The 55,965-nt window shown below is 72.1% G+C and carries 53 protein-coding genes and 2 pseudogenes (2 of these 55 only partly in view); 20 read left to right on the top strand and 35 right to left on the bottom strand.

Going from position 1 to position 55,965, the window contains the following annotated elements:
- The 10 genes in view from D6270_RS20190 to D6270_RS20145 are tightly spaced (at most 26 nt apart) and all read right to left on the bottom strand, a layout consistent with a single transcriptional unit that may run on beyond the window.
- A protein-coding gene (locus D6270_RS20190) for an NADH-quinone oxidoreductase subunit J (protein ID WP_109164165.1) crosses the window boundary here: on the bottom strand, positions 1-788 show its 5' portion. The gene continues 79 nt to the left of window position 1, outside the view; only the first 788 of its 867 coding nucleotides appear in the window; the start codon lies at positions 786-788; its stop codon lies beyond the left edge, outside the window.
- Positions 785-1,459, bottom strand: a complete 675-nt coding sequence (gene nuoI / locus D6270_RS20185) for an NADH-quinone oxidoreductase subunit NuoI (RefSeq protein ID WP_109164166.1) — start codon at positions 1,457-1,459, stop codon at positions 785-787. The genes D6270_RS20190 and nuoI overlap by 4 nt, the downstream gene beginning before the upstream one ends.
- Positions 1,452-2,852: an NADH-quinone oxidoreductase subunit NuoH gene (gene nuoH, locus D6270_RS20180; RefSeq protein ID WP_109164167.1), complete on the bottom strand. Its 1,401-nt coding sequence runs from the start codon at positions 2,850-2,852 to the stop codon at positions 1,452-1,454. Before nuoH ends, nuoI begins: the two co-directional genes overlap by 8 nt.
- Positions 2,852-5,362, bottom strand: coding sequence for an NADH-quinone oxidoreductase subunit G (locus D6270_RS20175; RefSeq protein ID WP_109164168.1), 2,511 nt, complete (start codon positions 5,360-5,362; stop codon positions 2,852-2,854). Before D6270_RS20175 ends, nuoH begins: the two co-directional genes overlap by 1 nt.
- Positions 5,359-6,741, bottom strand: coding sequence for an NADH-quinone oxidoreductase subunit NuoF (gene nuoF, locus D6270_RS20170; protein WP_204117081.1), 1,383 nt, complete (start codon positions 6,739-6,741; stop codon positions 5,359-5,361). Before nuoF ends, D6270_RS20175 begins: the two co-directional genes overlap by 4 nt.
- Positions 6,738-7,562, bottom strand: coding sequence for an NADH-quinone oxidoreductase subunit NuoE (gene nuoE / locus D6270_RS20165; RefSeq protein WP_109164170.1), 825 nt, complete (start codon positions 7,560-7,562; stop codon positions 6,738-6,740). The genes nuoF and nuoE overlap by 4 nt, the downstream gene beginning before the upstream one ends.
- 26 nt (positions 7,563-7,588) lie before the next feature.
- Positions 7,589-8,911: an NADH-quinone oxidoreductase subunit D gene (locus tag D6270_RS20160; RefSeq protein WP_109164171.1), complete on the bottom strand. Its 1,323-nt coding sequence runs from the start codon at positions 8,909-8,911 to the stop codon at positions 7,589-7,591.
- Complete coding sequence (locus tag D6270_RS20155; RefSeq protein WP_109164172.1) at positions 8,911-9,636, bottom strand: NADH-quinone oxidoreductase subunit C; 726 nt, start codon at positions 9,634-9,636, stop codon at positions 8,911-8,913. Before D6270_RS20155 ends, D6270_RS20160 begins: the two co-directional genes overlap by 1 nt.
- Positions 9,633-10,187, bottom strand: coding sequence for a NuoB/complex I 20 kDa subunit family protein (locus tag D6270_RS20150; RefSeq protein ID WP_018490715.1), 555 nt, complete (start codon positions 10,185-10,187; stop codon positions 9,633-9,635). The genes D6270_RS20155 and D6270_RS20150 overlap by 4 nt, the downstream gene beginning before the upstream one ends.
- 17 nt (positions 10,188-10,204) lie before the next feature.
- Complete coding sequence (locus D6270_RS20145) at positions 10,205-10,564, bottom strand: NADH-quinone oxidoreductase subunit A (RefSeq protein WP_003967084.1); 360 nt, start codon at positions 10,562-10,564, stop codon at positions 10,205-10,207.
- Positions 10,565-11,362: 798 nt separating this feature from the next.
- On the opposite strand from D6270_RS20145, the gene D6270_RS20140 reads away from it, so the two are divergent.
- Positions 11,363-12,223, top strand: coding sequence for a C40 family peptidase (locus D6270_RS20140; RefSeq protein ID WP_109164173.1), 861 nt, complete (start codon positions 11,363-11,365; stop codon positions 12,221-12,223).
- A gap of 119 nt (positions 12,224-12,342) precedes the next feature.
- Here the strand turns inward: D6270_RS20140 and D6270_RS20135 are convergent, their stop codons facing one another.
- Together D6270_RS20135 and D6270_RS20130 are read right to left on the bottom strand one after the other, a co-directional pair.
- The gene (locus D6270_RS20135) at positions 12,343-12,567 is read right to left on the bottom strand and encodes a hypothetical protein (protein WP_225976912.1); all 225 of its coding nucleotides are present in this window, start codon (positions 12,565-12,567) and stop codon (positions 12,343-12,345) included.
- A 208-nt stretch (positions 12,568-12,775) separates the two neighbouring features.
- On the bottom strand, positions 12,776-13,543 hold the full coding sequence (locus D6270_RS20130; RefSeq protein WP_109164174.1) for a metallophosphoesterase: 768 nt from the start codon (positions 13,541-13,543) through the stop codon (positions 12,776-12,778).
- Between the two features lie 146 nt (positions 13,544-13,689).
- Here D6270_RS20130 and D6270_RS20125 point away from each other — a divergent pair, with 146 nt between their 5' ends.
- Positions 13,690-14,280 (top strand): CGNR zinc finger domain-containing protein, encoded by a 591-nt coding sequence (locus D6270_RS20125; protein WP_204117200.1) that lies wholly within the window; start codon positions 13,690-13,692, stop codon positions 14,278-14,280.
- Positions 14,281-14,355: 75 nt separating this feature from the next.
- Here the strand turns inward: D6270_RS20125 and D6270_RS20120 are convergent, their stop codons facing one another.
- The gene (locus D6270_RS20120) at positions 14,356-15,639 is read right to left on the bottom strand and encodes a geranylgeranyl reductase family protein (RefSeq protein WP_109164176.1); all 1,284 of its coding nucleotides are present in this window, start codon (positions 15,637-15,639) and stop codon (positions 14,356-14,358) included.
- 97 nt (positions 15,640-15,736) lie between these two features.
- Between D6270_RS20120 and D6270_RS20115 the strand changes: the two genes are divergently transcribed.
- Positions 15,737-16,267 carry a GNAT family N-acetyltransferase gene (locus D6270_RS20115; RefSeq protein WP_109164177.1) on the top strand — a complete coding sequence of 177 codons (531 nt, stop codon included), beginning with the start codon at positions 15,737-15,739 and terminating at the stop codon, positions 16,265-16,267.
- Positions 16,268-16,282: 15 nt separating this feature from the next.
- Here the strand turns inward: D6270_RS20115 and D6270_RS20110 are convergent, their stop codons facing one another.
- The 9 genes from D6270_RS20110 to D6270_RS20070 form a co-directional block, all read right to left on the bottom strand.
- Positions 16,283-16,975 (bottom strand): demethylmenaquinone methyltransferase, encoded by a 693-nt coding sequence (locus tag D6270_RS20110; RefSeq protein ID WP_109164178.1) that lies wholly within the window; start codon positions 16,973-16,975, stop codon positions 16,283-16,285.
- Positions 16,976-17,005: 30 nt separating this feature from the next.
- Positions 17,006-17,938 (bottom strand): TauD/TfdA dioxygenase family protein, encoded by a 933-nt coding sequence (locus D6270_RS20105; RefSeq protein WP_109164179.1) that lies wholly within the window; start codon positions 17,936-17,938, stop codon positions 17,006-17,008.
- A 35-nt stretch (positions 17,939-17,973) separates the two neighbouring features.
- Positions 17,974-18,828, bottom strand: coding sequence for an ABC transporter ATP-binding protein (locus D6270_RS20100; protein WP_109164180.1), 855 nt, complete (start codon positions 18,826-18,828; stop codon positions 17,974-17,976).
- Positions 18,812-19,864: a taurine ABC transporter substrate-binding protein gene (locus D6270_RS20095; RefSeq protein ID WP_109164181.1), complete on the bottom strand. Its 1,053-nt coding sequence runs from the start codon at positions 19,862-19,864 to the stop codon at positions 18,812-18,814. The genes D6270_RS20100 and D6270_RS20095 overlap by 17 nt, the downstream gene beginning before the upstream one ends.
- Positions 19,865-19,919: 55 nt before the next feature.
- Positions 19,920-20,807 (bottom strand): ABC transporter permease, encoded by an 888-nt coding sequence (locus D6270_RS20090; RefSeq protein WP_109164182.1) that lies wholly within the window; start codon positions 20,805-20,807, stop codon positions 19,920-19,922.
- 463 nt (positions 20,808-21,270) lie between these two features.
- Positions 21,271-21,939 carry an imidazolonepropionase-like domain-containing protein gene (locus tag D6270_RS20085; RefSeq protein WP_109164183.1) on the bottom strand — a complete coding sequence of 223 codons (669 nt, stop codon included), beginning with the start codon at positions 21,937-21,939 and terminating at the stop codon, positions 21,271-21,273.
- Positions 21,940-21,946: 7 nt separating this feature from the next.
- Entirely contained in the window at positions 21,947-23,146 is a 1,200-nt protein-coding gene (gene mqnC, locus D6270_RS20080) for a cyclic dehypoxanthinyl futalosine synthase (RefSeq protein WP_109164184.1), read from the bottom strand.
- 71 nt (positions 23,147-23,217) lie between these two features.
- Positions 23,218-25,122: a serine/threonine-protein kinase gene (locus D6270_RS20075; RefSeq protein WP_109164185.1), complete on the bottom strand. Its 1,905-nt coding sequence runs from the start codon at positions 25,120-25,122 to the stop codon at positions 23,218-23,220.
- Between the two features lie 288 nt (positions 25,123-25,410).
- Positions 25,411-26,313 (bottom strand): menaquinone biosynthetic enzyme MqnA/MqnD family protein, encoded by a 903-nt coding sequence (locus D6270_RS20070; RefSeq protein WP_109164186.1) that lies wholly within the window; start codon positions 26,311-26,313, stop codon positions 25,411-25,413.
- Between the two features lie 296 nt (positions 26,314-26,609).
- On the opposite strand from D6270_RS20070, the gene D6270_RS20065 reads away from it, so the two are divergent.
- Together D6270_RS20065 and D6270_RS20060 are read left to right on the top strand one after the other, a co-directional pair.
- The gene (locus D6270_RS20065) at positions 26,610-26,813 is read left to right on the top strand and encodes a cold-shock protein (protein WP_003967102.1); all 204 of its coding nucleotides are present in this window, start codon (positions 26,610-26,612) and stop codon (positions 26,811-26,813) included.
- Positions 26,814-26,971: 158 nt separating this feature from the next.
- The gene (locus tag D6270_RS20060) at positions 26,972-27,811 is read left to right on the top strand and encodes a MerR family transcriptional regulator (RefSeq protein ID WP_109167352.1); all 840 of its coding nucleotides are present in this window, start codon (positions 26,972-26,974) and stop codon (positions 27,809-27,811) included.
- A gap of 115 nt (positions 27,812-27,926) precedes the next feature.
- Here D6270_RS20060 and D6270_RS20055 read toward each other — a convergent pair whose 3' ends face one another.
- The gene (locus D6270_RS20055) at positions 27,927-29,147 is read right to left on the bottom strand and encodes an amidohydrolase family protein (RefSeq protein WP_109164187.1); all 1,221 of its coding nucleotides are present in this window, start codon (positions 29,145-29,147) and stop codon (positions 27,927-27,929) included.
- A gap of 300 nt (positions 29,148-29,447) precedes the next feature.
- Between D6270_RS20055 and D6270_RS20050 the strand changes: the two genes are divergently transcribed.
- Together D6270_RS20050 and D6270_RS20045 are read left to right on the top strand one after the other, a co-directional pair.
- Positions 29,448-32,414: an SARP-family global regulator AfsR gene (locus D6270_RS20050; protein ID WP_109164188.1), complete on the top strand. Its 2,967-nt coding sequence runs from the start codon at positions 29,448-29,450 to the stop codon at positions 32,412-32,414.
- 224 nt (positions 32,415-32,638) lie between these two features.
- Entirely contained in the window at positions 32,639-32,818 is a 180-nt protein-coding gene (locus tag D6270_RS20045) for a hypothetical protein (RefSeq protein WP_109164189.1), read from the top strand.
- Positions 32,819-32,999: 181 nt separating this feature from the next.
- On the opposite strand, the gene D6270_RS20040 is transcribed toward D6270_RS20045, so the two are convergent.
- Positions 33,000-34,553: a FadD3 family acyl-CoA ligase gene (locus tag D6270_RS20040; protein WP_109164190.1), complete on the bottom strand. Its 1,554-nt coding sequence runs from the start codon at positions 34,551-34,553 to the stop codon at positions 33,000-33,002.
- 103 nt (positions 34,554-34,656) lie between these two features.
- Between D6270_RS20040 and D6270_RS20035 the strand changes: the two genes are divergently transcribed.
- Genes D6270_RS20035 through D6270_RS20025 form a run of 3 tightly spaced genes read left to right on the top strand, consistent with a single transcriptional unit; the run spans position 34,657 to position 37,054 of the window.
- Positions 34,657-35,805, top strand: a complete 1,149-nt coding sequence (locus D6270_RS20035) for a lipid-transfer protein (RefSeq protein WP_109164191.1) — start codon at positions 34,657-34,659, stop codon at positions 35,803-35,805.
- Between the two features lie 4 nt (positions 35,806-35,809).
- Entirely contained in the window at positions 35,810-36,271 is a 462-nt protein-coding gene (locus tag D6270_RS20030; RefSeq protein ID WP_109164192.1) for a Zn-ribbon domain-containing OB-fold protein, read from the top strand.
- A 3-nt stretch (positions 36,272-36,274) separates the two neighbouring features.
- Positions 36,275-37,054, top strand: a complete 780-nt coding sequence (locus tag D6270_RS20025) for an enoyl-CoA hydratase/isomerase family protein (protein WP_109164193.1) — start codon at positions 36,275-36,277, stop codon at positions 37,052-37,054.
- Between the two features lie 65 nt (positions 37,055-37,119).
- On the opposite strand, the gene D6270_RS20020 is transcribed toward D6270_RS20025, so the two are convergent.
- Positions 37,120-37,653, bottom strand: a complete 534-nt coding sequence (locus D6270_RS20020) for a hypothetical protein (RefSeq protein WP_109164194.1) — start codon at positions 37,651-37,653, stop codon at positions 37,120-37,122.
- A gap of 236 nt (positions 37,654-37,889) precedes the next feature.
- Here D6270_RS20020 and D6270_RS20010 point away from each other — a divergent pair, with 236 nt between their 5' ends.
- A complete protein-coding gene (locus D6270_RS20010; RefSeq protein ID WP_109164195.1) occupies positions 37,890-38,579 on the top strand; it encodes a hypothetical protein in 690 nt (229 codons plus the stop codon).
- 148 nt (positions 38,580-38,727) lie between these two features.
- Here D6270_RS20010 and D6270_RS20005 read toward each other — a convergent pair whose 3' ends face one another.
- Together D6270_RS20005 and D6270_RS20000 are read right to left on the bottom strand one after the other, a co-directional pair.
- Positions 38,728-41,112, bottom strand: coding sequence for a protein serine/threonine kinase AfsK (locus tag D6270_RS20005; RefSeq protein WP_109164196.1), 2,385 nt, complete (start codon positions 41,110-41,112; stop codon positions 38,728-38,730).
- Between the two features lie 274 nt (positions 41,113-41,386).
- On the bottom strand, positions 41,387-42,196 hold the full coding sequence (locus tag D6270_RS20000; RefSeq protein ID WP_109167353.1) for a VOC family protein: 810 nt from the start codon (positions 42,194-42,196) through the stop codon (positions 41,387-41,389).
- A 469-nt stretch (positions 42,197-42,665) separates the two neighbouring features.
- On the opposite strand from D6270_RS20000, the gene D6270_RS19995 reads away from it, so the two are divergent.
- Complete coding sequence (locus D6270_RS19995) at positions 42,666-43,313, top strand: TetR family transcriptional regulator (protein WP_109164197.1); 648 nt, start codon at positions 42,666-42,668, stop codon at positions 43,311-43,313.
- Between the two features lie 151 nt (positions 43,314-43,464).
- Here D6270_RS19995 and D6270_RS19990 read toward each other — a convergent pair whose 3' ends face one another.
- A complete protein-coding gene (locus D6270_RS19990) occupies positions 43,465-43,950 on the bottom strand; it encodes a nitroreductase/quinone reductase family protein (protein WP_109164198.1) in 486 nt (161 codons plus the stop codon).
- Positions 43,950-45,152: an acyl-CoA dehydrogenase family protein gene (locus D6270_RS19985; RefSeq protein ID WP_109164199.1), complete on the bottom strand. Its 1,203-nt coding sequence runs from the start codon at positions 45,150-45,152 to the stop codon at positions 43,950-43,952. Before D6270_RS19985 ends, D6270_RS19990 begins: the two co-directional genes overlap by 1 nt.
- A gap of 172 nt (positions 45,153-45,324) precedes the next feature.
- Here D6270_RS19985 and D6270_RS19980 point away from each other — a divergent pair, with 172 nt between their 5' ends.
- From D6270_RS19980 to pspAB, 4 genes and pseudogenes are all read left to right on the top strand, one after another.
- Complete coding sequence (locus tag D6270_RS19980; protein WP_109164200.1) at positions 45,325-46,503, top strand: thiolase C-terminal domain-containing protein; 1,179 nt, start codon at positions 45,325-45,327, stop codon at positions 46,501-46,503.
- Positions 46,504-46,567: 64 nt separating this feature from the next.
- Positions 46,568-47,294: pseudogene (locus tag D6270_RS19975) on the top strand (pyridoxal 5'-phosphate synthase).
- 77 nt (positions 47,295-47,371) lie between these two features.
- A complete protein-coding gene (gene htpX, locus D6270_RS19970; protein WP_109164202.1) occupies positions 47,372-48,280 on the top strand; it encodes a zinc metalloprotease HtpX in 909 nt (302 codons plus the stop codon).
- Between the two features lie 42 nt (positions 48,281-48,322).
- Positions 48,323-48,907 (top strand): PspA-associated protein PspAB, encoded by a 585-nt coding sequence (gene pspAB, locus D6270_RS19965; RefSeq protein WP_073877353.1) that lies wholly within the window; start codon positions 48,323-48,325, stop codon positions 48,905-48,907.
- Between the two features lie 77 nt (positions 48,908-48,984).
- Here the strand turns inward: pspAB and D6270_RS19960 are convergent, their stop codons facing one another.
- From D6270_RS19960 to D6270_RS19950, 3 genes are all read right to left on the bottom strand, one after another.
- On the bottom strand, positions 48,985-49,419 hold the full coding sequence (locus tag D6270_RS19960; protein ID WP_109164203.1) for a Zn-ribbon domain-containing OB-fold protein: 435 nt from the start codon (positions 49,417-49,419) through the stop codon (positions 48,985-48,987).
- Positions 49,416-49,868 (bottom strand): DoxX family protein, encoded by a 453-nt coding sequence (locus D6270_RS19955; RefSeq protein WP_109164204.1) that lies wholly within the window; start codon positions 49,866-49,868, stop codon positions 49,416-49,418. Before D6270_RS19955 ends, D6270_RS19960 begins: the two co-directional genes overlap by 4 nt.
- 153 nt (positions 49,869-50,021) lie before the next feature.
- Complete coding sequence (locus D6270_RS19950) at positions 50,022-50,387, bottom strand: iron chelate uptake ABC transporter family permease subunit (protein WP_225976911.1); 366 nt, start codon at positions 50,385-50,387, stop codon at positions 50,022-50,024.
- A 246-nt stretch (positions 50,388-50,633) separates the two neighbouring features.
- Here D6270_RS19950 and D6270_RS19945 point away from each other — a divergent pair.
- The 4 genes and pseudogenes from D6270_RS19945 (at position 50,634) to D6270_RS19930 (ending at position 55,030) form a co-directional block, all read left to right on the top strand.
- Positions 50,634-51,826 (top strand): annotated as a pseudogene (locus D6270_RS19945) (flavin-containing monooxygenase).
- Between the two features lie 258 nt (positions 51,827-52,084).
- Positions 52,085-53,593: a M28 family peptidase gene (locus D6270_RS19940; RefSeq protein WP_109164206.1), complete on the top strand. Its 1,509-nt coding sequence runs from the start codon at positions 52,085-52,087 to the stop codon at positions 53,591-53,593.
- A 48-nt stretch (positions 53,594-53,641) separates the two neighbouring features.
- On the top strand, positions 53,642-54,010 hold the full coding sequence (locus D6270_RS19935; RefSeq protein ID WP_109164207.1) for a hypothetical protein: 369 nt from the start codon (positions 53,642-53,644) through the stop codon (positions 54,008-54,010).
- Between the two features lie 93 nt (positions 54,011-54,103).
- Complete coding sequence (locus D6270_RS19930) at positions 54,104-55,030, top strand: AraC family transcriptional regulator (protein WP_109164208.1); 927 nt, start codon at positions 54,104-54,106, stop codon at positions 55,028-55,030.
- A gap of 78 nt (positions 55,031-55,108) precedes the next feature.
- Here D6270_RS19930 and D6270_RS19925 read toward each other — a convergent pair whose 3' ends face one another.
- From D6270_RS19925 to D6270_RS19915, 3 genes are all read right to left on the bottom strand, one after another.
- Entirely contained in the window at positions 55,109-55,561 is a 453-nt protein-coding gene (locus D6270_RS19925; RefSeq protein WP_264081549.1) for an NAD(P)-dependent oxidoreductase, read from the bottom strand.
- Between the two features lie 3 nt (positions 55,562-55,564).
- A complete protein-coding gene (locus D6270_RS19920) occupies positions 55,565-55,762 on the bottom strand; it encodes a hypothetical protein (protein ID WP_109164209.1) in 198 nt (65 codons plus the stop codon).
- Between the two features lie 102 nt (positions 55,763-55,864).
- Positions 55,865-55,965 carry the final stretch of an NAD(P)H-binding protein gene (locus tag D6270_RS19915; protein ID WP_109164210.1) on the bottom strand. 790 nt of this gene lie beyond the right edge of the window, so the window shows 101 of its 891 coding nt (coding positions 791-891); its start codon lies off the right edge, out of view; it ends in the stop codon at positions 55,865-55,867.

Raw genomic sequence — 55,965 nt, 5'->3', positions numbered from 1 at the left:
AGCCGCTCGCCGGAGCGCTGCTCCAGGGCCTTGAGATCGGCGAGGGCCTCCTGGGAGACGTCGCGGATCTGGCCCCGGTCGCGCAGCGTCTTCATGACGGTGAGCTCGGAGGGTGTGCCGTCGGGCAGCAGACCGGCGATGTCCACCGCGTTGTGCCGGGCGTAGACACCGGGGGCGGGCAGCGGCGGGAGGTGCTTGCCGCGCACGCGCTCCTCGGACATCTCCCGCTGGGTCTTGGCCCGTTCGGTGCGCTCGCGGTGCGTGAGCACCATCGCCCCGACTGTCGCGGTGATCAGCAGGGCGCCGGTGATCTCGAAGGCGAAGACGTACTTGGTGAAGATGAGGTTGGCGAGTCCCTCGACGTTGCCGCCGTGCAGGGCGTTGGCGGCGCCGAGTCCGTTGAAGGTGGACAGCGACGCGTTGCCGATGCCCCCGATCAGCAGGATGCCGAAGCCCAGTCCGCAGGCGACGGCCAGCCAGCGCTGCCCCTTGAGCGTCTCCTTGAGGGAGTCCGCCGCGGTGACGCCGACCAGCATCACGACGAAGAGGAACAGCATCATGATCGCGCCGGTGTAGACGATGATCTGGACGATGCCGAGGAAATAGGCGCCGTTGGCGAGGTAGAAGACGGCCAGGACGACCATGGTCCCGGCCAGCGACAGGGCACTGTGCACGGACTTCTTCAGCAGGATCGTGGAGAAGGCGCCGATCACGGCGACGGTCCCCAGGATCCAGAACTGGACGGCCTCACCGGTCGAGGTGGTGGCGGCCGCGGCGATCGCGTTCATGCGCCCGCCCCCCTGCCCTGCTGTGCGCCGGCGGACTCGTCCGACTTGGGCTCCTCGCCCTTGGAGAGCGCCGGCTGCGGCACCGTACCGGGAGCGGCCTCGGTGACCAGGCCCCGGTAGTAGTCCTGCTCGTCCATGCCCGGGAAGATCGCGTGCGGACTGTCGACCATGCCCTCCTCCAGGCCCGCGAGCAGCTCGTCCTTGGTGTAGATGAGGCTCTCGCGGGTGGTGTTGGCGAGCTCGAACTCGTTCGTCATCGTCAGCGCCCGGGTGGGGCAGGCCTCGATGCAGAGTCCGCAGAGGATGCAGCGCGCGTAGTTGATCTGGTAGACGCGGCCGTAGCGCTCGCCCGGGGAGTAGCGCTCCTCCTCGGTGTTGTCCGCGCCCTCCACGTAGATGGCGTCGGCCGGACACGCCCAGGCGCACAGCTCGCAGCCGACGCACTTCTCCAGGCCGTCCGGGTGGCGGTTGAGCTGGTGGCGGCCGTGGAAGCGGGGCGCCGTCACCTTCGGCGTCTCCGGATACTGCTCGGTCAGCCGCTTCTTGAACATGGCCTTGAAGGTCACGCCGAAGCCGGCCACGGGGTTCTGGAACTTCTCCCCCGCCGAACCCGATTCTCCCGAGGACCCAGCGGATCCCGATGAGCCCGTGAGCTCTGGTTTCTCAGACACCGCCGGCCTCCTTTCCGTCACTCGCGTTTCCGTCACTCTGAGTATCGGGCCCGCCACTGACAACGAGCTCCCGCTCGCGCCTCGGTACGCGCCTGGGCACCGGCGGCAGGCTCTGTCCGGGCAGCGGTGGCACCGGGAACCCGCCCGCCATCGGGTCGAACGCGGGCTCCGGTCCGGCCTCCGCCTCGTGAGCCCTGACCCTGCGGTCGCGGAACATGTCCACGACCAGGGAGATCAGCAGGATGGCGAGCACCGCCCCGCCGACGTACAGCACGATCCGGGAGAAGTCGTAGCCCTCGTTCCGCAGCGCGCGGACGGTGGCGACGAGCATCAGCCAGCCCACCGAGACCGGGATCAGGACCTTCCAGCCGAGCTTCATCAGCTGGTCGTAGCGGACGCGTGGCAGCGTGCCGCGCAGCCAGATGAAGAAGAAGATCAGCGCCTGGAGCTTCAGGAAGAACCAGAGCATCGGCCACCAGCCGTGGTTCGCCCCCTCCCAGAACGCGGAGATCGGGTACGGGGCCCGCCAGCCGCCGAGGAACAGCGTCACCGCGATCATCGACACGGTCACCATGTGGATGTACTCGGCGAGCATGAACATCGCGAACTTGATGGAGCTGTACTCGGTGTTGAAGCCGCCGACGAGGTCGCCCTCGGACTCCGGCATGTCGAACGGGGCCCGGCTGGCCTCCCCGACCATCGTCACCATGTAGATGAGGAAGGACATCGGGAGCAGGATGATGTACCACCGGTCGCCCTGCGCCTCCACGATGGTGGAGGTCGACATCGACCCGGAGTAGAGGAAGACCGAGGCGAACGCGGCGCCCATGGCGATCTCGTACGAAATCATCTGGGCGCACGAGCGGATCCCGCCGAGCAGCGGGTACGTGGAGCCCGAGGACCAGCCGCCGAGGACGAAGCCGTACACCCCGACCGCGCCGACGGCGAGGATGTAGAGCGCGGCGATCGGCAGGTCGGTGAGCTGCATCGTCGTACGGGTGCCGAAGATCGAGACCTCGTTGCCCGCGGGTCCGAAGGGGATGACCGCGACCGCCATGAAGGCGGGGATCGCCGCGAGGATCGGCGCCAGGACGTACACCGCCTTGTCCGCGCGCTTGACGATGACGTCTTCCTTCAGCATCAGTTTGACGCCGTCGGCGAGCGACTGGAGCAGTCCCCAGGGGCCGTGCCGGTTGGGTCCGATGCGCAGCTGCATCCAGGCGACGACCTTGCGCTCCCACACGATGGAGAAGAGCACGATCAGCATCAGGAACGCGAAGCAGAAGACCGCCTTGACCAGCACCAGCCACCAGGGGTCGGTGCCGAACATCGAGAGATCCTCGGCGGCGATGACGGCGCCCTGGGGCGCCGTGGTCAGTGCGGTGAGGCTCATCACGCTCGTACCTCCGACGGTTCTACGGGAGCGCCCGGGGCGGCGGCCGGGCCGATCCGGACCAGGCCGCCGGGGTTCGCACCGGTGTCGGCGGGGATGCCGCGTCCCACCGAGTTCAGCGGCACCCAGACCACGCGGTCCGGCATGTCGGTGACCTGGAGGGGGAGTTCGACGGTGCCGGCCGGGCCGGTGACGGCGAGCAGGTCGCCGTCCTTGACGCCGGACTCGGCCGCCGTGGTGGCGGAGAGCCGGGCGAGCGCCGCGTGCCGGGTTCCGGCGAGCGCGGTGTCGCCCTCCTGGAGCCGGCCCAGGTCGAGGAGCATCCGGTGGCCCGCGAGGACCGCCTCGCCGTCGCCGGGCCGGGGCAGCGGCTGCGCCGGTTCGCGCGGGTCGTCCGCGTGTCCGCCCTCCCAGCCGCCGAGCCGGTCCAGCTCGCGGCGGGCGGCGGTCAGGTCCGGCAGCGCGAAGTGCACGTCCATGGCGTCGGCCAGCATGTGCAGCACCCGGGAGTCGACCGGCGCGAGGGTCCGGGGCATCTGCTCCGGCTTCAGCGCGGCCTGGAACATCCGGACCCGGCCCTCCCAGTTGAGGAAGGTGCCGGACTTCTCCGCGACGGCGGCGACCGGGAAGACCACGTCGGCCCGGTCGGTGACCGCGCTCGGCCGCAGCTCCAGCGAGACCAGGAAGCCGACCTCGTCCAGGGCTTCCAGCGCCCGCGCCGGGTCCGGCAGGTCCTCCACGCCGACGCCGGCGACGAGCAGCGCGCCCAGCTCACCGGTGGCCGCGGCCTCGATGATCTGGCCGGTGTCGCGGCCGTGTCGGGCGGGCAGTTCGGCGACGCGCCAGACGGCGGCCACCTCGTCCCGGGCCCGCGGGTCGGTGGCCGGGCGGCCGCCGGGCAGCAGGGTGGGGAGCGCGCCCGCCTCCACCGCGCCCCGGTCGCCCGCGCGGCGCGGAATCCACACCAGGCGTGCGCCGGTCGCGGCAGCCGTACGAATAGCGGCAGAGAGTGCGCCGGGCACACCCGCGAGCCGCTCCCCGACGATGATCAGGGAGTGCTCACCGCGCAACGCCTCGGCGGCGGCCGCCCCTTCGGCCTCCAGCCCGACCCCGCCCGCGAGCGCGTCCAGCCACTCGGTCTCGGTGCCGGGGGCGGCGGGCAGCAGCGTGCCACCCGCCTTCACCAGACCGCGCGTGGCGTGCGAGGCGAGGGCGAAGGTCTGCTGGCCGCTCTTGCGGTGGGCCTTGCGGAGCCGCAGGAAGACACCGGGGGCCTCCTCCTCGGACTCGAACCCGACGAGCAGGACCGCGGGAGCCTTCTCCAGCGCGGTGTACGTGACCCCCTCGCCGTCCAGGTCCCGGCCGCGCCCGGCGACGCGGGCGGCCAGGAAGTCGGCCTCCTCGGCGCTGTGGACCCGGGCGCGGAAGTCGATGTCGTTGGTGTCGAGGGCGACCCGGGCGAACTTGCTGTACGCGTAGGAGTCCTCGACGGTCAGCCGGCCGCCGGTCAGGACGCCGGTACGGCCCCGGGCCGCGAGCAGTCCGGCCGCCGCGACCTCCAGCGCCTCGGGCCAGCTCGCCGGCTCCAGGACACCGTCCGCGTTGCGGACCAGCGGGGTGGTGAGGCGGTCGCGCTGCTGGGCGTAGCGGAAGCCGAACCTCCCCTTGTCGCAGATCCACTCCTCGTTGACCTCGGGCTCGTTGGCCGCGAGGCGCCGCATGACCTTGCCGCGCCGGTGGTCGGTGCGCATCCCGCAGCCGCCGGAACACTGCTCGCACACCGAGGGGGTGGAGACCAGGTCGAAGGGGCGGGAGCGGAAGCGGTACGCCGCCGAGGTCAGCGCGCCGACCGGGCAGATCTGGATGGTGTTGCCGGAGAAGTACGACTCGAAGGGGTCGCCCTCGCCGGTGCCGACCTGCTGGAGGGCGCCGCGCTCGATCAACTCGATCATCGGGTCGCCCGCCACCTGGTTGGAGAACCGGGTGCAGCGCGCGCAGAGCACGCACCGCTCACGGTCCAGCAGCACCTGGGTGGAGATCGGGACGGGCTTCTCGAAGGTCCGCTTCTTCCCGTCGAAGCGGGAGTCGGCGCCGCCGTGCGACATCGCCTGGTTCTGGAGCGGGCACTCGCCGCCCTTGTCGCAGACCGGGCAGTCCAGCGGGTGGTTGATCAGCAGCAGCTCCATCACGCCCTTCTGCGCCTTCTCGGCGACAGGAGAGGTGATCTGCGACTTGACGACCATGCCGTCGGTGCAGGTGATGGTGCAGGAGGCCATCGGCTTGCGCTGGCCCTCGACCTCGACGATGCACTGGCGGCAGGCGCCGGCCGGGTCGAGGAGCGGGTGGTCGCAGAAGCGCGGGATCTCGATGCCGAGGAGTTCGGCGGCCCGGATGACCAGGGTCCCCTTGGGGACGCTGATCTCGATGCCGTCGATGGTCAGCGTGACCAGGTCCTCGGGCGGGATGGCCGCCTCGCCGCCCCCGGAGGGCGCACTCGTGGTGACTGTCATGCGTTCACCCCCCGGTGAGCGTTCTTGCCGTCGGTGTTCTTGTCGTCGGCCCAGGCCGTGGATCTGGCGGGGTCGAAGGGACAGCCCTTGCCCGTGATGTGCTGTTCGTACTCCTCGCGGAAATACTTGAGCGAGGAGAAGATCGGGGCGGCGGCGCCGTCGCCGAGCGCGCAGAACGACTTGCCGTTGATGTTGTCGGCGATGTCGTTGAGCTTGTCCAGGTCGGCCATCTCGCCCTTGCCGGCCTCGATGTCCCGCATCAACTGGACCAGCCAGTACGTCCCTTCACGGCAGGGCGTGCACTTGCCGCAGGACTCGTGGGCGTAGAACTCGGTCCAGCGGGTGACGGCCCGTACGACACAGGTCGTCTCGTCGAAGCACTGGAGCGCCTTGGTGCCGAGCATGGACCCGGCGCCGCCGACCCCCTCGTAGTCGAGGGGGACGTCGAGGTGCTCCTCGGTGAGCATCGGGGTGGAGGAGCCGCCCGGGGTCCAGAACTTGAGCCGGTGGCCGGGCCGCATGCCGCCGCTCATGTCGAGGAGCTGGCGCAGCGTGATGCCGAGCGGGGCCTCGTACTGGCCGGGGCTGGCGACATGGCCGCTGAGCGAGTAGAGCGTGAAGCCCGGGGACTTCTCGCTGCCCATCGACTTGAACCAGTCCTTGCCCTTGTTCAGGATCGCGGGAACCGAGGCGATGGACTCGACGTTGTTCACCACAGTGGGGCAGGCGTACAGACCGGCGACCGCGGGGAAGGGGGGTCGCAGCCGGGGCTGTCCACGCCGTCCTTCGAGAGAGTCGAGCAGCGCGGTTTCCTCACCACAGATGTACGCGCCGGCACCTGCGTGCACCGTGAGTTCCAGATCGAGTCCTGAACCCAGGATGTTCGTCCCCAGATAACCCGCCTCGTACGCCTCTCGTACGGCCTCGTGCAGCCGTCGCAGCACGGGGACGACCTCACCGCGCAGATAGATGAACGCGTGCGACGAACGGATCGCGTAACAGGCGATCACGATGCCCTCGATGAGGCTGTGCGGGTTGGCGAAGAGGAGCGGGATGTCCTTGCAGGTCCCCGGCTCCGACTCGTCGGCGTTGACAACCAGATAGTGCGGCTTTCCGTCGCCCTGCGGGATGAACTGCCACTTCATCCCGGTGGGGAAGCCGGCGCCCCCGCGTCCGCGCAGACCGGAGTCCTTGACGTACGCGATGAGGTCGTCGGGGTCCATGGCCAGCGCCTTGCGCAGCCCTTCGTACCCCTCGTGGCGGCGGTAGGTCTCCAGGGTCCAGGAATCGGGCTGGTCCCAGAAGGTGGAGAGGACGGGGGCGAGCAGCTTCTCGGGGCTCGTCCCGTTGTGGTCGATCTCGGCGGCCAAGGTCATCACTCCCCCTCCTCGGCTGCGGGCCCGGCCGGGTGCTCCGGGTCGGAGGCCGAGGTCTGCTGCGGTGCGTCGTGCGAGCTGAGGTGCTCGGACGGCGAAGGGTCGTGCGGCTGCCCCTCCTTGGGCCGGCCGTCGCGCGGGGCGACGACCCGGGCCTTGGGCAGCGCCTCGCCCTTGGCGAGCTTGAGCCCGACGAGGGAGGCGGGGCCCGCGCCGCCGGAGGCCTCGACGGCGCCGGGGCGCTCGTCGGGGAAGCCGGCCAGGATGCGGGCGGTCTCCTTGTAGGAGCAGAGGGGGGCGCCGCGGGTGGGCTCCACGGTCCGTCCGGCGATCAGGTCGTCGACGAGCTGGGTGGCGCTCTCGGGCGTCTGGTTGTCGAAGAACTCCCAGTTCACCATCACGACGGGTGCGAAGTCGCAGGCCGCGTTGCACTCGATGTGTTCGAGGGTGACCTTGCCGTCGTCGGTCGTCTCGTTGTTGCCGACGCCGAGGTGGTCCTTGAGCGTGTCGAAGATGGCGTCGCCGCCCATGACCGCGCACAGGGTGTTGGTGCAGACCCCGACCTGGTAGTCCCCACTGGGCTTGCGCCGGTACATGGAGTAGAAGGTCGCGACGGCCGTGACCTCGGCGGTCGTGAGGTCGAGGGTCTCGGCGCAGAAGGCCATCCCGGTACGGGAGACGTACCCCTCCTCGGACTGTACGAGGTGGAGCAGCGGCAGCAGTGCGGAGCGGCTTCCCGGGTAGCGGGCGATCACCTCCTTCGCGTCCGCGTCCAGCCGGGCGCGCACGTCGGCCGGGTAGGCGGGGGCGGGGAGCTGCGGCATCCCCAGGCTGACCTCTTGGTTTGCGGTCACCGGTCGACGCCTCCCATCACGGGGTCGATGGACGCGACGGCGACGATCACGTCGGCCACCTGGCCGCCCTCGCACATCGCCGCCATGGCTTGCAGATTGGTGAAGGACGGGTCGCGGAAGTGGACCCGGTAGGGGCGGGTGCCGCCGTCGGAGACGACATGGACGCCGAGTTCGCCCTTGGGGGACTCGACGGCGGTGTACGTCTGCCCGGCGGGGACCCGGAAGCCCTCGGTCACCAGCTTGAAGTGGTGGATCAGGGCTTCCATGGAGGTGCCCATGATGTTCCTGATGTGGTCGAGGGAGTTGCCGAGGCCGTCCGCGCCGAGGGCGAGCTGGGCGGGCCAGGCGATCTTCTTGTCCGCGACCATGACCGGGCCCGGCTCCAGGCGCTCCAGGCACTGTTCGATGATCCGGAGCGACTCGCGCATCTCGTCCATACGGATGAGGAAGCGTCCGTAGGAGTCGCAGGTGTCGGCGATCGGCACCTCGAAGTCGTAGGTCTCGTAGCCGCAGTAGGGGTCGCTCTTGCGCAGGTCGTGCGGGAGCCCGGCGGAGCGCAGGACCGGACCGGTGGCGCCGAGCGCCATGCAGCCGGTGAGGTCGAGGTAGCCGACGTCCTTCATACGGGCCTTGAAGATGGGGTTGCCGGTGGCGAGCTTGTCGTACTCCGGCAGGTTCTTCTTCATGGTCCTGATGAACTCGCGCAGCGCGTCGACCGCGCCCGGGGGCAGGTCCTGGGCGAGGCCGCCGGGGCGGACGAACGCGTGGTTCATCCGGAGCCCGGTGATCAGCTCGAAGATGTCGAGGACCAGTTCACGGTCGCGGAAGCCGTAGATCATGATCGTGGTCGCGCCCAGCTCCATGCCGCCGGTGGCGATGCAGACCAGGTGCGAGGAGATCCGGTTGAGCTCCATGAGGAGCACGCGGATGATCGTGGCCCGGTCGGGGATCTGGTCCTCGATGCCGAGGAGCTTCTCGACACCCAGGCAGTACGCCGTCTCGTTGAAGAACGGCGTCAGGTAGTCCATCCGCGTGACGAACGTGGTGCCCTGGGTCCAGCTGCGGAATTCGAGGTTCTTCTCGATGCCGGTGTGGAGGTAGCCGATGCCGCAGCGGGCCTCGGTGACGGTCTCGCCGTCGATCTCCAGGATCAGCCGCAGCACGCCGTGCGTGGACGGGTGCTGAGGACCCATGTTGACGATGATGCGTTCGTCGTCGGACTTGGCGGCGGATTCGACGACCTCGTCCCAGTCGCCGCCGGTGACTGTATATACAGTCCCCTCGGTCGTGGCACGGGGTGTCGCGTGGGGAGTGGTCATCAGGAGTACGACCTCCGCTGGTCCGGAGCCGGGATCTGGGCGCCCTTGTACTCGACGGCGATGCCGCCGAGCGGGTAGTCCTTGCGCTGCGGGAAGCCCTGCCAGTCGTCCGGCATCATGATCCGGGTCAGGGCCGGGTGCCCGTCGAAGATGAGCCCGAAGAAGTCGTATGCCTCGCGCTCGTGCCAGTCGTTGGTCGGATAGACCTCGACGAGGGACGGGATGTGCGGGTCGCTGTCCGGGGCGGAGACCTCCAGCCGGATGATCCGGCCGTGCGTGAGGGACCGCAGGTGGTAGACGGCGTGCAGCTCGCGTCCCTTGTCGCCCAGGAAGTGGACGCCGCTGACGCCCGTACAGAGCTCGAAGCGCAGGGCGGGGTCGTCGCGCAGGGTGCGGGCGACCTGGACCAGGTGCTCGCGGGCGATGTGGAAGGTGAGCTCGTCGCGGTCGACGACGGTGCGCTCGATGGCGTTCTCGGGGAGCAGGTCCTGCTCCTCCAGCGCCCCTTCGAGCTCGTCGGCCACCTCGTCGAACCACCCGCCGTACGGCCGGGAGGAGGCGCCGGGCAGGGTGACGGTGCGGATGAGGCCGCCGTAACCGGAGGTGTCGCCGCCGTTGTTGGCGCCGAACATGCCCTTGCGTACGCGGATGACCTCGCCGCCGGTGTCGCGCGGGGCGGGTACGGCGTTGCCGTTCCGCTCCTCGCCGTGGGTGTTGTCGCTCACCGCAGGAGCCCCTTCATCTCGATCAGGGGCAGCGCCTTCAGGGCCGCTTCCTCCGCCTCGCGGGCGGCTTCCTCCGCGTTGACCCCGAGCTTGCCGTCCTGGATCTTCTGGTGGAGCTTCAGGATGGCGTCCAACAGCATCTCGGGACGCGGCGGGCATCCGGGCAAATAGATATCGACCGGGACAATGTGATCAACGCCCTGCACAATGGCGTAATTGTTGAACATTCCGCCCGATGATGCGCAAACCCCCATGGAAATGACCCACTTGGGGTTCGGCATCTGGTCGTAGACCTGCCGCAGGACGGGCGCCATCTTCTGGCTCACCCGCCCCGCGACGATCATCAGGTCCGCCTGGCGCGGCGATCCGCGGAAGACCTCCATCCCGAACCGGGCCAGGTCGTAGCGGCCCGCTCCGGTCGTCATCATCTCGATGGCGCAGCAGGCGAGGCCGAACGTGGCCGGGAAGACGGAGGACTTCCGCACCCAGCCGGCGGCCTGTTCGACCGTGGTCAGCACAAAGCCGCTAGGCAGCTTCTCTTCGAGTCCCATGTGTGCCCCTCAGCCCCTCAGTCCCATTCCAGGCCGCCGCGACGCCAGACATACGCATAGGCGACGAAGACGGTGAGCACGAAGAGCAGCATCTCCACGAGCCCGAAGATCCCCAGGGCGTCGAAGGAGACCGCCCAGGGATAGAGGAAGACGATCTCGATGTCGAAGACGATGAAAAGCATCGCCGTCAGGTAGTACTTGATGGGGAAGCGGCCGCCTCCGGCCGGTGTCGGCGTGGGTTCGATACCGCACTCGTACGCTTCGAGCTTTGCCCGGTTGTACCGCTTGGGGCCGATAAGCGTGGCCATGACCACGGAAAAGATCGCAAACCCTGCCCCCAGGGCGCCGAGCACGAGGATGGGCGCGTAGGCATTCACGCTCCTCGCTCCTTCCAGTCGTCCTTGACCGTTGGACCGCATCGGGCGACCGGCTCGCCACCTCACCAAGATCGTGCACATGTGAGGCAGTTCACAAGCCCGACTGCCCCGCATCCTATGCCCGTCACCCTGTGATCTGCGACACGGGGTACGTCACCGTCTTTGTGATCTCCACCACCTGACGAAGGATCATGAAGTCGTATGAGCGGTGATCTTCGTACGCGAAGCGGCGAAGTGATCACGAGACGTGACATTCACCCGTGTTACCGCTGGTCAAAAGCGTGCGGCGCTATCAATAGGCGGCCACTACAGGCAAATTGGCGATGGTCGGGGATGGAGTGATAAGGGCGCCGGTCCACTCCGCCCCTCACCACCCTCACCCGGACGAGGGGCGGAGTGGACCGAAGGGGACATGTGCGCGCATTCACGAACTTCCGGATCGCGGGCGCGGCGACTCCCGGAAGGGGGCGGCGGAGCGTCCGCCCCCGACGGACGGCGGACCTCGATCGCATGGGCGAGGGTTACCCGCCGCCGGACAGCGCCACCGTGACCTGCGTCACCCGGCCCGCCTCGCCGGGAAACCGGGCTTGGCCATCGGTGTGAACGGATGGTAAGCGGCGGGCAATTCGGGCGTATTGCCGAAAGGCTGAGATCACGGCCCTGATCGCACGTGCCCGTTTTGCCCGTTACGGCGTCAATAAAGGCGTACGGAAAGCGGATTCGCAGATTCCGAACGTAACTGTGTCGCAACACACGTTTCTTGATGGGACCCCTGAAGCCCTGATAGCGCTAGTACCCATGTCCCACACCGCTCACATACCCAGCCACCGGAAGCCCCGCCGGCGCGCCTCGAAGTCCGCGCTGCGAGCCGGAGTTGCCGGTGGCGTTCTCAGCACCATCGCGGTCGCGGGTGCGGCCGGTCCGGCGCAGGCCGAACCGGTGACCCAGACGATCGAGATGCCCACCATCACCGCCGGGCTCTCCACCGCCGTCGCCGCCTCCGCACAGGCCACGCAGCAGGTCGCCCTCGACCTGGAGACGCAGGCCCACGAGGACGCCGCGGCCGAGAGCGCCGCGAAGAAGGCCAAGAAGGCCAAGGCCGAGGCCGTCCGCAAGGCCGAGGCCAAGAAGAAGGCCGAAGCCGCCGCCAAGGCCGAGGCGGAGGCGGAGGCCAAGGAGCGTGCCGAGCGCGCCTCCCGTACCGCCGAGCGCACGACGCTCAGCGCCTCCTCCGGCTCCTCCTCGGGCAACTCGGCCTCCGCGTCCGCCCCCTCGTCCGCCCCCTCCTCCTCGTCGAACGCCACGGGCTCCGCCGCGGCCGTCGTCGCGTTCGCCAAGGCCCAGGTCGGCGACGCGTACGTGGCCGGCGGCACCGGCCCCAACGCGTGGGACTGCTCGGGCCTGGTCCAGGCGGCGTACCGCTCGGTGGGCATCGACCTCCCCCGCGTCTCGCAGTCCCAGTCGACCGCCGGCACCCAGGTCTCCCTGGACAACCTCCAGCCCGGCGACATCCTGTACTGGGGCGGTGCGGGCAGCGCGTACCACGTCGCGATCTACGTGGGCGGCGGCCAGTTCGTCGGCGCGCAGAACTCCAGCACCGGTACGGTGCAGCGCTCCATGGACTACGACCGGCCCTCCGGCGCGGTCCGCGTTCTCTGATTCACAAGCGCTTCGCGGCACGGCTGAGGGCCGCCACTCCCCCGCTCGGGAGTGGCGGCCCTCGGCCGTGGTCCGGTGGTCGTGCGGCACGGCCGCGCACGGGCGCGGCTGCCGACCCGTCAGCGGCGGCGCTGGCGGCGGTTGGACCGGTCCGGCTCCCGCCCGGAGGTGGTGGGCGCGGCCGGTGCCTCGTACGGCGCGTCCAGGTCCTCGTCGTCGTCCGGGAAGGTCAGACCCGCCGCGAAGCGGGGCTCCAGGAAGAGGCCGTGGTGCTGGGGCGGCGCGGTGACCTCGGCGGCCGGTTCCGGGCGTGAGGAGTTCCGGGGCAGGGAGGCGGTCGTCATGGCTGTGTGTCCTTGGGTCGAGCAGCGCTGTACCGGCTTGTCCCGTACCCCGCTGATCTGCGTTCGATGTGTGCGTGGGGCGGGGAAGAGCGTCGTACGCGCCGCGTGCCGCAGCTCAGGGCGAGGGCGGGCACCAGCCGGTCCGGGACTGCCGACGACCGGGGGTGGCGCGCAAATCATTGCACACGATCACGTGCGGGGCCGGGGATTATGCCCCGGCGCGGGCGCGGGCCGCGGCCGGGAGCACGACGCGGAAGTGGGTCGTCAGACGCCCGTCCCCGCCCAGCACGTGGAAGGCGAGGCCCGGGGGCTGGTCGCGGTCGGCCGGGCGGTCCCCCTCCCACGGCATGCGCAGCGTCCAGGTCACCGCGGGCCCGACGATGAGCGGGCGCCCGGCGAAGGTGGAGGCGGCGGCCGTGTGGGCGTGGCCGGTGAGGACGGCGGCGACGCGCGGGTGGGCGGCGAGGAGGGCGGCGAGGTGTTCCGGCTCCTCCAGCCGCCCGGCGTCGGGCAGCGGGTGGTGGAGCTCCACCGGCGGCTGGTGGAAGGCGATCAGCGCGGGGACACCGGCCGGGAGCGCGCCGAGCGTGGCGTCGATCCAGGCGAGCGTCTCCGGGCCGAGGCGGCCCTCGTCGCGGCCGGGGATGGTGGAGTCGCACATCAGGACGGCGGTTCCGGCGATGTGGTGGACCCGGTTGACGGGCGTGGTGTCCGGGGCCTCGCCGAGGAAGGCCTTGCGGTAGGCGGGGCGCGCGTCGTGGTTCCCGGGGCAGGGCAGTACGGGGAAGGGCGCGGCGAGGATGCGGGCCGCCTCCTCGTACTCGGACTCCGCCGCGTGGTCGGCGATGTCCCCGGTGACCAACAGGGCGTCGACCGGGCGGGGCAGGGCCCGCAGGTACTCCATGACGCGGGTCGCCCTGCGTGTCGCGCGTTCACTGCCGTCCAGGTGCAGATCGCTGATCTGAGCGAGCAACATGTGGGACCGTCCCCCGTCCGGCACCCAGGCCTAACGTTAATTTTCACCATTCCGTTAGGACTCTAGAGTGGGGGCGGACAGAGTTCAAGAGCGGGGCTCAGGGGCAGGGCGGCGAAGGGGGCGAGGCGGTGGCACAGCGGCCCGTCATGGAACTGGTGAGCACCATCCACCACGACGGAGAAGGCGGCGTCGCCGACGACCTGGAGACGGTCCGGGGGGCGACGCGGTGGATCCAGCAGCAGAGCGGGGACGTCGCGCCCCAGGAGTTCCTCAGCGGTGAGCTGGTCGCCGACGAGGAACTGCGGGACGAGATCGTCGGCGTACGGAGGGCCGTGCGGGCCCTGTTCGCGCGGGTGCTCAGCCCCGCCCCGCCCAGCCCGGCCGACGCCCACCGTCTGATGCCCGCCGGCCAGGCGCTGGCCCACCTCAACGCGGCCGCCGCCCGGGAGCTGGTCGCCCCGCAGTTGGAGTGGCCCGTCGAAGGGGCCCCGGCAGCGCGGCTGTTGTCGGCCGGGGGCGATCCGCGCGTCCGGCTGGTCGCGGCGCTGGCGCGCGATGCCGTCGACTTCCTGAGCGGACCGGAGCGCGAACAGCTGCGGGCCTGCCACGCGCCGCGCTGCGTGCGGTACTTCATCAGGAGCCACGGCCGCCAGGAGTGGTGCCGCCCGTCCTGCGGCAACCGGGCCCGGGTGGCGCGCCACTACGAGCGCACGCGGGGGACGACCGGCCAGAGCTGAACCCGCAAGGCCGCCAGGGGACCGGCGGTGCGGCGGGCGGGACGGGTCCGCCCGCCGCACCGGACATGGCGGCCGTCAGGCCTTCGGGGCCACCTTCGACAGCCCGTTGATGATGCGGTCCATCGCGTCGCCGCCCTGCGGGTCGGTCAGGTTGGCCAGCATCTTCAGCGTGAACTTCATCAACAGCGGGTGGGTCAGACCCCGCTGGGTGGCGACCTTCATGACCTTCGGGTTGCCGATCAGCTTCACGAAGGCGCGGCCCATCGTGTAGTAGCCGCCGTAGGTCTCCTTGAGCACCTTCGGGTAGTTGTTCAGGGCCAGTTCGCGCTGGGCGGGGGTGGCGCGGGCGTGGGCCTGGACGATGACGTCGGCCGCGATCTGGCCCGACTCCATGGCGTACGCGATGCCTTCGCCGTTGAACGGGTTGACCATGCCCCCCGCGTCACCGACGAGCAGGAGGCCCTTGGTGTAGTGCGGCTGGCGGTTGAAGGCCATGGGGAGGGCGGCGCCCCGGATGGGCATTGTCATGTTCTCCGGGGTGTAGCCCCACTCCTCGGGCATGGAGGCGCACCAGGCCTTGAGCACCTCGCGCCAGTCCAGCTCCTTGAAGGCGGAGGAGGAGTTGAGGATGCCGAGGCCCACGTTGGAGGTGCCGTCGCCCATGCCGAAGATCCAGCCGTAGCCGGGCAGCAGCCGGTCCTCGGCACCCCGGCGGTCCCACAGCTCCAGCCAGGACTCCAGGTAGTCGTCGTCGTGGCGGGGCGAGGTGAAGTACGTACGGACGGCGACGCCCATCGGGCGGTCCTCGCGGCGGTGCAGGCCCATCGCGAGGGAGAGCCGGGTGGAGTTGCCGTCGGCGGCGACCACGAGCGGGGCGTGGAAGGTGACCGGGGTCTTCTCCTCGCCCATCTTCGCCTCGACGCCGGTGATGCGCCCGGTGCGCTCGTCGCGGATCGGGGCGCCCACGTTGCAGCGCTCGTACAGCCGGGCGCCGGCCTTCTGCGCCTGCCGGGCCAGCTGCTCGTCGAAGTCGTCGCGTTTACGGACCAGTCCGTAGTCCGGGTAGGACGCGAGATCCGGCCAGTCCAGCTGGAGCCGGACGCCGCCGCCGATGATGCGCAGGCCCTTGTTGCGCAGCCAGCCCGCCTCCTCGGAGATGTCGATCCCCATGGAGACGAGCTGTTTCGTGGCGCGGGGGGTGAGGCCGTCGCCGCAGACCTTCTCGCGGGGGAACGCCGTCTTTTCCAGCAGCAGGACGTCGAGTCCGGCCTTGGCGAGGTAGTACGCGGTCGTGGAGCCGGCTGGGCCCGCTCCGACGACGATCACGTCCGCGCTGTGCTCGGAGAGGGGCTCGGTCACGGTCGGATCTCCCGAAGACTCGAATTCGCGTGCCGCGCGGCACATGTCCCGTGCAGTCTATGGGGGCCTGCTGAACAACCCTCCGAAGGGCTCCCTCATGTCGATAGCACCTGTTCCGCCCACTGCTCCCGCCCCCGCGGTACGCCTGCGCGTCCCGACCGACGAGGACGCGCTGTTCTGGCACCGGGTCTTCGACGATCCCGAGGTGATGGAGTTCTTCGGCGGCCGGAGAGCGGACTTCTCCGTGTACGAGGAACTCACCGCCCGTCAGCGCCGCCATGACGCGGAGCTCGGCTACTGCCTGTGGACCGTCACGGACGAGGACGGCACCGTGCTCGGCTTCACCGGGGCGCAGCCATGGCCGCACAGCCACTACGGGCCGGTCGGCGCCATCGAGATCGGCTGGCGGCTGGGGCGCTCCTCCTGGGGGCGCGGTTACGCCACCGCCGCCGCGCGCACCACACTGGAGCGGCTGCGGGCGGCCGGGGTGCCGGACGTCGTCGCGATGATCGACTCCCGTAACGCCCGGTCCATCGCGGTGGCGGAACGGCTCGGGATGCGGCTCGCGGAGACCTTCACCACCCCGCGCCCCGGACAGGAGGCGCGCTGCTACCGGCTGGAGCTCTGAGACCCCGTACGGAGGTCAGGCGCGGGTGGCCCGGTGCAGGGCCACCACGCCGCCGGTGAGGTTGCGCCACGCCACCTTCGACCAGCCCGCCTGCTGGAGGAGTGCGGCGAGGCCGGGCTGGTCGGGCCAGGCGCGGATGGACTCGGCGAGATAGACGTACGCGTCCGGGTTGGAGGAGACGGCCCGGGCGGTCGGCGGCAGCGCGCGCATCAGGTACTCGGTGTAGACCGTGCGGAAGGGGGCCCAGGTCGGCTGCGAGAACTCGCAGATCACGACCTTGCCGCCCGGCTTCGTCACCCGGTACAGCTCGCTCAGCGCGGTCTCGGTCTCCTGGATGTTGCGCAGCCCGAAGGAGATCGTGACGGTGTCGAAGACCTCGTCCTTGAACGGCAGCTTCATCCCGTCACCGGCCGTGAACGGCATCCACGGGTGGCGGCGCTTGCCGACCTCCAGCATGCCGAGCGAGAAGTCGCACGGCACCACGTAGGCGCCGGCCTGGGCGAAGGGCTGCGAGGAGGTCGCGGTGCCCGCCGCCAGGTCGAGGATCTTCTGCGCGGGGCGGGCGTCGACCGCCGCCGCGACCGCCTTGCGCCACTGCCGGGCCTGGCCCAGCGAGATCACGTCGTTGGTCAGGTCGTAGTTGGCCGCCACACCGTCGAACATCGAGGCGACTTCGTGCGGCTGCTTGTCCAGGGAGGCTCGGGTCACCCGTCCATTCAAGCAGCCCGCCCGTACGGATCAGTGGGGGCGGTCCCCCGCGATGGCGACCCGCTCGGCGACCCGGCGGTGCGGGGCGTAGTCGTTGACCGCGTAATGCTGGGTGGCCCGGTTGTCCCAGAACGCGACATCGCCCGCCCGCCAGCCGTACCGCACCTGGAACTCCGGCGCGTGCGCCTGCTGGAACAGCAGCTTCAGCAGGCGGTCGCTCTCCTCCTGCCCGAACCCGACGATCCGGGTGGTGAACGAGGCGTTGACGAAGATCGTCCGGCGGCCGGTGACCGGGTGGCGCCGCACCACCGGGTGCTCCACCGGCGGGAACCGCTCCTGGTGCGGGGCCAGCCGCTCCGGCGGGTAGAACCGGGAGAACCCGGGGATGAAGTCGTGCACCGCCCGCGCCCCCTCGACGCGCTCCTTCACCTCCTGGGGCAGGTTGTCGTACGCCGCCGCCATGTCCGCCCACAACGTGTCCCCGCCCACCGGCGGGACCTCGCGCAGCTGGAGGACCGCGCCGAGCGCCGGGCGCTCGCGGAAGGTGACATCCGCGTGCCAGACGTTCTCGAAGGTGGGGACCGCGGAGCGGTCCAGGCGGGCCACCTCCGGGGCGTCGCCGGTGGCGAGCAGCGGGTTGGTCTCCAGCTCGCCCCAGTGCCCGGCGAAGGCACGCTGCTGCTGGGAGGTGAGGTGCTGCTCCCGGAAGAACAGCACCTTCCACTCCAGCAGCGCCCGGTCCAGGTCGGCGCGCACGGCCGCGTCCAGGGGACGGGAGAGGTCGACGCCGTGGATCTCGGCGCCGATCACCCGGCCGCGCGGCACCAGCTCGAAGAGCTCGTACGGCCGCTCGGTCCAGCCCTCCGGCATCCGGCGCAGCACGCGCGGGCCCTCGTACAGCCCGTCGGCGGGGATGCGGTGGCCGCGCAGGGCGGGGACGGTGTGCGGGGTGGTGAGGGTCATGGCTCTACCTCTCTTCTCGGTCGTACGGGAGGGGCTCAGCGGGCCGGTCGTACGTGAAGGGGTCGGCGGGCCGCGTCGCGGACCGCCGTACCGATCCCGGCGCGCAGCGCGGCGTACTCCGGCAGCCCGCGCAGCTCGTCGGGGCCGGTGCCGGTGCGCGGCAGGCCGATCGGGATGTCCAGCGCCACCCGGCCCGGCCGCGCGCTGAGCACGACCGTGCGGGTGCCGAGGAAGACCGCCTCGTCCACGCTGTGGGTGACGAAGACCGACGTGGTGCCGGTCTCGGCGGAGACCGTGCGCAGGTCCTCCTGGAGCCGCTCCCGGGTGAGCGCGTCCAGCGCGGCGAACGGTTCGTCCAGGAGCAGCAGCCGCTTGCCGCCCGCCAGGGCGCGGGCGATGGCCACCCGCTGCTGCTGGCCGCCCGAGATCTGCCAGATGCGGCGGCCGGCGGTGTCGGCGAGGCCGACGCGCTCCAGCAACTCGGCGGTCCGGTCGGCCCGTTCGGCCCGGGGAACGCCCGCGTACTTCAGCGCGAGGCCGACGTTGTCGCCGACCGTGCGCCACGGGAAGAGACGGGGCTGCTGGAAGACGATGCCCGCGTGGTGGCCGGGCTCGGGGTGCTCGCCGAACACCTCGACCTCGCCCGACGAGGCCCGCTCGAAGCCCGCGATGAGGCGGAGCAGGGTGCTCTTGCCACAGCCGGAGGGGCCGACGAGGACCAGGAACTCCCCGGCGGGGATCTCCAGGGAGACCGGGCCGAGAGCCGTCACGCTCTGGGCGCCCCGGCCGCCGTAGGTGTGCTCGACGTCGCGTACGGAGACGACGGGGTCGCCTTGACGCTGCTCCGGGACGGTGGGGTTCTCGTTCTCCGCGTCAGGGAGAGACGGCATCGGTGAGCCCTTCCACGTAGATGGACTTCCGCAGCTCGTCCAGGTCGGGCGCGGCGTCGATCTGCTTCTGGTCGACGAGGAACCGCGCCGCGCTGTGCAGGTTGTCCGCGAGACCGCCGACCTTGCCGGGAGTCCCCAGCCACTTCGCGTCGGCCTGCTCGGCCGGCTTGAGGAAGATGCCCTGCTTGATCTGGGCACCCGCCTCGGCCGGGCTGATCCCGAGCTGCTTGCCGACGGCGGCGGAGGCCGCGTCCGGGTCGTCGTGGATCAGGTCGAGTGCCTGGGCCTGCGCCTTGCGCCAGGCGGGCAGCACATCGGGGTGGGCCTTGAGGAAGCCGGTGGAGGCGACCCCGAGGTCGAGGGTCGGCTTGCCCGCCGCGGCGAGTTCGCGGCTGGAGACGAGGACCTTGCCGGTCTTCTTCAGCTCCTCCAGGGTGGGCAGCCAGACGTACGTGGCGTCGATGTCGCCGCGCGTCCAGGCGGCCAGGATGTCCTGCGGCTCCAGGTCGAGGAGCTGGACCTTCGAGGCGTCCACCCCGGCCCGGTCGAGGGCGGCGAGCAGGCTGTAGTGCGAGGTGGAGCTGAACGGGGTCGCGACCTTCTTGCCCACCAGCTCCTCGACGGAGGAGACCTTGGAGCCGTTACGGGCTACCAGCGCCTCGTTCTCCCCGGCCACGTCCAGGACCCAGGTGACCTGGTACGGGATGTTCAGCGGCTCGGAGAGACCCCGGGCGACCGGGCTGGAGCCGATGGCCGCGAGGTCCACGGAACCGGCCACGAAGGCGGTGTTGATGCTGGCGCCGGAGTCGAACTTGGTCCACTTGATCTTGTATCCCGGGAGCGCCCTCTCCAGCCAGCCCTTCTCCTTGACGATCAGGTCGCCGCTGGGAAAGGCCTGGTAGGCGATGCGTATCGTCTTGTCGCCGCCCTTGCCCCCGTCGCCGGAACCGCCCTCACCGCAGGCCGTCACCACCAGCAGGGCGCCGAGTGCGGCGGCGATCGAGGAGAGGCGGAGCCAACCGCGTGTTCCGGCCATGTGCGTGTCCTTAGTGCTGGGGTGGATGGAGAGGGAGAGAAGGGGATGAGCGGGGTCACGCGTGGCGTCGCCACGGGGCGAGCCGGTCCGATGCCACGCGGAGCGCGGCGTCGATGAGCAGGCCGGAGATGCCGATGGCGAAGAGGCCGAGGACGACGGTGTCCGACTGGTTGTAGCGCTGGGCGTCCCGGATCAGACCGCCGATGCCGGGCAGCCCGTTGACCGTCTCGGCGGCGACCACCGAGGAGTACGCGATGCCGAAGGCGAGGCGGACGCCGATGAGGATCTCCGGCAGCGCGGACGGCAGCACCACCGAGGCCACGACCTGCCCGCGCTTGGCCCCGATCGCCCGGGCCGCCTCGACCAGGGCGGTCGGCGCGGACGCCACGGCGGAGGCGGTGGCCACGGCGACCGGCGGCATGGCGGCGATGGCGAGCAGCCAGAGCTTGGGCGACTCGTCGATGCCGAACCAGATGATCAGCAGGCTGAAGTAGGCGAGCGGCGGCAGGGTCCGCAGGAACGCCACGGCGGGCTCCAGCACCACCCGTACCCACGGCAGCGTCCCCATCAGGACACCGATGACCAGACCGGCGACGACGCCCGCGCCGGCCCCGATGGCGATGCGGCGCAGGCTGATGCCGAGGTGTTCGATCAGGGTGTGGCCCTGGTAGCCGCGCACCCCGTCGTGCGTGCCGGAGGTCTCCAGCAGCGCACGCCAGACGGCGGCGGGCGAGGGCACCAGCACCGGTGACCAGAGCTGGAGCACGGTCACCAGCTGCCAGAGCGCGAGGAGGACGGCGAGGGCGACGAGCCGGAGCCCGACACGGCGCCGGCGCGCGCCGCGCTCCGGTGTGCGTCCGGCCGCCGGGCGCTCGGCCGGGGGACGCACGCCGGACGCGGGCACGTCGGCGGCCCGTTCCCGCACGGAAGAGGGCGTGGTCATGGAGGGCTCCGGGGACAGGGCAGTCCACCGGGCTCAGGGACAAGCCGGGAGCGGACAACCGCCGGGAAGGGGAGGGAGGAGGAAGAAGAAGAGGCCGCGGCGGCGGACGCGGAGAACCGGAAGCCGAGGACGTACGGATACGTACGCGCAGAGGGATCAGGTACCGGTCGCGGACACGGGCAGCGCCGAGGGGTCAGCGCCTCAGGGCATCAGTGAGGATGCCGCGGCAGGGCCTCAACAACAGGAAGCGCTGGAGACGCGGCAGAGATCGATGTGGAGGCACTCCACCAGAAAACGATCGACTGTCACGGCAGTTGTTCTAACACAGGCGTTCCGCGCGGCACCAGATTCGTACCGAGGAATGAGACGTTCCGTCCCGCCGCCCGGTCTCCGATCGACTACGCGCCAACGGGCGCTGTCCGGGCGGCCCTTCGGTGCCGTGGACCCGTCGTACGGAGTCGGCTCAGCGGGCGCGGTGGACGAGACGTCCCGCGAGCACCGTCGCCACGCAGAGCCTCGCCCCGCCCGCGCGCAGCGCCGCCTCGTCGGCCACGTCGAAGACCGCGAGGTCGGCGCGGCCGCCCACGGTCAGCGGGGCGTGGGCGGTGGCGGACAGGTCGCCGCCGGCCGTGAAGGGGTCCAGGTCCGGCGGGCCGCCCTCCGGTCGCCCCTGGAGCTGAACCGGCAGCCCCGGGACCTGGACCAGCCCCGACCGGGAGAGCGCCGTCCGCAGCACCGGCTCGTCCGCGCCGAACGGGCCCACCACATGCGTGGTCCCGTGCCGCAGCATCCGCTGGAGCCCGCGCCGCACGCTGCCTGCCCGCCGGGCCGTGTCCATCCTCGCCGCGAGCCGCTCGAACTCCTCGCCCCACAGCGGCAGTTCACCCAGCTCGTCGGCCTCGCGCGGGTCCGGGTGGTAGCAGCGGGTGAGCAGCGCGCGGGCCCGGTCCTGGCGGAGTCCGGGCGTGAGGAGGCCGGGCCAGCGGCGGACCCGGGCCGCCGGGTGGGCGGCGACGACCTCCTCGTACGGCCCGATGGCGGCGATCCGGTCGCCGTCCACGGCCACCGCACCCTCCGCAACGGCCGCCGCGCCGACCGGAAGGACCAGCGACGCGGCGTGAATCGTCAGCACGGGTAGGTCAGTTGGCGTTGAGGAGCTTGAGCTCCGGGTGGGCCGTGCCGCCCTCGATCGCGGTGGAGGAGATGTGCGAGACGACCCGCTCGTCGACGGGGTCGTTCGCCGGGTCGTCGTGCACGACGAGGTGCTCGTACGTGGTGGCGCGCTGCGCCGGGACCCGGTCCGCCTTGCGGATCAGGTCGATGATCTCCAGCCGGTTGGACCGGTGCTTGGCTCCGGCCGAGGAGACGACGTTCTCCTCCAGCATGATGGAGCCGAGGTCGTCGGCACCGTAGTGCAGCGACAGCTGGCCGACCTCCTTGCCGGTGGTCAGCCAGGAGCCCTGGATGTGGGCCACGTTGTCGAGGAAGAGCCGGGCGATGGAGATCATCCGCAGGTACTCGAAGAGCGTGGCCTGCGTGCGGCCCTTCAGCTTGTTGTTCTCCGGCTGGTAGGTGTACGGGATGAAGGCGCGGAAGCCGCCCGTACGGTCCTGGACGTCCCGGATCATCCGCAGGTGCTCGATCCGCTCGGCGTTGGTCTCGCCGGTCCCCATCAGCATGGTGGAGGTGGACTCGACGCCGAGGCCGTGCGCGATCTCCATGATCTCCAGCCACCGCTCGCCGGACTCCTTGAGCGGGGCGATGGCGTTGCGCGGCCGGGCGGGCAGCAGCTCGGCGCCCGCACCGGCGAAGGAGTCCAGACCGGCGGCGTGGATACGGCTGATGGCCTCCTCGGCGGAGACCTTGGAGATCCGGGCCATGTGCTCGATCTCGGAGGCGCCGAGGGAGTGGATGACCAGCTGCGGGAACGCCTTCTTGATCGCGGAGAAGTGCTCCTCGTAATACTCCACGCCGAAGTCCGGGTGGTGGCCGCCCTGGAACATGATCTGGGTCCCGCCCAGCTCCACGGTCTCCGCGCAGCGGCGCAGGATGTCCTCGATGTCCCGGGTCCAGCCCTTGGCCGTGTCCTTGGGCGGCGCGTAGAAGGCGCAGAACTTGCAGGCCGTGACACACACGTTGGTGTAGTTGATGTTGCGCTCGATGATGTACGTCGCGATGTGCTCCGTACCGGCGTAGCGGCGTCGGCGTACGGCGTCGGCGGCCGCCCCCAGCGCGTGCAGCGGCGCCGAGCGGTAGAGGTCGAGCGCCTCCTCCGGGGTGATCCGACCGCCCTCGGCGGCTCGGTCGAGGACGGGCTGAAGGTCGGCCTTCTCGGTCACCGGGCTGTCACCTTTCGGCGGTTTTTTGAGGATCCTCGGACCGATCCAGCGTACGCCAGCCCCCAGCGCCGTCAGCCGCCGGACCGGGTGAGGTCCCCGTACGGAAGGCCCGCGCCGCGCTCCAGCGAGCGGTAGCCGAGCGTTGTGCCGTCGGTGAGGCGGAAGACCAGGTCGGCCTCGGTGGTGGTGCACAGGCCCGGGGTGCTGGGGCGGTCCGGGTCGGTGCGCTCGCGGATCTTCAGCTCCTTCGCGGTGCCGGAGGTGAGGGTGCCGACGCTGTGACAGCTGACGGTGAGGCCGAGCTGGGAGATCGTGGTGGACATCCGGACGACCTGGGCGCCTTTCTCCCCCTCGGTGAAGACCGCGGTGAGGGTGCCGTGCGGCTGCCCGCTCGTCTTCTCGGTGAGCGGCCCCTCCCAGGTGCCGACGAACGCCTTCGGCACCTCGCCCACCGGGGCCCCACCCCCGTCGGAAGCCCCGTCCGAGGGGTCCCCGGATGCGGAGGGGGCCGGTTGCGCGGGCGCGGACGCGGTGGTGGACGGGGAGGGCCGCTCGGCCGCGGTGTCATTGCCCTTGCGCCCGTCCGCGTCGCCGCCCGGGATGAGGCCGTCCAGCAGGCCCGAGCCGAGGGCGACCACCGCGAACGCGCCCGCCACGGCCAGCGCGACGGTGCAGCTCACCCGGCGGCTCCGGCGCGCCCCGGAGCCGCCGCCCGTCCGCGAGTCGGCGCTGACGGTGACGGAGAACCGGGGGTCGACGGCCCGCTGCCCGGGGAGCGGACCGCCCGGGGGCACGCCGGGCGGGGGCGGGGTGCCGGGAGGAACGTCCGGTGCGTGGCCGAGGGGCGGGCCGAAGACGCCGAGGAGGCCGGAGCCGGTACGGGGGTCGGCGCCGGAACCGGAGGCCGTACGTGGATCGGAACCGGAACCGGAGCCCGTGCGCGGATCGAGACCGGAACCGGTGTCGGAGCCCGTACGGGAATCGGAGCCCGGGCCCTCGTGGGTCTCGGTGCCCGTCCCGAACCCCGCCCCCAGCGACGCGCTGCTGAACGGCACCGGGCCCGAGCCCACCGGGGCGTCCTGCGGTTCCAGGTCCAGCAGCGCCACCGCCGACCGGCTCACCTCGCCCACCAGCCGGCCCGGCAGCCACCCCGCCGCCACCATCGCCGCCGCCCCGTCCGGAGCCAGCGTGCGGGCGAGGTCGGCCGGGGCGGGCCGGGCGTCCGGGTCCTTGGACAGGCACCCGGCGACCACCTCGCGCAGCTCACCCTCCAGGTCGCCCAGCTCCGGCTCCTCGTGCACCACCTTGTAGAGGAGTACGGCGGAGGAGTCGCCGGAGAAGGGGGCCGCGCCGGTCGCCGCGTACGCCAGGACCGCGCCCAGCGAGAAGACGTCCGCCGCACCGGAGACGTCCCGGCCCCGGATCTGCTCGGGCGCCATGTAGCCGGGCGAGCCGACGGAGACGCCGGTGGAGGTGAGCGAGACGGTCGCGCCGAGAGCCCGGGCGATGCCGAAGTCGATGAGGCGGGGGCCGTCCAGGGCGAGCAGCACGTTGGAGGGCTTCACATCGCGGTGGACGATGCCCTGGCCGTGGACGACGTGGAGGGCCTCGGCGAGCCCGGCGCCCAGGGTGCGGACCGCGTGCTCGGGCAGCGGGCCGTGCTCGGTGATCGCCTGGGAGAGCGGCGGCCCGGCGACGTAACCGGTGGCGACCCAGGGCACCGGGGCGTCCGGGTCCGCGTCCAGGACCGGGGCCGTCCACTGCGCGCCGATGCGCCGCGCGGACTCCACCTCGCGGCGGAACCGGGCGCGGAACTGCTCGTCCAGGGCGAAGTGCGGGTGGACCACTTTCACCGCGACCGTGCGGCCGCCGGCGCTGCGTCCGAGATAGACCCGGCCCATGCCGCCCGCACCGAGCCGGCCGAGCAGCCGGTAGGCGCCGATGGCGCGCGGTTCGCCCGCTTCCAGCGGCTGCATATGGCCTCCCCCTGTGAACCCCGTGACCCCTGTGAGCCCGTGAGCCCTGTGGCTGCGAGTCCTGCGGTCGGTCCGGACCCGGACCGAAGCCTAGGGGGCGCCACCGGCGCGGTCACCGGTAAACGGCCGGACCATTCCCCCTTACTCAGGGCAGGAGGGGATCTTTTCGCCCCGGGGAAAGGCGCAAATGCGTTGTTCGGCGGCCTCTCGACCAATTGCCTTGGCCGGGGAACCGGAAAAGGGAATTGGTTGCTTTCCCCCGGGGCAAGGGCGCAACCGTTCAACGGCTCAGCCGCCGAGCAGCTCCACGTGAACATCCGCCGGATACCCGGTGTCGGGTCCGGTGCGGCGGGCGAACTCGCGTACGCCGGCCAGCTGCTCCGGACCGAAACGGAAGTCCAGGGTCGTGAAGTACCGCTCCAGCACCTCCGCGTCGAAGGCCTCCCAGCGGGCCGCCTGCTCCGCGACCTTGGTGACCTCCTCCAGGGAGAGGTCCCGGGAGGCCAGGAACGCCTGGTGCACCTTGGCCGCCGTCTCGGGGTGGGCGGCCAGGAAGTCCTTGCGCGCCGCCCAGACGGCGAAGACGAACGGCAGCCCCGTCCACTCCTTCCACATCAGGCCCAGGTCGTGGACCTGGAGCCCGAGGCGGGGGGCGTCGTGCAGGTTGGCGCGCAGGGCGGCGTCCCCGATCAGGACGGCCGCGTCCGCCTCCTGCATCATCAGCCCGAGGTCGGGCGGGCAGGTGTAGTAGTCGGGCCGGACCCCGTAGCGCTCGGCGAGCAGCAGCTGGGCCAGGCGCACGGAGGTGCGCGAGGTGGAGCCGAGGGCGACCCGGGCCCGGTCGAGCTGCTCCAGCGGGACCTGGGAGACGATCACGCAGGACATCACGGGCCCGTCGCAGCCGACCGCGATGTCCGGGAAGGCCACCAGGTCGTCGGCGTTGCGCAGGTACTCCACGAGGGTGACCGGGCCGATGTCCAGGTCGCCTCTGACCAGCTGCTCGCTGAGCCTCTCCGGGGTGTCCTTCGAGAGCTCCAGGTCGAGGAGGGTCCCGGTGCGTGCCAGGCCCCAGTAGAGCGGCAGGCAGTTCAGGAACTGGATGTGGCCGACGCGGGGCCGACTGCGACGGTCGTCGCCTTCGCTGCCCTCACCGGCTGGGGCGTCACTGGCTGAGACGGTTGAATTGTCCACATCGTGAGGCTAGACCCGCCCCCGGCGGCCGGCACCACCGGGGCGCCCGCGGAGCCGCTCCGGCGGCCTCCCCGGAGCTCCCTGCTTACTCTCGCGGCGGGCAATCAAACGTTCGGGTGAAGTGATCTTTCCCTCTACCGCTCTCCGGAGACTGCGTGCTAGGCTCGCCCGCAAGTTGCAGTTTGGTTTCCCTTGCAGTACAGAGCCTGCGGAGCATGTAACCCGCAGGCTTTTGTAGTTTTCAGACTTGTTTGCAGGTTCTGGAGCAGGGCAACCCTTTGGCCCAAGGAGGGCTTATGGCTACCGGAACCGTCAAGTGGTTCAACGCTGAAAAGGGCTTCGGCTTCATCGCCCAGGACGGCGGCGGCCCGGATGTCTTCGTTCACTACTCCGCGATCAACGCGTCCGGGTTCCGCTCCCTCGAGGAGAACCAGGTCGTGAACTTCGACGTCACTCAGGGACCCAAGGGTCCGCAGGCTGAGAACGTCACCCCGGCCTAGTTGCCCGGGTCGGCCGATCGCGGCCGTACATAGCAGTACCCAAGGAGCCCCGCTCCCCCGCTCCGGCGGAGGAACGGGGCTCCTGCCTGTTCCCGGGAGGCGCCGGACCGGCGACCCTTGACCTTCACCCCGTGTGAAGCCGTGCAGTGGGATCCATCATGTTCACCATCGGAGACTTCGCCAGGTACGGGCGGGTGTCGCCCCGGATGCTGCGTCACTACGACGCCATCGGACTGCTGCGCCCGGACCGTACCGACCCCGCCACCGGCTACCGCTTCTACGGCGCCGCCCAGCTCGCCCGGCTCAACCGGATCATCGCGCTCAAGGACCTCGGCTTCACGCTCCAGCAGGTGAGGGACGTCCTGGACGAGCGGGTGGGGCCCGAGGAGCTGCGCGGGATGCTGCGGCTGCGCCGGGCGGAGCTGGCGGAGGCGGCGGCAGCGGCGACGGCGCGGCTGGCGCAGGTCGAGGCGCGGCTCCGGTCGATCGAGAGCGAGGGGCACATGCCTGCCGACGACGTTGTGATCAAGACCGTTCCCGCGGTCCGGGTGGCCGAGCTGACCGGGATCGCCGCGAGCTTCGAGCCGCAGGACATCGGGCCGGTGATCGGTCCGCTGTACGAGAGGCTCCTCCCGCTCCTGGAAGGCGCCGGCGTCCGGCCGGCCGGTCCCGGGACCGCCTGGTACGAGGACGCCCCGCACGGCTCTCCCGAGGGCGGCGGCGCGGTCGTCGTGCACGCGGGGGTGACGGTGTCGGCGCCGGTGGGGCCGGTCGGCGGGACCGGGGTACGGGTGGTGGAGCTGCCCCCGTTCGAGGCGGCGACGGTCGTGCACCGGGGCGCGATGGACGATGTGCTGCCGACCGCGCAGACCCTGGCCCGCTGGCTGGACGCCAACGGCTACCGCTCCACGGGGTACGCCCGCGAGGTCAGCCTGGAGTGCCCGGAGGACCTGAGCCGGTGGGTGACGGAGCTCCAGGAGCCGGTGACGAAGGCCTGACGCCGGGTGTACGGCGTACGGGGAGGAGCGGCGGCCCTGCCCAGCCGGCCCCTCCCCGGGCGCGCCACCGGCCCCTCCCGGACACCACAGCCCGGCGCGCCCCGGACGCGTACGCCTACGCCCCCGCCCAGAGACCGTCCTCCGTCAGTCCCAGCAGGTCGATCGCGTTGCCGCGCACGATCCGGTCCACGACGTCCCGTTCGAGGTGGCCCATCTGCGCCTCGCCGACCTCGCGGGACTTGGGCCAGGTGGAGTCGGAGTGCGGGTAGTCCGTCTCGTACAGGACGTTCCCGACGCCGATCGCGTCCAGGTTCCTCAGGCCGAAGGCGTCGTCGAAGAAGCAGCCGTAGACGTGGTCGGCGAAGAGTTCGGACGGCGGGCGGTGGACCTTGTCGGCGACGCCGCCCCAGCCGCGGTTCTCCTCCCAGACGACGTCGGCGCGTTCCAGGATGTACGGGATCCAGCCGATCTGCCCCTCCGCGTACATGATCCTCAGCCCCGGGAAGCGCTCGAACTTGCCGCTCATCAGCCAGTCGACCATCGAGAAGCAGCAGTTGGCGAAGGTGATGGTGGAGCCGACGGCGGGCGGGGCGTCGGCGGAGGTGGACGGCATCTTCGAGGACGAGCCGATGTGCATGGCGATGACGGTGCCGGTCTCGGCGCAGGCCGCGAGGAACGGATCCCACTTGTCCGTATGTATGGACGGAAGCCCGAGATGGGGAGGTATCTCGGAGAACGCGACCGCGCGCACGCCCCGGGCCGCGTTGCGCCGGACCTCGGCGGCGGCGAGCTCCGCGTCCCAGAGCGGGACGAGGGTGAGCGGGATCAGGCGGCCGCGCGCCTCGGGGCCGCACCACTCCTCCACCATCCAGTCGTTGTACGCGCGCACGCCGAGCAGCCCCAGCTCGCGGTCCTTCGCTTCGGTGAACGTCTGGCCGCAGAAGCGCGGGAAGGTGGGGAAGCACAGGGCGGACTGGACGTGGTTGACGTCCATGTCGGCGAGCCTCTCCGGGACCGAGAAGGAGCCCGGGCGCATCTGCTCGTAGGTGATGATCTCCAGCTTGATCTCGTCCCTGTCGTAGCCGACGGCGGTGTCCAGGCGGGTGAGCGGCCGGTGCAGGTCCTCGTAGACCCACCAGTCGCCGACCGGTCCTTCATCGCCCGGCGCTCCCATCACGGGCGCGAACTTTCCGCCCATGAAGGTCATTTCCTTCAGCGGTGCGCGGACGATGCGCGGGCCGGAGTCCGCGTACCTGGACGGGAGCCGGTCCCGCCAGACATGAGCGGGCTCCACCGTGTGGTCGTCCACCGAGATGATCTTCGGGAAGGTCTCCATGCGTTCCACGGTAGCGCCGATCTGACGAACCGTCAGCTGCCGTGCGCGCATCGGCGGCGGGCGCGGTTCCCCAATCGTTGTCGAGGGCTTGTGCAGAGCGTCACCCACTGCTGACGGGGCCGCCCGCGACAAGGCAGACTGTTGAGCGCGATGTCAGCGGTACCGAACAATCGGGATGTACACCGCACTTCGACGCACGGACGGACAACGGCCGAGAACGGGCGGACCTTCGGAGACGGGCACCACCGGCAGGACCCGCTGACGAGGCGGGCCGGCAGGCGAGCAGGACAGGGGGCATCAATGGGCCGTGATCACGGGCCACGCGTGCGCGTACCGGAGCAGCGCGCTCCGGAGGAACCGGGGGCCGCCGACTCCCTCAGGTTCACCGTTCTGGGGCCGGTACGGGCATGGCGCGGCGCCGAGGCGCTCCCCTCCGGCTCCCCCCAGCAGCGCGCGCTCCTGGCCGCCCTGCTCCTGCGCGAGGGCCGGACGGCCACGGCGAACGAGCTGATCGACGCGTTCTGGGGCGAGGACCCGCCCTCGCAGGCGCTGGCCACGATCCGTACGTACGCCTCCCGGCTGCGGAAGATCCTGGGCCAGGAGACCCTGGTGAGCGAGGCGGGCGGGTACGCGCTGCGGATCGGGCGCGGCTCACTCGACCTCACCCTGGCGCAGGACCTGGCCGCCGAGGCGGAGAAGGCCCGCGCGGGCGGTGACCGGCTCCAGGCCCGCACCCTGATCAACAAGGTGCTGGGGCTGTGGGACGGCGAGGCGCTGGCCTCCGTGCCGGGCCCGTACGCGGAGAACCAGCGCACCCGGCTGGAGGAGTGGCGCCTCCAGCTGACCGAGGCCCGCCTCGATCTGGACCTGGAGGTGGGCAGCCACGCGGAGGCGGTCTCGGAACTGACCGCGCTCACCGCCGCCCACCCGCTGCGGGAGCGGCTGCGCGAGCTGCTGATGGTGGCGCTGTACCGCAGCGGCCGACAGGCGGAGGCGCTGGCGGTGTACGCGGACACCCGCCGCCTCCTCGCCGAGGAGCTGGGCGTCGACCCGCGCCCCGAACTGGCCCAGCTCCAGCAGCGCATCCTGCGGGCCGACGAGGAGCTGGCCCGCCCGGCGGGCGCACCGGCCCCCGCGCCAGCGCCCCTGCGACCCGCGCAACTTCCGGCGACGGTGCCCGACTTCACCGGCCGGGACTCCTTCGTACGGGATCTGGGCGCCCAACTGGCCACCGCCGAGGGTTCGGTGATGGCGGTCTCCGCGCTGGCCGGTATCGGCGGGGTCGGCAAGACGACGCTGGCCGTTCACGTCGCCCACCAGGCCCGTCCCCACTTCCCCGACGGCCAGCTCTACGTCGACCTCCAGGGCGCGGGCGCCCGGGCGGCCGAGCCGGAGACGGTCCTCGGCTCGTTCCTGCGGGCGCTCGGCACCGCGGACTCGGCGATCCCGGACACGCTGGACGAGCGGGCCGCGCTCTACCGCTCCACGCTGGACGGCCGCCGCATCCTCGTCCTCCTCGACAACGCCCACGACGCGGCCCAGATCCGCCCGCTGCTGCCCGGCACGCCCGGCTGCGCGGCCCTGGTGACCAGCCGGGTCCGGATGGTCGACCTGGCCGGGGCCCATCTGGTGGACCTGGATGTCATGTCGCCGGACGAGGCGCTCCAGCTCTTCACGAGGATCGTCGGCGCGGAACGGGTCGGCGCGGAACGGGAAGCGTCCCTGGACGTGGTGGCCGCCTGCGGTTTCCTCCCCCTCGCCATCCGCATCGCCGCCTCCCGCCTCGCCGCCCGCCGCACCTGGACGGTCTCCGTCCTCGCCGCCAAGCTGGCCGACGAGCGCCGACGCCTGGACGAACTCCAGGCGGGCGACCTCGCGGTCAAGGCCACCTTCGAACTCGGCTACGGCCAGCTGGAACCGGCCCAGGCCCGCGCCTTCCGCCTCCTCGGCCTCGCCGACGGCCCCGACATCTCGCTCGCCGCGGCGGCCGCCCTGCTGAACCTGGAGCCGCACACGGCGGAGGACCTGCTGGAGGCCCTGGTCGACACCTCCCTCCTGGAGTCGGCCGCCCCCGGCCGCTACCGCTACCACGACCTCGTACGCCTCTACGCCCGCTCCTGCGCGGAACGCGACGAACAGCCGCCGGTGGAACGGGAGCTGGCACTCTCCCGGCTGCTGGACTTCTACCTGGCGACGGCGGCGGGGGTGTATGCGCTGGAGCGGCCGGGCGACCGGCTGGTGAACCACCTGGAGCCGACGGACCACCCCGGTCTCACGTTCGGCGACCGGCAGGCGGCGCTGGACTGGCTGTACACGGAGGCGGGCCCGCTGCTCGCCTGCGTACGCCGCTCCTGCGAACCCTCCACCCTGCGGCGGGGCGTGGACCTGCTCTGGGCGGCCCTGGACCTGGGCGAGTCGGGGGCGAACGCGAAGCAGTACGAGACCGTCGCCCTGACCCTGCTGGAGGCGGCCCGGACGAGCGGCGACCGGCGCTCCGAGGTCCGCGCCCTGGTGACGCTGGCCGACGTGCACCACACGTCGGGCCGGTTCGACCAGGCCGAGCAGGAGGCGGAGAGCGTGATGCGCCTGGTCGAGGCCGACCAGGACCCGTTGCCCGCCTGCTGGGCGTCGAACGCCCGGGGCATCATGGCGCTCTACCAGAGCCGCCACGACGACGGGGAGCGGTACTTCGCCCAGGCCATAGACAACTTCCGCTCCCTCCAGGACCGGCCGGGCGAGGCGAGCGCGCTCTGCAACCTCTCCCGCATCCACCTGGCGACCGGCCGCACCGACAGCGCGGTGGCCCTGGCCGAGGAGGGCACGGCCGTCTACGACAGCATGGGCCACACCCTGCGCAGCGCCAACGGCCGCTACGCGCTGGGGATGGCGCTCACCCAGAGCGGCAGGTTCACCGAGGCGTCGGAGCGGCTGCTGGAGGCGCTGGACGTCTTCCGCGCCAGTCGCCAGCGGCTGTGGGAGGGCATGACCCTCTTCCGGCTCGCGGAGGTCGACCTGACGGCGGCGAACGCGACGGACGCGGCGGTCAAGGCGGAGCAGGCCCTCACCGCGCTGCGGGGCATCGGCGGCGAGTGGCGCCGGGGCAACGTCCTGACGGTGCTGGGCCGCTCCCTGGTCCAGATCGGCCAGTTCGGCCGGGCGGAGGTCTGCTGGCGCGAGGCGCTGGGCATCTACGACGCGCTCGGCTCGCAGGAGGCGGCGGAGGTCCGCGCGCTGCTCACGTCGGGGGCGTCCGCCTCGCCCTCGTAACCCCTTCCGGTGGCCTCGGCGCGCGTGTTCATCATTCGTTTATCGCGACCGGCGATTCTCATGCCTGTCGATCCGTCGCGTCGGGGGGCAGACGGGCTGACGGTGAGGCCGCGACGTAAGGTGAGCGGCCCTGGAGAGGGCCCGCCCGGCAGTCCACGGGGGAACAGCCGGGCGGGCCCTCTCATCAACCGGAAACGAAGCACTGCCCAGGGGAGGACAGCGATATGGCTGACGCGAAGAAGAACCCGGTCATCAAGCCGCAGGACATGCACGCCACCGGCGGCGAGACGACCAACGGCGACATGCACGCCACCGGCAGCCCGCTCAAGCCGAAGGACATGCACGCCACCGGCGGGGACACCACCAACGGCGACATGCACGCCACGAGCGAGCCCGCCAAGTAGACCTTCACGACGGGGAACGGGGGATACGGGGGGGTACGTACGGGGGAGCAGCCGCGGCGGCGTGGAGGGGGAGCCGTCGCAGCTGTCGTACGCAGAGGGGCCCGGGCCTGGGGATGGGCTCGGGCCCCTCGGGCGTGGGGGAACGGGGCGGCTCCTCCGGCGTGGCGGGGGCCGGGCGGGGCTACCGCCCCCGCAGCTCCCCCTTCACCACCTTGCCGCTCGCGTTGCGCGGGAGTTCCGGGAGGAACTCCACCGCCCTCGGGACCTTGAAGTTCGCCATCTCGCGGCGGGACCAGGCGATCAGGTCGTCCGCCGTCACCGTGGCGCCCCGGCGGCGGACCGCGTACGCCTTGCCGACCTCGCCGAGGCGCGGGTCGGGGACGCCGACGACCGCCACGTCGGCGATGTCCGGGTGGAGGCCCAGGAGCTGTTCGATCTCGGCCGGGTAGGCGTTGAAGCCGCCGACGATGAACATGTCCTTGATCCGGTCCGTGATCCGCAGGTTGCCCGCCCCGTCCAGGACGCCCACGTCGCCGGTGCGGAGCCAGCCGTCCGGGGTGATCGCGTCGGCCGTGGTCTCCGGGTCCTCGAAGTAGCCGGCCATCACGTTGAAGCCGCGGACCTGGATCTCGCCGGGCGCCCCGGGCCCGGCGAGGACGCGGACCTCGGTGCCGGGGATCGCGCGGCCGGACGTGGTGGCCACGGTCTCCGCCGGATCGCCCCGGCGGCACATCGTGACGATGCCGCTCGCCTCGGAGAGGCCGTACGCCGTGAGGACCGTGGCGATGCCGAGTTCGGTGCGCAGGCGCTCCACCAGCTGGAGGGGGACCACCGCCGCGCCGGTGACCACCAGGCGCAGGGCGGAGAGGTCGTGCGCGTCGCGGGCCGGGTGGTCCAGGAGGGACTGGTGGAGGGTGGGCGGGCCCGGCAGGACGGAGATGCGTTCCGCCGCGATGTTCGCCAGCACCGTGTCCACGTCGAACACCGGCTGCGGGACCATCGTGGCCCCCCGCATCAGGCAGGCGATGATCCCCGCCTTGTAGCCGAAGGTGTGGAAGAAGGGGTTGACGATCAGGTAGCGGTCGCCTTCGCGCAGGCCCGCCAGCTCGCTCCAGATCTCGTACGCGCGCAGCGTCTGCGCATGCGTGATCACCGCCCCCTTGGGCGCGCCCGTGGTGCCCGAGGTGTAGATGATGTCGGAGGGGTCAGAGGGGGCGATGGCGGCCTCCCGTTCCCGTACGGCCTCGGCCGGGACCCCCTCGCCCGCCGCCAGGAACTCCGGCCAGCTCGTGTAGTCCTCCGGGGCCGTCTGCGCCAGCACCACCACCCGCTCCAGGTCCGGCAGCTTCACCTCCGAGCGGCGCAGGGACGCCACGTACGACGTGCCCAGGAACGTGCCGGTGACGAAGAGCAGCCTGGCCCGGCCGCGGCGCAGGATGTGGGCCGCCTCCGTGCCCTTGAAGCGGGTGTTCAGGGGCACCAGCACCGCGCCCGCGCTCACCGACCCGAGCGCGGAGACGATCCAGTCCAGCGTGTTCGGGGCCCAGATCGCGACCCGGTCGCCCGGCTCCACCCCGGCGGCCATGCACGCGGCGGCGGCACGCTCCACCCGGGCGCCGAGTTCGGCGTACGTCAGGCGGGTGCGGCCCTCGACGACCGCCTCCACCGGGCCGTACCGTCGCGCCGCCTCCCGTACCAGCCCCGGGATGCTGCCCCACTCCTCGTCGCCTCGCATCACGCGCCCGCCTCCCTGCCGCCGCCGCACTAGCTGACTATCCGTCAGATTAGCGGTAGCCTCTGCCGCTGTCAGCAGGCGCGGGAGTGCGGGAGGTTGGCGGATGGCGACGCTCAAGGACGCGACAGCAATAGCCGGAATCGGGCAGACGGCGTTCGCGAGACGGCTCCCGGAGTCCGAGAAGACGCTCGCCTGCCGGGCGATCCTGGCCGCCCTCGACGACGCGGGCATCGCCCCCTCGGAGGTCGACGGCTTCGCCTCGTACACGATGGAGGAGACCGACGAGGTCGAGGTCGCCAAGGCGATCGGCGCCGGGGACGTCACCTTCTTCAGCAAGGTGGGGTACGGCGGTGGCGGCTCCTGTGCCACCCTCGGCCATCTCGCCGGCGCCATCGCCACCGGGCAGGCGAGCGTCGGCGTCGCCTGGCGGTCACGCAAGCGCGGGTCCGGGCCCCGGCCGTGGAAGAACACCGCCGTGCAGCTGCCGACCCCCGCGCAGTGGACCCGCCCCTACGGACTCCTGCGCCCCGCCGACGAGATCGGAATGCTGGCCCGCCGCTACATGCACGAGTACGGCGCCACCCGCGACCATCTCTTCAACGTCGCCCTCGCCTGCCGTAACCGGGCCAACCAGAACCCGGCCGCGATCATGTACGACCGCCCGCTGACCCGCGAGATGTACATGACCTCCCGCTGGATCAGCGAACCCCTCTGCCTCTTCGACAACTGCCTCGAAACGGATGGGGCGTTGGCCTGCGTCATCGTCTCCGCCGAGCGCGCCCGCGACTGCCGGCGGAAGCCGGTGTATCTGCACTCCGTCGCCCAGGGTCTGCCCGCCCAGCACCACGGGATGGTCAACTACTGGAACGACGACCCGCTCACCGGACCCGCCTGGACAGCGGCCCGACAGCTGTGGAAACAGGCCGACTTCGGGCCCGAGGACGTCGATGTGGCCCAGATGTACGACGCGTTCACCCCGCTCGTCCCGCTCTCCCTGGAGGGGTACGGATTCTGCGGGCGCGGCGAGGGCGGGGCGTTCACCGAGGGCGGGGCACTGGAGAGCGGTGGACGGCTGCCGATCAACACCGGGGGCGGCGGGCTGAGCGAGGCGTACGTCCATGGGTTCAACCTCATCACCGAAGGCGTCAAACAGCTGCGCGGCACCTCCACCGCCCAGGTGCCGGACGCCGCCACCTGCCTGGTCACGGCGGGCGAGGGCGTACCGACATCGGCCGTACTGCTGAGGAGTTGAGGACATGGGCGTGAACGATTCCCTGCTGCTTCCCGTCGCCGACGAGGACGGCGCGCCCTTCTGGGAGTACGCCGCCCGGGGCGAACTGCGCGTCCAGGCCTGCGCCTCCCCCGCCTGCGGCGAGCTGCGCTTCCCGCCCCGGCCCTGCTGCCCGCACTGCGGCTCCTTCGACAGCGAGTGGCGGGCGATGAGCGGGCGCGGCCGGCTCTGGTCGTACGTGATCCCGCACCCGCCACTGCTCCCCGCCTACGCCGAGCAGGCGCCGTACAACGCGGTGCTGGTGGAGCTGGCGGAGGCCCCCCATATCCGGCTGGCCGGGAACGTCGTCGCCTCCGCGGGGGCCGCGCTGAACTCGGTGGACCCGGGGCGGCTGCGGATCGGGGCGCCGGTGCGGGCGGTGTTCTGCCCGGCCGGGGCGGACACGGATGCCGGTGTCACGCTGGTGCGCTGGTTGCTGGAGCGGTGAGGCATGGCTCTGCGCGTGGAGCGGGACGGGGAGCGCGGGGTCGCGCTCGTGGCCCTCGACCGGCCGGAGAAGCTGAACGCCATCGACCTGGAAACGGCCGGGGAACTCACCTCGCTGTGGCGGGAGTTGCGGTACGACGAGTCGGTGCGGGCCGTGGTCCTCACCGGGGCCGGCACCCGCGCCTTCTGCACCGGGGTCGACCGGGGTGTGGAGGTCCCGCAGCCCCCGTCCCCGTACGCCATCGATGATCCCCTCCTGCGCGTCGGGCCGAAGGCGAACGACCTGTGGAAGCCGGTGATCGCGGCCGTGGAGGGGATGGCGTGCGGCGGGGCGTTCTATCTGCTGGGTGAGGCGGAGTTCGTCGTCGCCTCACGGGAGGCCACCTTCTTCGACCCGCACACGTCGTACGGGATGGTCTCGGCGTACGAGGCGGTCGCGATGGCCCAGCGGATGCCGTTCGGGGAGGTGGCCCGGATGGCCCTGATGGGCACCGCGGAGCGGATCGGCGCCGAACGGGCGTACGCGGTCGGGCTGGTCAGCGAGGTGACGGAGCCCGGGGGCGCGGTGGCGGCGGCGCTGCGGGCGGCGGCCGTGATCGCCGGGTACCCGACCGAGGCGGTGCAGGGCACGGTGCGGGCGGTGTGGTCGGCGAAGGAGGCCGCCCGGACACAGGCGATGGCCCAGGCGCCGGCCCTGATCGCGCTGGGGAACCTGGCGCCGGAGCGGCAGGCGGAGCTGTTCGCGGGGCGGCGGGGCGGGGGCGGGGCGCCGAGGGTGCGGTGAGGATGGGGGCGGTGAGGTGGTGTGGCGCCGGGCCCCTGCGCCCCCTCTCCGGGCGGCTGGGCCGCTCAGAGCAGCTGGGCCGTGACCTCGCACCGCTTGACCTCGGAGACCCGGCGCGGGCTGTCCATCCGCACGGTGAGGTTGCGTACGTCGCCGCCGTCGAGGGTCGTCGTGGTCTCGGCGGTGTCGACGGCGTTCCCGCGGGCGTCGTAGAACGTCACGTCCACCTCGTACGTGTGCGGGCGCGTGTCGTTCGACCGCAGCTCCACGACGGACGCGGTGACCGCCTTGCGCTTGCCCTTGCGCGGCTGGGCGCAGCGGACGACCCGGACGGCGGGGCCGTCGGTGGCGGTGGGCGTCGGGGTTCCGTAGGTGGAACCCGAGGAGCCGGACGAGGAGTTGTCGTCGTAGTCATCGTCGTCGTAGTCGGTGTGGCGGTAACCGCTGTTGCTCTTCTTGGAGTTGGAGCAGCCGCCGCCGGAGCTGCTGCTGCCCTTGCTCTTGCTGCCCTTGCCGCCGCTGGTGGACGTCGAGAATCCGGTGAGCGCGAGCACCACCACGACCAGGACCGCCGCGAGCTTCATCTGTCGCCGCATCATGGATGCAGCCCCCCTTGTTGTCGTTGCCCGTGTGTTGCCGTTCCTCGTGCTGACGGTCCACAGCATGCCGGACGATGCGGCGCCGATAGGTCATGGCCCTGTCACGGTCCGGTCATGGTCTGTGGGCCGGGACATCCCCGGGGCGGTCGGCGGCGTCCGCGTGGCGGGGGTGATCGTCCCGGCGTAGCGTCGGCGTCGTGGGGGGGGTGTTCGCCGTACGCCGTTGGAGGCTGCCGATGATCCGCAACATCCTCGGCTCACTCGTCGCCCTGGCCGGGGCCGCTTCCGCCGTGCTGAGCCCGTTCCGCGACTGGTACGACGGGCGGGTGGGGCGGGACTACCGGGTGCGGGACCTCTTCGAGGGGATCACCGCCACGGAGTCGGGGGTGCTGGTCTCGATCCTGCTGCCGTTCCTGTTCGCGGCGCTGCTCGTGATCGCGGGCGTGCTGGTGCGGTCGCGGATCGTGGTCGCGTTCGCGGGGGTGGTGGTGCTGGGCTTCACGATCCTGTGGATGGTCCGCCAGGGGCAGGCGGAGGGGGCGCTGGTGGTGGGCGGGGACGGGTCGGGGCTTCAGGTGGGGGTGGTGAACGCGGTTGCGGGCGGGGTGCTGATGTTGATCGGGGCGGTGTTGATGAGTGGGCGGGGGGCTGGGGGGCGGGCTGGTTCCCGGGCTCGGGCCCGGCGGGAGCGGGAGCGGGAGCCGGTGGAGCCGTATGGCGTGCCGCCGGCGGATCAGGTGGACATGTGGCCGCCGACGCAGGAGCCGGGGCTGTCGACGCATACGTCGCCGTGGCCGGAGCCGGAGGTGGAGCCGTACACGGGGCCGGATCCGCATGATCCCCGTACGCGGTCGTATCCGCAGGCTCCGCAGGAGGGTGACCCCCGGGACCCGATGCATCCGCCGCGCCGGCCACCGGAGCCGTGACGGTCCCCGCGTCGAGGGTCCCGTCCTCAATCGCCGGACGGGCTGGATCTCCCGGGCACCGGCCCCTTCGGAGCTGACGATCCCCCCTCCGACCTGACGATGCCCCCGTCAACGGCCCCGTCCTCAGACGCCGGACGGCCGGGTCGGCTCAGGTGCGGGCCCTGTTTCCTGTGCCTGTGCCCTTCAGGGCGTCCAGCGCGTACACGCAGCGGTCCTTGCTGCATGCGTACACCACGCCCGCCTGCGCCACCGGCGAGCCCGTGATCTCGCCGCCTGTGGCCAGCTTCCAGCGGAGTTGGCCGCCTGCCGCGTCCAGGGTGTACAGCACGTGGTCCGCCGAGCCGAAGTGGACGCGGCCGTCCGCCACGACCGGCGCGCCCACCACGTCGCCGCCCGCGGCGAAGCGCCACTTCGGGGTGCCGGTGACCGCGTCCAGGGTGTAGAGCGCGCTGCCGCTGCCCACGTGGACGTTGCCCACCGCGACGAGCACCGGTTCGACCGAGGCGCGGGCCTCCGTGGCGATGCGCCAGCGGTCCTTGCCGGTCGTCGCGTCCAGCGCGTACACCGTGCCGAGGTAGTCCGCGAGATAGACCCCGCCCCCGGTCACCGCAGGGCCCGGCGCGAACGCGGGCGGGGAGAGGAAGACCGCCGGGGACTCGAAGTGCCACCGCACCCGGCCCGAGACCGTGTCCACCGCGAGCACCCGGGTGCCCGCCGCGAGGTAGACGTAGCCGTCGGGGGCCGGGGTCACCCGGACGGGGACACCGCCGCAGGAGGCCGCGTCGCCGATCGGGTACGACCAGCGCTCCAGCCCCGTACGCGCGTCCAGCGCCCGCAGCCGGGCGTCCTGCCAGACGTAGACCGTGCCGTCGTGGATGACCGGCGCGGCCTCCGCCGTCTCGAAGTCGGCCTGGGCCCCGGTGATCTCCCACAGCTTGTCGCCGTTGGAGGCTTCCCAGCCCTGCACCCCGCCGCCCCGGGTCGCGGTCAGCACCGTGCCCCGGTCGGCCTTGAGCGCGTACACCCAGGCGTCGGTCCGGATCCGCCACTGCTCGGCGCCGGTCGCCGCGTCCAGGGCGTACAGGGACGGGCCGTCCGAGGCGTGGATGCGGCCGCCCTCGACGGCCATCGCCCAGGCCACGTCCCGGGTCTTGAACTGACGCCGCCCGTTGCCGACGTCCAGCGCGTGGATCTCGAAGGACGTCACGTACAGCAGGTCGCCGGAGACGACCGGCGTCCCCCAGACATCGTTGGACATGCGGAAGCGCCAGGGCCGCCACCGGTCGGGGGCGGCGGGTGAGCCGTCCGGGGCGGGCCCCGGAGCCGGTACGGGCGCCGCGGGCGTCGCGGACGAGCCGTTCAGACCGGCGGGCGGGCGGACCCAGCCCGTCGCGGCGGCCGGGTGCGCGGCGGCGGCACCGCGCCCCTCCCCCACCCGGGGGCCGGGCCCGATCGGCGCCTTCGCCCCGGGCAGGTGGACGGGCCCGCTGTCGGGGGCCGGGGGCGAGGAGGAGAGCGGGGAGGGCGAGCGAAGGTCCCCGCCGCGCCACTCGGGACCCCGGTCCGGCGCGCGCTCCGGGGCGCGCGGAGGCTGCGGAGGGCGGGGCGGGGGCGCGGAGGGCGCGGGCGGGGCGGTCCGGCCGCCTCCCCGGCGCCGCTCGATCATGGCGGTGGCCGATGTCGGGAGCCAGGCCGACGCCGTACCGCTGTCGTCGCTGCCGGAGGCGAAGAGGTGCGGGGCGAGCTGGGCCTGGAGGTCGGCGGGGCTGGGCCGCTGGGTGGCGTCCATCTGCATGCACGACTCGATGAGGGGCCGCAGGTCGTCCGGCAGCCCCTCCAGGTCGGGCCCCTCGCGCAGCAGCATGAACACCGTCTCGACCGGGTTGGCCCCGTGGTAGGGGGCGTGGCCGGTGGCGGCGAAGGCGAGGGTGGAGCCCAGCGAGAAGATGTCGCTGGCCCCGGTGACGCTGCGCGAGTCCCGGGCCTGCTCGGGCGACATGTAGGCGGGGGTGCCGACGGCGACGTTCGTCATGGTCAGGCGGGTGTTGGAGACGCCGGAGGCGATGCCGAAGTCGATGACCCGGGGGCCGTCCTCGACGACGAGCACGTTGGAGGGCTTCAGGTCGCGGTGGACGAGCCCGGCGCCGTGGATGGACTGGAGGGCCTCGGCGATCCCGGCGGCCAGCCACCGTACGGCCTGGGTCGGCATCGGGCCGCACTCGTTGACGATCTCTTCGAGCGAGGGCGCGGGCACATAGGCGGTGGCCAGCCACGGCACGGCGGCACGGGGGTCGGCGTCGACCACGGCGGCGGTGTAGAAGCCGCTGACCGCGCGGGCGGCCTCGACCTCGCGGGTGAAGCGGACCCGGAAGAGCTGGTCCTCGGCGAGCTCGGTCCGCACCGTCTTGATCGCCACCCGGCGGCCCGACGCCGACCGGGCGAGATAGACCAGCCCCATGCCGCCGGCCCCGAGCCGTCCCAGCACCTCGAACGGGCCGATCCGTCTCGGGTCGTGCTGCGTCAGCTGCTCCATCACGTGCCTGCCACCTCCCCGTACGGACCTCAGGAACGAAGCCCGCGAATTACCCGCCCGTTACCGCCCGGTGCGATTCCCGGCCTGCGCAGCGTCTCACCGCTGGGCACCACCTGGCGGTGCGCACCCTGATTCTTCCTGGCTCGGGCGCCGGTTGCGAACCCGGGGGCGGATGTGGGTGTCTCATCTCACTTCGGCTGATTCTCGCCCACACCGGTACGCGGCGGGGCCGGGACCGTCGCGCGACGAGGCCAGGACCGTTCGCGCGGCAGGCTCAGGGGAGCAGCTCGCTCGGCTGGAGCACGGCGAAGAGGGCGCCCTGGTCGTCGACGAGGACCGCCATGCGCCCGTACGGGATGTCGAAGGGCGGTGCGGAGACCCGGCCGCCGAGCTGTACGGCGAGTTCGGCCGCCGCGTCGCAGTCGGCGACGGCGAAGTAGGTGAGGAAGTAGCTGGGCAGCTCGGCGGGGAACGCGTCCGTGATGACGCTGCGACCGCCGATGGCGGTGTCCGGGCCCGGTTCCACGCCCTCGGGCGACCACATCCGGAAGTCGACCAGTGCCTCGGCGTCGTCGGAGACGTCGTTGCCCGTCTCGTCCAGGTCGGTGCCCCGGAAGCCGAAGACCTTCTCGTAGAAGGGGTCCACCTTCCCGGGCTGCCGGGTGTGGACCTCGGTCCAGCAGAAGGAGCCGGGCTCGTTCTGCTTCTCGAACCCCTCGCGCTCCTCGGGCTGCCAGAGGCCGAAGACCGCGCCCCCGGGGTCAGCCGCCTGCGCCACGATCCCGGCCCGCCCGGCCCGTACGGGGTCGGTGATGATCTGGCCGCCGTGTTCGCGGATCGAGGCGACGGTGGCCCGGATGTCGTCGGTGGCGAAGTAGACGCCCCAGGCCGTCGGCATCCGCCCGTCCTTCTTGGCGGCAAGGGCGGCGACGAGCCTGCCGCCGCTGAGGGCATCCGCGAAGGGCATGCCGTCGCCCGCGCGGAAGGTCCAGCCGAAGAGGCCGCCGTAGAAGCGCTTGCCGGCTTCGAGGTCGGAGAGCTGCACGTCCGCCCAGCACGGCGCCGAGTGCGCGAATGCGGCCATGGGGCCCGGTCCTTCCGTCGCGGTTCCGTCGCGGATGGCGTTGGGCATTCCGTCGCGGATGTCGTTGCGCTTCCCTTGTGGGTTTCGCTGCGATGCCCTCGCAGTGACGCCCGTCACAGTCAACGTAACGTCGCACCCGCCCAGGCGCGCCCCGGCGGACGCCGAACGCGAGCCGAAGGCCCCCATAGGGAACATTTGCTCGGATAGTGAAGGCGCGGTCACCATGTGGACGAAAGTTGTCCACCGAAGTTGTCCACAGGCTGTTGATAACACTTTCACCGACGGTGGCGGCCCGGCCGTGGGGCCGGAATCAGGCCCCGCACCGGGGCCCCTTGCACCCCGCCCCCACACCGGCCGAAAACGATCGCCTCGCACCGGCCGCACCCCTGCGCACCCCGGCGTTCCTGCGGCGTTCCCCATTTGCAGTCGGCCGAATCGCGCTCCCAGCACCCCTCGGTAAGCTGACGGCATGACAGGACAAGTACGTACCGTCGACGGCCGCGTGGCCGGTCGACGCGGTCAGGCGACGCGGCAGAAGCTGCTCGACTGCCTCAGCGAGATGCTCAGCTCCTCGCCGTACCGGGACGTCAAAGTCATCGACGTCGCCCGGAAGGCCGGGACTTCACCCGCGACTTTCTACCAGTACTTCCCCGATGTGGAGGGCGCCGTCCTCGAAATCGCCGAGGAAGTCGCCAAGGAGGGCGCCGGACTGACCGAACTGGTCGCCGGACGCCCCTGGGTCGGCAAGGCCGGCTGGCAGACGGCCGAGGAACTCGTCGAAGGATTCCTCGACTTCTGGCGCCACAACGACGCGATCCTCCGCGTGATCGACCTCGGCGCCGCCGAAGGGGACAAGCGGTTCTACAAGATCCGTATGAAGATCCTGAACTCGGTCACCAACTCCCTCACCGATTCGGTGAAGGAGCTCCAGGCCAAGGGCAAGGTCGACAAGGACATCAGCGCCGCCGCGATGGCGGGCTCCCTGGTCGCGATGCTGGCCGCGGTCGCCTCGCACCAGAAGGGGTTCACCACCTGGGGTGTGAAGCAGGCCGAACTGCGCCCGAACCTGGCGCTGTTGGTGCACCTCGGCATCACCGGCAAGAAGCCCACCAAGTAGCCGAACCGGTACGCCCCAGCGGTACGCCCTACCGGCACGTCCTGTCTCCCCGACGGCGGATCACCACGCACCCCTGGCGGTGGTCCGCCGTCGGTGTTCCCGGACACGCTCCCGGACGCCCACGGCGGTCCGGACACCGGTGGACGGCGAACTACCGCCGCTCCAGCCGGAAGAGGCGGATCTGCCGCTCCACCCGCGCCTGGTACGCGGCGTACGGCGGCCAGAACGTCAGCGCCACCCGCCACACCTCCTCCCGCTCCGCTCCCTCCAGCAGCCGCGCCCGCACCGGGATGTCCCGGCCGCGCCAGCTGATGACCGCCTCCTCCGGGCGGGCCAGCAGATTCGCGGTCCAGGCCGGGTGCCCCGGACGGCCGAAGTTGCTGCCGACCAGGATCCAGGTGCTCTCGGACTCCCCCTCCGGCATGCAGGCCAGCGGGGTCACCCGGGGCCGCCCGCTGCGCGCCCCCGGCACCGTCAGGACGATCCCGGGCAGCATCCTCGCGCTGGGCAGCACCTTGCCCCGGGTGAGCCGGTGGACGGTGCGGTCCATGACGGGGACGACGTGCGGGGCGATCCGGGCGAAGGCGCGGGTCGAGGAGACCTTCTGGATGAGCCGGGCGGCCCGGTCGCCGGCCATCAGACGGCCACCCCGTGCGCCGGTCCGTCCGCCGTGACGCCCCCGAACAGCCCGGCCTGCCCCGCCGCACGCTCGCGCAGCCGGTGCACGGGCCCGAAGAGCAGCTCGTCGCCCGCCGCCCGTTTGACGTACAGATGCGCCTCGTGCTCCCAGGTGAAGCCGATGCCGCCGTGCAGCTGCACGGCCTCACCGGCGACGATCCGGGCCGCCTCCAGCGCCTGGGCCAGTGCCAGCGGGCCCGCCGCCGGGTCCCAGGCGGCGTAGTACGCGGCGGAGCGGGCCGCCTCCACCCGTACGTAGAGGTCGGCGAGGCGGTGCTTGACCGCCTGGAACGACCCGATGGCCCGGCCGAACTGCTCGCGCTCCTTCACGTACGCCACGGTCCTCTCCAGCGCCCCCGCCGCCGCACCGACGGCCTCGGCGGCCAGGACGGCGGCGGCGGCGGTGCACCCGGTGGCGGCGAGCGCGCCGCACACGTCGGCGGCCTCGTCCGGGCCCAGGAGTTCGGCCGGGGTGTCGCGCAGTTCGAGGCGGGCGAGGGGGCGGGTCTCGTCCATCGCGGTCAGCCGGGTGCGTGCCAGCCCTTCGGCCGAGGCGGGCACGATGAAGAGCAGCGTCCGGCCGCGTGGGTAGCCGCCGGTGTGGGCGGCGACCAGGAGGAGCCGGGCGCTGTGCCCGTCGAGGACCCGTCCGGCCTCGCCGTAGAGCCGCCAGCCGCCACCGCCGAAGCGGGCCTGGACGCCCCCGGCCCGTCCCCCGCCCGCCCAGGCGACGGCCCGGTTGTCGTCCGTGAGCCCGAGGGCGACGGCCATCGACCCGCCGGGGACGGCGAGCGCGGCGGTGAGGGTGCCGTCGGCGATCCGGGGCAGCAGCCCGGCGCGCTGCCCCGGGGTGCCCAGGGCGGTGATCAGGGGCGCGGCGAGTACGGCGGTGGCGAGCAGCGGGGAGGGCAGCAGGGCGCGGCCGGTCTCCTCAGCGGCGAGGGCCAGCTCGGTGGCGGTGCAGCCGGCCCCGCCGTACTCCTCCGCCAGCGCGAGCCCCGGCAGCCCGAGCTCCTGGGCGAGCCGGCGCCACAGGGCCGGATCGTGGCCCTCGGCGGTGCGTACGGCGGCGCGGACCTCGCCGGGTCCGCTGTGCCGGGCGAGCAGGTCGCGCAGGGTGCGGCGGATCTCGTCCTGTTCCGCGGTGAAGGCGGCGTCCATCGTCGGGCTCCTCCCCTCAGGAACCGGCGGCCCCTGATCTGACGACCCGTCATATTACGTACGGAGCACACTGATTCCCAGGGTCCCGCACACGTACCCAGGCGTACAGGGGTACGGAGGCCACGCGCACCACCCCGTTGCGCACCCTCGTATCTGATGTACCGTCAGATTCATGCGCGCCTCCTCCCGCCGCCCCCGTAAGGTCGCTGTCGTCGGCATCTCCCTCGCGGAGTGCGGACGCGTCGACGACGCCACCCCGTACGCCCTGCACGCCCAGGCGGCCCGCCGCGCGCTGGTGGACTCCGGCCTGGACCGCTCGGTGGTCGACGGCTTCGCCTCCGCCGGGCTCGGGACGCTGGCCCCGGTGGAGGTCGCGGAGTATCTGGGGCTGCGGCCCACCTGGGTCGACTCCACGGCGGTGGGCGGCGCCACCTGGGAGGTGATGGCCGCCCACGCGGCGGACGCGATCGCGGCGGGCCGGGCGCGGGCGGTGCTCCTGGTCTACGGCTCCACGGCCCGGGCCGACATCAAGGCGGGCCGCCGCACGTCGAACCTGTCGTTCGGGGCACGGGGGCCGCTCCAGTTCGAGGTGCCGTACGGGCACAGCCTGATCGCCAAGTACGCGATGGCAGCGCGCCGCCATATGCACACGTACGGCACGACGCTGGAGCAGCTGGCCGAGGTGGCGGTGACGGCCCGGGCGAACGCGGCGGCGAACCCGGAGGCGATGTTCCGGGACCCGATCACGGTCGAGGACGTCCTCTCCGGCCCGATGATCGCGGACCCCTTCACCAAGCTGCACTGCTGCATCCGCAGCGACGGGGGGTGCGCGGTGCTGCTGGCCGCCGAGGAGTACGTACGGGACACGGCGAAGGTGCCGGTGTGGATCCTGGGCACCGGGGAGTCCGCGTCCCACTCCACGATGTCGGAGTGGCAGGACTTCACGGTCTCCCCCGCCGCCGTCTCGGGCCGCCTGGCCTTCGAGCGGGCCGGGGTGCGCCCCTCCGACATCGACCTGGCGGAGATCTACGACGCCTTCACGTACATGACGCTGGTGACGCTGGAGGACCTGGGTTTCTGCCCGAAGGGGGAGGGCGGCGCGTTCGTCGAGAAGGGCCGCACGGGCCTGCGCGGCGAGCTCCCGGTGAACACGGACGGCGGCGGCCTCTCCGCCTGCCACCCGGGGATGCGCGGCCTGTTCCTGCTGGTGGAGGCGGTACGTCAGCTACGCGGGGAGGCCGGGGAGCGCCAGGTCCACAAAGCCGGGGGCCGCCTCCCGGAGCTGGCGGTGGCATCGGGGACGGGCGGCTGGTTCTGCTCGTCGGGGACGGTGGTGCTGGGGCGGGGGTGAGGGCGGGCCGCACGGGTCGGCGCCCGGCTGGCTCCGTGGAGCCGGGACCCGATGGAATGGGCCCATGAACGAAGCCGACGCACCCGCCCCGCCGCCTTTCCCCGCCCTCCTGCACGCCCAGCGCGTCTGGGACAGCGAGCTGCCGGGCTTCGACCCGGCGGACGCCCCGCCCGCGCCCCTCCCCCTCTTCCACCGGTGGTTCGCGGAGGCCGTGGCCGCCGGGCAGCCCGAGCCGCACGCGATGTCGCTGGCCACGGCGGACGCCGAGGGCCTCCCCGACGTACGCACCCTGCTCCTCCACGACGCCGACGAGCGCGGCTTCCACTTCGCCTCGCACGCCACGAGCGCCAAGGGCCACCAGCTCGCCGCCCGCCCGTACGCCGCGCTCGGCTTCTACTGGCCGAGCCTGGGCGGCAGGTGCGGGTCCGGGGCCACGTCCGGCGCTGTACCCCGCCCGAGAGCTACGCGGACCTGCACGCCCGGTCCACCGGGGCCCTGGCCGCCGCCCTGACCGGGACCCAGAGCGCGGTCGTGGCGTCGGTGGCCGCCCTCCACCGGGCGGCGGACGCGGCCTGGGAGCGGGCCCGGGCGGAACCGGACGCCGAGGCTCCGACCTGGACCCGGTACGTGGTCGAACCGGCCGAGGCCGAGTTCTTCCAGGGCGACGCCCGCCGCCGCCACATCCGGCTCCGTTACCGGCGTACGGAGACCGGCGCGGAGGGGGCACGGAGGCGGGCAGCGAGCCGGGCGCGGAGGCCGGAACCTGGGCCCGCGAGCTGCTCTGGCCCTGACCTGTGGCACCCGGCCCTTACTCGGTTTCAACAAGAAGGGGGCACTATGGAGGAAGCCGAGCTGTTGGGAGGCACCGATGCCACGAGCCCGTTCGCGCTACGCCCCCGACCGGGGGCTGACCGGCCGCATGGTCACCACCATGTTCCTGATCGGTCTGCTCTACGTCGTCTTCGTGGGCGTGCTCCTCGCGGCCCTGCGCGGCTCCTGGCCGATCATCCTGATCATCACCGGCGGCCTGTTCATCGCCCAGTTCTGGTTCAGCGACCGCATCGCGGCGTACGGCATGGGCGCCCGCGAGGTCACCCCCGAGCAGGCCCCCGAGCTGCACGGCACCATCGACCGCATCTGCGCGCTCGCCGACATGCCCAAGCCCAAGGTGGCCATCGCCGAGAGTGACGTACCGAACGCGTTCGCCACCGGCCGCAGCGAGAAGACGGCCCTCGTCTGCGCCACGACGGGGCTGCTCCGCAGACTGGAGCCCGAGGAGCTGGAGGGCGTCCTCGCGCACGAGATGTCGCACGTCGCACACCGGGACGTCGCCGTCATGACGATCGCCTCGTTCCTCGGCGTCCTGGCGGGCATCATCACCCGCATCGCCCTGTGGGGCGGCTTCGCCCGCAGTCGCCCCGGCAACGACCCGGCAGGCATCCTGCTGCTCCTCATCCCGCTGATCAGCGCCGTCGTGTACGCGATCAGCTTCCTGCTGACCCGGCTGCTCTCCCGCTACCGCGAGCTCTCCGCCGACCGCGCCGCCGCCCTGCTCACCGGGCGGCCCTCCGCCCTCGCCTCGGCCCTGACGAAGGTCAGCGGGCAGATGGCCCGCATCCCGACGGAGGACCTGCGCAAGGCGGAGCCGTACAACGCGTTCTACTTCATGCCCGCGTTCTCCTCAAGGGAGTCCCTGGGCCGGCTGTTCTCCTCCCACCCGACGCTGGAACAGCGCCTGGACCAGCTGTCCCGGATCTCCGCCGACCTGTCCCGTTGAGTCTCCCGACCAGTCTTCCGAATGCTTCAAGGAGTTACGCCCGTGGGCCTGCTCGACGCCATCCTCGGCCGCAGCAAACCCGTACGCCCCGACCTCGACCAGCTCTTCGCCGTCCCCTCGGCGGCCCTCACCCTCCAGGCCGCCACCGGCTTCACGCCGACCGGACTGGGCTCGGTCTGCTTCGCGGGCGTGGAGGGCGGCGGTTTCGCGCGCCTCCAGGAGGACGTCCGGGAGCTGCTGGACGCGGACACGGAGCGCGGCGGCATCCCGGTGGAGTTCAGCCGGGACGCGTACGGCTACACCTGGCTGCTCGCCACCCACCCGGCCGACGACACGGCGGGCCTGGTCAACGACCTGCACGCGGTGAACACCCTGCTCCAGGACGGCGGCTTCGGCCCGCACCTGCTCTGCTCGCTGATCGGGTTCCGGGACGCGGAGGGGCGTGCGCTGGCGCTCGTCTACCTCTACAAGCGCGGCACGTTCTACCCGTTCGCCCCGCTCCCCGGCGACGCCGAGAAGCGGGACAACCAGCTGGAGCTCCAGGTGCGCGGCGCCCTCGGCGACGACCTCCGGGTGGAGAAGGACCTGTCCCGGTGGTTCCCGGTGTGGGGTGCGCCGGGGCTGTGATCAGCCGCTGACGGCTCATACAGACAGCGGGGCCGCCGCACGGGCGGGCGCACGGTCCTCTCCTGACAGCGCCCTGCTCACCCCCGGGGCCGGAAGACCGGCACCGCCTCCTCGCCGCTCTCCCCCGCCTCCCGGAACGTGACCGTCAGCCCCATCCCGATGCGGAGGTCGCCGTGCGCGCACTCCACGAGCTCCGTCATCATCCGGGGCCCCTCGGCGAGGTCCACGACAGCGGCGACGTACGGCACACGGCCCCCGAAGGGCGGCAGGTCGTTGCGGTGGACGACGGACCACGTGTACAGGGTCGCGTCCCCGCTCGCGCGCTCCCAATCCACGTCCTCGCTCCAGCAGTACGGGCAGAACTCGCGCGGGTAGTGATGGGCCCGCCCGCACCCGCCGCACCGCCGGACCAGCAGCCGGCCCTCCCCCGCCGCGTCCCAGTACGGCCGGGTGAAGGCGTCCGGCTCGGGCAGGTCGAAGCGCGGGGCCGCCGCGCGCTCCGGCGGCGTCACCGGAACAGCCCGAACGCCGCGTCCAGCGACCACGTCTGCCAGGCCATCGCGAACAGGGCCACCAGCGAGATCAGGGCCATCATCGCGTTCTGCCCCTGTTCGGCCCAGTCGTGGATCATCAGGACCAGGTAGAGGAGGTTGAGGAGGAGACCGGCGACGAGAGCGACCGGGGTCAGGAAGCCGGTCACCAGGCCCACTCCCAGAGCCAGTTCGGCGTAGACGACGACGTACGCGATCAGCTTCGGGCGCGGTTCGACGACCCGCCTGAAGCCGGTGCGCACCACCCCCCACCGGTGCCTGCCCGCGACGTCCGCCGCCCAGGCGATCCCCGTGCCCCGCTCGAACCAGCCCTTCCTGTCCTTGTGCCGCCAGCTCTCCAGCCACCACAGGCCGAGGCCTATCCGCAGGACGGCGAGCCATTCCGCACCGCTGAGCCAGATCGTCCGCATCGGCAGCCTCCGGTCACCTCGTATCTGACGGTACGTCAGTTCAGCGGACGCCCGCCGCCACGCGCAAGGGGCGTGCACGAACCGGCGCACCCCCTCAGCGCCGCTGCCCGCGCCCCAGCAGCCACGCCAGGCAGATCCCGCCCAGCGCACCCGTCACCACCCCACCGCCACCGCCAATGGGCCCGCCGTCGGCAGCGTGGTCGCCACCGGGTCGGAGGCGGAGAGCAGCAGGGCGCCCATCGAGGCGGCGGGCAGCAGCCCCGTTCTCCCCCCATCGCGACCGAGGAGGCGGGCCAGCTGGGGCGCACAGAGGGTCACGAACACGATCGGCCCGGCCACCGAGACAGCCACCGCACCGAGCCCCACCGCGACCAGGAGCACGAGGGCGCGGGTGCGGGCCACATCGACGCCCAGGCCGCCCGCCTCGTCGCCCATCTCCGGCAGGCCCAGGCGGCGGACGGCGGGAAGGGCGGCCAGCAGGAGGAGCACCAACGCCAGTGTGACGGCGAGGACAGCCACCCCCGTGAACCGGGTTCGAAGCCGTCTGCCGTTCCTGTACGTCCCACCCCTTCGACCGCCCGGTGGGCGCGCGGCACCGCACCGCGCGAGGGGCCCCCGATGGTCACCTCACACCAACCGAACCAAGCCAGGGCGGAGGGCGCGAATGGCATGCAACCACCGCATCCCACCCCCCGTGATCAATTCGCAATCGTTTCCCACCTTGACCGAGACCCATCAACAGAGCGGGCGATTACGCTCCGAACCATGCCCAACAGCCCCTCCCCCACAGGCAGTACCGACGCAGTCGCCCTCACCGACCGTACGGACGACCGCCCCGTCTACGTCATCGGCGGCGGCCCCGGAGGCCTCGCCGCCGCTGCCGCGCTCCGCGACCGGGGCGTACGGGCGGTGGTCCTGGAGAAGGCGGACCGGGTCGGGGCCTCCTGGCGCGGCCACTACGACCGGCTGCACCTGCACACCACGCGCCGCTGGTCGGCGCTGCCGGGGCTGAAGATGCCACGCGCGTTCGGGCGCTGGGTGGGCCGGGACGACGTGGTGCGGTACCTGGAGAAGTACACCGAACACCATGAGCTGGAGGTGGTGACGGGCGTCGAGGTGAACCGGATCGACCCGGCCCCGACGGCTCGGGCGACTGGCAGCTGACCGCCACCGGCGGCCGGGTCCTGCGGGGCCGCGCGGTCGTCGTCGCCACGGGCTTCAACCACACCCCGCGCGTCCCCCGGTGGCCGGGCCGCGACACGTTCACCGGGGAGCTGCTGCACGCGGCGGCGTACCGGAACCCGGCCCCGTACGCCGACAAGGACGTCCTGGTGGTCGGCATCGGCAACACGGGGGCCGAGATCGCGGCGGACCTCGCCGAGGGCGGGGCCTCCCGGGTACGGATCGCGGTGCGCACCGCCCCTCACATCGTGCGCCGCTCCACGGCGGGCTGGCCCGCCCAGGCCACCGGCATCCTGGTCCGCCGGCTGCCGGTGCGGCTGGTGGACCGGGCGGGACGCCTGATGGCGCGGATCGCGGTACCGGACCTGTCCGCACAGGGGCTGCCGCGCCCGGAGACGGGCCTGTACTCCCGGGTCCGGGAGGGGGCGATCCCGGTGCAGGACGTGGGCCTGATCGACGCGGTGAAGACCGGCAAGGTGGTCCCGGTGGCGACCGTCGCCTCCTTCGACAAGAACGCGGTGGTCCTGGCCGACGGCACCCGCCTCACCCCGGACACGGTCATCGCGGCGACCGGCTACACCCGCGCCCTGGAGCCCCTGCTGGGCCACCTGGACGTGCTGGACGCGCGGGGCCGCCCGGTCGTCCATGGCGCCCGCACCCCGAAGCAGGCCCCGGGCCTCTACTTCACCGGCTTCACCAACCCGATCAGCGGGATGCTCCGCGAAATGGCCCTGGACGCGCGGAAGATCGCCAAGAAGGTGGCGCGGGCGCACTGAAGCCGCGCGCGGAGGAGGCAGAGGTGCCGTGGACGCCACGGCTGCTCCGCCGGAACGACCTCCGGCCGCGGGTGGACCACCGGACGGCCGGCCCCCGGCCGGACGCGGCGCCCGGCGCGCTCGGGAGTCCGAGGAGGTGACTACGGCGACATGATGACAACGGTGTGATTAATGGCGTGAGTTGTGGCGCATCTGTTCACAGGGGGATGCGGAGATCGCTAGCTTCCCCTCAACTCGTCCGTACCGGGAAGGACTTCTGTGAGCGCCTACGTTCGAAGATCCGTCGCCGCCCTCGCCGCCACCGCACTCGTGGCCCCTCTTCTGCTGGCATCGGCATCACCCGCCTCCGCCCACAAGGACAGCGCGGCCCAGGACGCCGCCGCCCTCTCGCGGGCGCTGGTGCGTGACGCGTCCGCCCAGGACGCCCGCAAGCACCTGGTGGCCTTACAGGCGATAGCCCGGGCGACGGGCGGTCACCGTGTCGCCGGGACGCAGGGGCACGAGATGTCCGCCGCGTATGTGCAGACGCTCCTGGCGGCGGCCGGGTATCGCGTCTCGACCCAGAAGTTCGACTTCGTCTACACCGAGACGCTGGCCGAGAAGCTCTCCGTCGTCTCCCCCCATCCGTTCGACGCCGAGATCAAGGCGCTCACCTACACCAAGTCGACCCCGGTCGGCGGGATCACGGCCCAGCTGGCCGCCCCGCCGATCGACGAGGACGGCACCACCGGCTGCGAGCCGGGCGACTACGCGGCGGGCGCGTTCACCGGGAAGATCGCGCTGATCAAGCGCGGCGGCTGCGCCTTCGGCGTCAAGCAGGAGCAGGCCGCGGCGGCGGGCGCGGCCGGGGCCATCATCTACAACAACATCGACGCCGGGTACGGCCCGCTGTCCGGCACCCTCGGCGACCCCGCCACCGGGAAGATCCCCACGGCCGGGCTGTCCAAGCCCGACGGGGACCGGCTCGCCGCCGACCTCGCCAAGGGCCCGGTGACGATCTCCTTCGAGGTCCGCCAGCTCCAGGAGACGCGCACCACGAAGAACGTCATCGCCGAGACGCGGGGCGGCGACGCCGCCGACACCGTGATGCTCGGGGCCCATCTGGACTCGGTGAAGGCGGGCCCGAGCATCAACGACAACGGCTCGGGCGCGGCCGGCCTGCTGGAGGTCGCGCTGAAGCTGGCCAAGAAGGAGAAGCAGCCGCGCAACAAGGTGCGGTTCGCCTGGTGGTCGGCGGCGGAGAGCGGTCTGTTCGGCTCCGAGCACTACGTCGAGAAGCTGACGCCCGCCGAGCGGCAGAAGATCAGGCTCTATCTGAACTTCGAGATCATCGCCTCGCCCAACTACGGCCTGTTCGTCTTCGACGGCGACAACTCCGACGGCCTCAACTTCCCCGCAGGACCGACGGGTTCGGCCCAGATCGAACAGGACATCACCACGTTCCTGGGCAACCGCGGCCTCCCCACCGCCGGAACGCCCTTCGTCGGCCGCTCGGACTACCACCCGTTCGTCCTCGCCGGCATCCCCTCCGGCGGTACGTTCACCGGCGCCGAGGCTCTCAAGTCACCGGCCGAGGCGGCGAAGTGGGGCGGCCAGGCGGGTGTCGCGTTCGACGTGAACTACCACGCGGCCGGGGACACGCTCAAGAACATCAACATGAAGGCGTTCGACATCAACATCGACGTCATCGCCAACGCGGTGGGCACCTACGCACACGACCTGGGCCTCCTCAAGGGCGGGAACCGGGACGGGCGCGACGGGACGTGATCGAGTAATCCAGTACGGGCCCGAGGCGGGGCCCGGCTCCCACCCCCGGTGCCCGGCGCCCCGACCAACGGCGTCCCGGCACCGGGGGTTTCCCGTTCCGTACCCGCGACTCCCGCCTCCCGGGCAGTCCGTCACCCTCCGCCCGAGACCTCCGGCGCCGGAGACGAGAACCTCCCCGCGTTCACCCCGGCCGAGGAGACCTACACCCTCTACGCGGACTGTACGGGGAAGGGTTCGGTCAGCCTCGTGGACCGGGACGACCCGGACGGCAAACCCCATCCGATCTCCTGCGATGACGTGCCGACCGTGGGGGTCGTCCACACGGAGGCCGTGCCGCAGCGCCTCATGGCCAAGGTCACCGGTGGGGCGGCGCAGTGGGCGATCGTCATCGTCCCGGGCGCCATGCGGGCCGTCTGACGGCCGTCGGCGCCCGTCCGCCGTGCAGAGGTGAGCGTCCGCCCCCCGGGCGGACCGTCCGGAACACTCATTCCTTCTGCCTATCGTGGCGCCATGGACGTGTTCGACGAGCTGTTGCGGGGCGTGCGGGGCAAGGGAGCGGTTTTCGGGCGGTCGGTGCTGTGGCCGCCGTGGTCCCTGCGCTTCACGGACGGGGCCTACCTGACGCTGTGCCTGCCGATGCGGGGGGCCGGGTGGATCGTGCCGGAGGACGGGGAGCCACTGCGGCTGGCGGTCGGGGAGGCCGCGATCGTACGAGGGCCGGCGCCGTTCACCTTCACCGACGAGCCGGAGAACGCGACGAAGGAAGCGGTACGGGAGGTGCGGTGGAGCGCCGACATGGCCGCCAGCCCTGAACTCGACGGTCCCACCGTGCTGTTGGCTGCCGCCTACGACGTACAGGCGCAGGTTCCCCAGCGGCTGCTCCGGGCCCTTCCGCCGGCCCTCGTCGTACCCGACGAGGACGACTGCGGGCCGCTGCGCGACTATCTGGCCGCGCAGATCGGCGGTGCGCGGCCCGGGCACCAGATCGTGCTGGACCGGCTGTTGGACTGGCTGCTCGTGTGCACCCTGCGGGACTGGTTCGACCGCCCGGAGGCCGAGCCGCCCGGGTGGTACGGGGCCCTCGGCGACGAGGTCGCCGGACCCGCGCTGCGGGCCATGCACGAGGACCCGGCCCACCCCTGGACGACGGCCGAACTGGCGGCCCGCGCCGGGGTGTCACGGACGACCCTGGCGAAACGCTTCACGGAGCTGGTCGGGGACGGCCCGGTCGCCTACCTGACCGAGTGGCGCATGACCCTCGCCGCCGACCTGCTGACCCGCCCGGAGCTGACGGTGGCGGCGGTGGCCCGACGGGTCGGCTACGCGGACGCGTTCGGCTTCAGCGCGGCGTTCAAGCGGCTCCGGGGCGAGAGCCCGAGCGCATACCGGCAGGAGGCCACGGCGACGGGCCCGGTACGGTCCGCCCCGACGGGATGAGGGGAGGCGGCTCACTCGGGAGGGGTGAGGGGGGCGGCGTCTCCGGTGGGTGAGGGGGCGCGCGGCACGGGGTTGCCGTCACGCCGTGACCACCGGGACACCTTCCGGGCGGCCCGCCAGCAGGCCGGCGATGTGGTCCGCGCAGCGCAGGGCGGCGGTGGCCATGGCGGTCCTGGTCATCCCGGCCACGTGCGGGGTCAGCAGCGCGTTCGGGAGGCCGAGGAGCGGCGAGGCGAAGGCCGCGTGCTCGTGCTCGAAGGTGTCGACGGCGGCGGCCGCGAGGGGGTGTGCGGGGTCCCGCAGGGCATCGGCGAGGGCGTGCTCGTCGACGATGCCGCCCCGGGCGGTGTTGAGCAGGACCGCCCCCGGCCGCATGAGCCCCAGCTCGGCTCGGCCGATCAGCCCCCGGGGGCGCTGGTGTGCGGAGGGGGTCCGTGGCGGGCCGGTCCGTCCGTGGACGGGGCCACCGGGTCTGTGAGCCCCCCCCGGGGGGGGGCCGACGGTCCGCGGAGGGCCGGCCCGCCTGCTCAGGGGCTACTGCTCGTTGGTGAACTCCTCCACCACGGTGGCGCCCAGCTCGCGGACGATCAGCTCGTGGCCGGAGAGGGCGGAGTCGACGAGATCCGGATCGTCGGCCTCCGCGGTGTCGTCCTCGGGGGCGACTGCGTACCCGCCGTGGGAGGGCTCGGGGGCGGAGGGAGCCGCGCCCCGACCCTCCGCGAACGCATCCACCAGGGCATCGGCGACGCCGACTACGTCACCGCCCTCAAGGCGCTCCGGCAGATGGTCCGCGACACGAGCGGCGACCCGGACCGGAGCCTGACGTAGGGGTCCTCACCCCCAGGCCCCCTCCGCCGCCGCGTCCCGGAACACCTCGGCGACGTCGCGCGGGGACCGGCCCAGGGCGCGGTGGACGCCGTCCTTCAGCGGGGCCT

This window comes from Streptomyces griseus subsp. griseus (assembly GCF_003610995.1).
Lineage (GTDB): Bacteria > Actinomycetota > Actinomycetes > Streptomycetales > Streptomycetaceae > Streptomyces.
Note: the sequence above shows the minus strand (reverse complement) of the source record. Positions and strands in the feature narration are given on the sequence as shown.

Excerpts from the sequence above, each read along its gene's own strand:
- nuoH (WP_109164167.1), bottom strand. The coding sequence starts at position 2,852 with ATGAGCCTCACCGCACTGACCACGGCGCCCCAGGGCGCCGTCATCGCC.
- D6270_RS20175 (WP_109164168.1), bottom strand. The coding sequence starts at position 5,362 with ATGACAGTCACCACGAGTGCGCCCTCCGGGGGCGGCGAGGCGGCCATC.
- nuoE (WP_109164170.1), bottom strand. The coding sequence starts at position 7,562 with ATGCCGCAGCTCCCCGCCCCCGCCTACCCGGCCGACGTGCGCGCCCGG.
- D6270_RS20160 (WP_109164171.1), bottom strand. The coding sequence starts at position 8,911 with ATGACCACTCCCCACGCGACACCCCGTGCCACGACCGAGGGGACTGTA.
- D6270_RS20150 (WP_018490715.1), bottom strand. The coding sequence starts at position 10,187 with ATGGGACTCGAAGAGAAGCTGCCTAGCGGCTTTGTGCTGACCACGGTC.
- D6270_RS20140 (WP_109164173.1), top strand. The coding sequence starts at position 11,363 with ATGTCCCACACCGCTCACATACCCAGCCACCGGAAGCCCCGCCGGCGC.
- D6270_RS20135 (WP_225976912.1), bottom strand. The coding sequence starts at position 12,567 with ATGACGACCGCCTCCCTGCCCCGGAACTCCTCACGCCCGGAACCGGCC.
- D6270_RS20130 (WP_109164174.1), bottom strand. The coding sequence starts at position 13,543 with ATGTTGCTCGCTCAGATCAGCGATCTGCACCTGGACGGCAGTGAACGC.
- D6270_RS20125 (WP_204117200.1), top strand. The coding sequence starts at position 13,690 with ATGGAACTGGTGAGCACCATCCACCACGACGGAGAAGGCGGCGTCGCC.
- D6270_RS20115 (WP_109164177.1), top strand. The coding sequence starts at position 15,737 with ATGTCGATAGCACCTGTTCCGCCCACTGCTCCCGCCCCCGCGGTACGC.
- D6270_RS20105 (WP_109164179.1), bottom strand. The coding sequence starts at position 17,938 with ATGACCCTCACCACCCCGCACACCGTCCCCGCCCTGCGCGGCCACCGC.
- D6270_RS20100 (WP_109164180.1), bottom strand. The coding sequence starts at position 18,828 with ATGCCGTCTCTCCCTGACGCGGAGAACGAGAACCCCACCGTCCCGGAG.
- D6270_RS20095 (WP_109164181.1), bottom strand. The coding sequence starts at position 19,864 with ATGGCCGGAACACGCGGTTGGCTCCGCCTCTCCTCGATCGCCGCCGCA.
- D6270_RS20090 (WP_109164182.1), bottom strand. The coding sequence starts at position 20,807 with ATGACCACGCCCTCTTCCGTGCGGGAACGGGCCGCCGACGTGCCCGCG.
- D6270_RS20075 (WP_109164185.1), bottom strand. The coding sequence starts at position 25,122 with ATGCAGCCGCTGGAAGCGGGCGAACCGCGCGCCATCGGCGCCTACCGG.
- D6270_RS20065 (WP_003967102.1), top strand. The coding sequence starts at position 26,610 with ATGGCTACCGGAACCGTCAAGTGGTTCAACGCTGAAAAGGGCTTCGGC.
- D6270_RS20060 (WP_109167352.1), top strand. The coding sequence starts at position 26,972 with ATGTTCACCATCGGAGACTTCGCCAGGTACGGGCGGGTGTCGCCCCGG.
- D6270_RS20055 (WP_109164187.1), bottom strand. The coding sequence starts at position 29,147 with ATGGAGACCTTCCCGAAGATCATCTCGGTGGACGACCACACGGTGGAG.
- D6270_RS20050 (WP_109164188.1), top strand. The coding sequence starts at position 29,448 with ATGGGCCGTGATCACGGGCCACGCGTGCGCGTACCGGAGCAGCGCGCT.
- D6270_RS20045 (WP_109164189.1), top strand. The coding sequence starts at position 32,639 with ATGGCTGACGCGAAGAAGAACCCGGTCATCAAGCCGCAGGACATGCAC.
- D6270_RS20040 (WP_109164190.1), bottom strand. The coding sequence starts at position 34,553 with ATGCGAGGCGACGAGGAGTGGGGCAGCATCCCGGGGCTGGTACGGGAG.
- D6270_RS20035 (WP_109164191.1), top strand. The coding sequence starts at position 34,657 with ATGGCGACGCTCAAGGACGCGACAGCAATAGCCGGAATCGGGCAGACG.
- D6270_RS20030 (WP_109164192.1), top strand. The coding sequence starts at position 35,810 with ATGGGCGTGAACGATTCCCTGCTGCTTCCCGTCGCCGACGAGGACGGC.
- D6270_RS20025 (WP_109164193.1), top strand. The coding sequence starts at position 36,275 with ATGGCTCTGCGCGTGGAGCGGGACGGGGAGCGCGGGGTCGCGCTCGTG.
- D6270_RS20020 (WP_109164194.1), bottom strand. The coding sequence starts at position 37,653 with ATGATGCGGCGACAGATGAAGCTCGCGGCGGTCCTGGTCGTGGTGGTG.
- D6270_RS20010 (WP_109164195.1), top strand. The coding sequence starts at position 37,890 with ATGATCCGCAACATCCTCGGCTCACTCGTCGCCCTGGCCGGGGCCGCT.
- D6270_RS20005 (WP_109164196.1), bottom strand. The coding sequence starts at position 41,112 with ATGGAGCAGCTGACGCAGCACGACCCGAGACGGATCGGCCCGTTCGAG.
- D6270_RS20000 (WP_109167353.1), bottom strand. The coding sequence starts at position 42,196 with ATGGCCGCATTCGCGCACTCGGCGCCGTGCTGGGCGGACGTGCAGCTC.
- D6270_RS19995 (WP_109164197.1), top strand. The coding sequence starts at position 42,666 with ATGACAGGACAAGTACGTACCGTCGACGGCCGCGTGGCCGGTCGACGC.
- D6270_RS19990 (WP_109164198.1), bottom strand. The coding sequence starts at position 43,950 with ATGGCCGGCGACCGGGCCGCCCGGCTCATCCAGAAGGTCTCCTCGACC.
- D6270_RS19985 (WP_109164199.1), bottom strand. The coding sequence starts at position 45,152 with ATGGACGCCGCCTTCACCGCGGAACAGGACGAGATCCGCCGCACCCTG.
- D6270_RS19980 (WP_109164200.1), top strand. The coding sequence starts at position 45,325 with ATGCGCGCCTCCTCCCGCCGCCCCCGTAAGGTCGCTGTCGTCGGCATC.
- htpX (WP_109164202.1), top strand. The coding sequence starts at position 47,372 with ATGCCACGAGCCCGTTCGCGCTACGCCCCCGACCGGGGGCTGACCGGC.
- D6270_RS19955 (WP_109164204.1), bottom strand. The coding sequence starts at position 49,868 with ATGCGGACGATCTGGCTCAGCGGTGCGGAATGGCTCGCCGTCCTGCGG.
- D6270_RS19930 (WP_109164208.1), top strand. The coding sequence starts at position 54,104 with ATGGACGTGTTCGACGAGCTGTTGCGGGGCGTGCGGGGCAAGGGAGCG.